55 protein-coding genes and 1 pseudogene (2 of these 56 cut by a window edge) are annotated in these 56,140 nt (G+C 63.5%); 29 read left to right on the forward strand and 27 right to left on the reverse strand.

Annotation, left to right across the window (positions count from 1 at the left end; translation table 11 throughout):
• From folP to ABIE52_RS31450, 6 genes are all read left to right on the forward strand, one after another.
• Window positions 1–245: the 3' end of a dihydropteroate synthase gene (gene folP, locus ABIE52_RS31425; protein ID WP_070161742.1), read on the forward strand. Its footprint begins 655 nt before the window's first position; 245 of the gene's 900 nt are visible here — the last part of the coding sequence; its start codon lies off the left edge, out of view; its stop codon occupies window positions 243–245.
• Window positions 242–1,183: a glucosyl-3-phosphoglycerate synthase gene (locus ABIE52_RS31430; RefSeq protein ID WP_003945188.1), complete on the forward strand. Its 942-nt coding sequence runs from the start codon at window positions 242–244 to the stop codon at window positions 1,181–1,183. Before folP ends, ABIE52_RS31430 begins: the two co-directional genes overlap by 4 nt.
• A 32-nt stretch (window positions 1,184–1,215) precedes the next feature.
• Complete coding sequence (locus tag ABIE52_RS31435; protein WP_003945181.1) at window positions 1,216–1,593, forward strand: DivIVA domain-containing protein; 378 nt, start codon at window positions 1,216–1,218, stop codon at window positions 1,591–1,593.
• Window positions 1,593–2,162, forward strand: a complete 570-nt coding sequence (locus ABIE52_RS31440) for a DNA-3-methyladenine glycosylase I (protein ID WP_003945189.1) — start codon at window positions 1,593–1,595, stop codon at window positions 2,160–2,162. Before ABIE52_RS31435 ends, ABIE52_RS31440 begins: the two co-directional genes overlap by 1 nt.
• Window positions 2,163–2,313: 151 nt before the next feature.
• Window positions 2,314–2,481, forward strand: coding sequence for a DUF3117 domain-containing protein (locus ABIE52_RS31445; RefSeq protein WP_003945169.1), 168 nt, complete (start codon window positions 2,314–2,316; stop codon window positions 2,479–2,481).
• Window positions 2,482–2,598: 117 nt separating this feature from the next.
• A complete protein-coding gene (locus ABIE52_RS31450) occupies window positions 2,599–3,438 on the forward strand; it encodes a putative RNA methyltransferase (RefSeq protein WP_192712341.1) in 840 nt (279 codons plus the stop codon).
• 6 nt (window positions 3,439–3,444) lie between these two features.
• On the opposite strand, the pseudogene glgA reads toward ABIE52_RS31450, so the two are convergent.
• Window positions 3,445–4,618: pseudogene (glgA, locus tag ABIE52_RS31455) on the reverse strand (glycogen synthase).
• 132 nt (window positions 4,619–4,750) lie between these two features.
• On the opposite strand from glgA, the gene glgC reads away from it, so the two are divergent.
• Window positions 4,751–5,965 carry a glucose-1-phosphate adenylyltransferase gene (glgC, locus tag ABIE52_RS31460; RefSeq protein WP_003945185.1) on the forward strand — a complete coding sequence of 405 codons (1,215 nt, stop codon included), beginning with the start codon at window positions 4,751–4,753 and terminating at the stop codon, window positions 5,963–5,965.
• On the opposite strand, the gene ABIE52_RS31465 is transcribed toward glgC, so the two are convergent.
• Complete coding sequence (locus ABIE52_RS31465; RefSeq protein WP_007736091.1) at window positions 5,962–6,597, reverse strand: O-methyltransferase; 636 nt, start codon at window positions 6,595–6,597, stop codon at window positions 5,962–5,964. The two genes, glgC and ABIE52_RS31465, sit on opposite strands and share 4 nt — an antisense overlap.
• 330 nt (window positions 6,598–6,927) lie before the next feature.
• On the opposite strand from ABIE52_RS31465, the gene sigE reads away from it, so the two are divergent.
• From sigE to tatB, 4 genes are all read left to right on the forward strand, one after another.
• Complete coding sequence (sigE, locus tag ABIE52_RS31470) at window positions 6,928–7,524, forward strand: RNA polymerase sigma factor SigE (RefSeq protein WP_192712364.1); 597 nt, start codon at window positions 6,928–6,930, stop codon at window positions 7,522–7,524.
• Between the two features lie 52 nt (window positions 7,525–7,576).
• The gene (locus tag ABIE52_RS31475; RefSeq protein ID WP_003945180.1) at window positions 7,577–7,936 is read left to right on the forward strand and encodes a hypothetical protein; all 360 of its coding nucleotides are present in this window, start codon (window positions 7,577–7,579) and stop codon (window positions 7,934–7,936) included.
• Between the two features lie 30 nt (window positions 7,937–7,966).
• A complete protein-coding gene (locus ABIE52_RS31480) occupies window positions 7,967–9,490 on the forward strand; it encodes a trypsin-like peptidase domain-containing protein (protein WP_370852746.1) in 1,524 nt (507 codons plus the stop codon).
• 74 nt (window positions 9,491–9,564) lie between these two features.
• Window positions 9,565–9,957, forward strand: coding sequence for a Sec-independent protein translocase protein TatB (tatB, locus tag ABIE52_RS31485; RefSeq protein ID WP_003945177.1), 393 nt, complete (start codon window positions 9,565–9,567; stop codon window positions 9,955–9,957).
• A gap of 64 nt (window positions 9,958–10,021) precedes the next feature.
• Here the strand turns inward: tatB and ABIE52_RS31490 are convergent, their stop codons facing one another.
• The 5 genes from ABIE52_RS31490 to ABIE52_RS31510 form a co-directional block, all read right to left on the reverse strand.
• On the reverse strand, window positions 10,022–11,158 hold the full coding sequence (locus ABIE52_RS31490) for an Mrp/NBP35 family ATP-binding protein (RefSeq protein WP_003945178.1): 1,137 nt from the start codon (window positions 11,156–11,158) through the stop codon (window positions 10,022–10,024).
• 24 nt (window positions 11,159–11,182) lie between these two features.
• Complete coding sequence (locus tag ABIE52_RS31495; protein WP_192712342.1) at window positions 11,183–12,046, reverse strand: lytic transglycosylase domain-containing protein; 864 nt, start codon at window positions 12,044–12,046, stop codon at window positions 11,183–11,185.
• A gap of 145 nt (window positions 12,047–12,191) precedes the next feature.
• Window positions 12,192–13,667, reverse strand: a complete 1,476-nt coding sequence (locus tag ABIE52_RS31500) for a lytic transglycosylase domain-containing protein (RefSeq protein ID WP_354541573.1) — start codon at window positions 13,665–13,667, stop codon at window positions 12,192–12,194.
• Window positions 13,668–13,730: 63 nt separating this feature from the next.
• A complete protein-coding gene (locus ABIE52_RS31505; protein WP_003945067.1) occupies window positions 13,731–14,273 on the reverse strand; it encodes a DUF1003 domain-containing protein in 543 nt (180 codons plus the stop codon).
• Window positions 14,270–15,556, reverse strand: a complete 1,287-nt coding sequence (locus ABIE52_RS31510) for a magnesium transporter MgtE N-terminal domain-containing protein (RefSeq protein WP_192712343.1) — start codon at window positions 15,554–15,556, stop codon at window positions 14,270–14,272. The genes ABIE52_RS31505 and ABIE52_RS31510 overlap by 4 nt, the downstream gene beginning before the upstream one ends.
• A gap of 72 nt (window positions 15,557–15,628) precedes the next feature.
• Between ABIE52_RS31510 and ABIE52_RS31515 the strand changes: the two genes are divergently transcribed.
• The 6 genes from ABIE52_RS31515 (at window position 15,629) to ABIE52_RS31540 (ending at window position 21,726) form a co-directional block, all read left to right on the forward strand.
• The gene (locus ABIE52_RS31515; protein ID WP_007736108.1) at window positions 15,629–16,591 is read left to right on the forward strand and encodes an HpcH/HpaI aldolase/citrate lyase family protein; all 963 of its coding nucleotides are present in this window, start codon (window positions 15,629–15,631) and stop codon (window positions 16,589–16,591) included.
• 107 nt (window positions 16,592–16,698) lie between these two features.
• Window positions 16,699–17,193 (forward strand): general stress protein, encoded by a 495-nt coding sequence (locus ABIE52_RS31520; protein ID WP_003945065.1) that lies wholly within the window; start codon window positions 16,699–16,701, stop codon window positions 17,191–17,193.
• A 227-nt stretch (window positions 17,194–17,420) separates the two neighbouring features.
• Complete coding sequence (locus tag ABIE52_RS31525; RefSeq protein ID WP_030536939.1) at window positions 17,421–18,758, forward strand: ABC transporter substrate-binding protein; 1,338 nt, start codon at window positions 17,421–17,423, stop codon at window positions 18,756–18,758.
• Between the two features lie 80 nt (window positions 18,759–18,838).
• On the forward strand, window positions 18,839–19,720 hold the full coding sequence (locus ABIE52_RS31530; RefSeq protein WP_044480569.1) for a carbohydrate ABC transporter permease: 882 nt from the start codon (window positions 18,839–18,841) through the stop codon (window positions 19,718–19,720).
• Between the two features lies 1 nt (window position 19,721).
• The gene (locus ABIE52_RS31535; RefSeq protein WP_003945075.1) at window positions 19,722–20,552 is read left to right on the forward strand and encodes a carbohydrate ABC transporter permease; all 831 of its coding nucleotides are present in this window, start codon (window positions 19,722–19,724) and stop codon (window positions 20,550–20,552) included.
• Between the two features lie 4 nt (window positions 20,553–20,556).
• Entirely contained in the window at window positions 20,557–21,726 is a 1,170-nt protein-coding gene (locus ABIE52_RS31540) for an ABC transporter ATP-binding protein (RefSeq protein ID WP_003945069.1), read from the forward strand.
• Window positions 21,727–21,729: 3 nt separating this feature from the next.
• Here ABIE52_RS31540 and ABIE52_RS31545 read toward each other — a convergent pair whose 3' ends face one another.
• On the reverse strand, window positions 21,730–21,966 hold the full coding sequence (locus ABIE52_RS31545) for a hypothetical protein (RefSeq protein ID WP_007736112.1): 237 nt from the start codon (window positions 21,964–21,966) through the stop codon (window positions 21,730–21,732).
• A gap of 126 nt (window positions 21,967–22,092) precedes the next feature.
• Between ABIE52_RS31545 and ABIE52_RS31550 the strand changes: the two genes are divergently transcribed.
• Both ABIE52_RS31550 and ABIE52_RS31555 read left to right on the forward strand, forming a co-directional pair.
• On the forward strand, window positions 22,093–23,358 hold the full coding sequence (locus ABIE52_RS31550; RefSeq protein WP_007736113.1) for a sensor histidine kinase: 1,266 nt from the start codon (window positions 22,093–22,095) through the stop codon (window positions 23,356–23,358).
• Between the two features lie 10 nt (window positions 23,359–23,368).
• Entirely contained in the window at window positions 23,369–24,472 is a 1,104-nt protein-coding gene (locus ABIE52_RS31555) for a winged helix DNA-binding domain-containing protein (protein ID WP_007736114.1), read from the forward strand.
• Here ABIE52_RS31555 and ABIE52_RS31560 read toward each other — a convergent pair.
• Together ABIE52_RS31560 and ABIE52_RS31565 are read right to left on the reverse strand one after the other, a co-directional pair.
• Window positions 24,465–25,328 (reverse strand): hypothetical protein, encoded by an 864-nt coding sequence (locus ABIE52_RS31560; RefSeq protein WP_003945080.1) that lies wholly within the window; start codon window positions 25,326–25,328, stop codon window positions 24,465–24,467. The genes ABIE52_RS31555 and ABIE52_RS31560 overlap by 8 nt on opposite strands.
• Window positions 25,318–26,016 (reverse strand): metallophosphoesterase family protein, encoded by a 699-nt coding sequence (locus ABIE52_RS31565; protein ID WP_007736115.1) that lies wholly within the window; start codon window positions 26,014–26,016, stop codon window positions 25,318–25,320. Before ABIE52_RS31565 ends, ABIE52_RS31560 begins: the two co-directional genes overlap by 11 nt.
• Window positions 26,017–26,087: 71 nt before the next feature.
• On the opposite strand from ABIE52_RS31565, the gene ABIE52_RS31570 reads away from it, so the two are divergent.
• Window positions 26,088–26,672 (forward strand): suppressor of fused domain protein, encoded by a 585-nt coding sequence (locus ABIE52_RS31570; RefSeq protein ID WP_007736116.1) that lies wholly within the window; start codon window positions 26,088–26,090, stop codon window positions 26,670–26,672.
• Between the two features lie 25 nt (window positions 26,673–26,697).
• On the opposite strand, the gene ABIE52_RS31575 is transcribed toward ABIE52_RS31570, so the two are convergent.
• A complete protein-coding gene (locus tag ABIE52_RS31575) occupies window positions 26,698–27,144 on the reverse strand; it encodes an SRPBCC family protein (protein ID WP_007736117.1) in 447 nt (148 codons plus the stop codon).
• Between the two features lie 134 nt (window positions 27,145–27,278).
• On the reverse strand, window positions 27,279–28,349 hold the full coding sequence (locus ABIE52_RS31580; RefSeq protein ID WP_007736118.1) for a magnesium and cobalt transport protein CorA: 1,071 nt from the start codon (window positions 28,347–28,349) through the stop codon (window positions 27,279–27,281).
• A gap of 169 nt (window positions 28,350–28,518) precedes the next feature.
• On the opposite strand from ABIE52_RS31580, the gene ABIE52_RS31585 reads away from it, so the two are divergent.
• The 4 genes from ABIE52_RS31585 (at window position 28,519) to ABIE52_RS31600 (ending at window position 31,994) form a co-directional block, all read left to right on the forward strand.
• Complete coding sequence (locus ABIE52_RS31585; RefSeq protein WP_007736119.1) at window positions 28,519–29,373, forward strand: PHP domain-containing protein; 855 nt, start codon at window positions 28,519–28,521, stop codon at window positions 29,371–29,373.
• On the forward strand, window positions 29,370–29,984 hold the full coding sequence (locus ABIE52_RS31590; RefSeq protein ID WP_164490628.1) for a MarC family protein: 615 nt from the start codon (window positions 29,370–29,372) through the stop codon (window positions 29,982–29,984). Before ABIE52_RS31585 ends, ABIE52_RS31590 begins: the two co-directional genes overlap by 4 nt.
• Window positions 29,985–29,987: 3 nt before the next feature.
• The gene (locus ABIE52_RS31595) at window positions 29,988–30,380 is read left to right on the forward strand and encodes a hypothetical protein (protein WP_007736120.1); all 393 of its coding nucleotides are present in this window, start codon (window positions 29,988–29,990) and stop codon (window positions 30,378–30,380) included.
• Window positions 30,381–30,800: 420 nt separating this feature from the next.
• Window positions 30,801–31,994 carry an NAD(P)-dependent malic enzyme gene (locus ABIE52_RS31600; protein ID WP_003945072.1) on the forward strand — a complete coding sequence of 398 codons (1,194 nt, stop codon included), beginning with the start codon at window positions 30,801–30,803 and terminating at the stop codon, window positions 31,992–31,994.
• Between the two features lie 73 nt (window positions 31,995–32,067).
• On the opposite strand, the gene ABIE52_RS31605 is transcribed toward ABIE52_RS31600, so the two are convergent.
• From ABIE52_RS31605 to ABIE52_RS31620, 4 genes are read right to left on the reverse strand one after another with little or no spacing between them, the layout of a single operon-like run.
• The gene (locus tag ABIE52_RS31605; RefSeq protein ID WP_003945081.1) at window positions 32,068–32,757 is read right to left on the reverse strand and encodes an ABC transporter permease; all 690 of its coding nucleotides are present in this window, start codon (window positions 32,755–32,757) and stop codon (window positions 32,068–32,070) included.
• A complete protein-coding gene (locus tag ABIE52_RS31610; protein ID WP_007736121.1) occupies window positions 32,754–33,437 on the reverse strand; it encodes an ABC transporter permease in 684 nt (227 codons plus the stop codon). Before ABIE52_RS31610 ends, ABIE52_RS31605 begins: the two co-directional genes overlap by 4 nt.
• A 4-nt stretch (window positions 33,438–33,441) precedes the next feature.
• Entirely contained in the window at window positions 33,442–34,587 is a 1,146-nt protein-coding gene (locus ABIE52_RS31615; RefSeq protein ID WP_003945084.1) for an ABC transporter ATP-binding protein, read from the reverse strand.
• Between the two features lie 4 nt (window positions 34,588–34,591).
• A complete protein-coding gene (locus ABIE52_RS31620) occupies window positions 34,592–35,530 on the reverse strand; it encodes an ABC transporter substrate-binding protein (protein WP_003945094.1) in 939 nt (312 codons plus the stop codon).
• Between the two features lie 203 nt (window positions 35,531–35,733).
• Here ABIE52_RS31620 and ABIE52_RS31625 point away from each other — a divergent pair, with 203 nt between their 5' ends.
• The gene (locus ABIE52_RS31625; protein WP_007736124.1) at window positions 35,734–36,618 is read left to right on the forward strand and encodes an ABC transporter substrate-binding protein; all 885 of its coding nucleotides are present in this window, start codon (window positions 35,734–35,736) and stop codon (window positions 36,616–36,618) included.
• Window positions 36,619–36,669: 51 nt separating this feature from the next.
• Here the strand turns inward: ABIE52_RS31625 and ABIE52_RS31630 are convergent, their stop codons facing one another.
• The 3 genes from ABIE52_RS31630 to ABIE52_RS31640 all read right to left on the reverse strand — a co-directional run bounded on the left by ABIE52_RS31630 (window position 36,670) and on the right by ABIE52_RS31640 (window position 40,076).
• Window positions 36,670–37,611: an alpha/beta hydrolase fold domain-containing protein gene (locus ABIE52_RS31630; RefSeq protein ID WP_007736126.1), complete on the reverse strand. Its 942-nt coding sequence runs from the start codon at window positions 37,609–37,611 to the stop codon at window positions 36,670–36,672.
• Between the two features lie 63 nt (window positions 37,612–37,674).
• Window positions 37,675–38,505, reverse strand: coding sequence for an SDR family NAD(P)-dependent oxidoreductase (locus tag ABIE52_RS31635; RefSeq protein ID WP_007736128.1), 831 nt, complete (start codon window positions 38,503–38,505; stop codon window positions 37,675–37,677).
• On the reverse strand, window positions 38,502–40,076 hold the full coding sequence (locus ABIE52_RS31640) for a flavin-containing monooxygenase (protein ID WP_003945071.1): 1,575 nt from the start codon (window positions 40,074–40,076) through the stop codon (window positions 38,502–38,504). Before ABIE52_RS31640 ends, ABIE52_RS31635 begins: the two co-directional genes overlap by 4 nt.
• 71 nt (window positions 40,077–40,147) lie before the next feature.
• Here ABIE52_RS31640 and ABIE52_RS31645 point away from each other — a divergent pair, with 71 nt between their 5' ends.
• Window positions 40,148–40,777: a TetR/AcrR family transcriptional regulator gene (locus ABIE52_RS31645; protein WP_007736130.1), complete on the forward strand. Its 630-nt coding sequence runs from the start codon at window positions 40,148–40,150 to the stop codon at window positions 40,775–40,777.
• 72 nt (window positions 40,778–40,849) lie between these two features.
• Here ABIE52_RS31645 and ABIE52_RS31650 read toward each other — a convergent pair whose 3' ends face one another.
• The 5 genes from ABIE52_RS31650 to ABIE52_RS31670 all read right to left on the reverse strand — a co-directional run bounded on the left by ABIE52_RS31650 (window position 40,850) and on the right by ABIE52_RS31670 (window position 51,222).
• Complete coding sequence (locus ABIE52_RS31650; RefSeq protein ID WP_037126710.1) at window positions 40,850–44,611, reverse strand: multifunctional oxoglutarate decarboxylase/oxoglutarate dehydrogenase thiamine pyrophosphate-binding subunit/dihydrolipoyllysine-residue succinyltransferase subunit; 3,762 nt, start codon at window positions 44,609–44,611, stop codon at window positions 40,850–40,852.
• A gap of 175 nt (window positions 44,612–44,786) precedes the next feature.
• Window positions 44,787–48,596, reverse strand: coding sequence for an ABC transporter ATP-binding protein (locus tag ABIE52_RS31655; RefSeq protein ID WP_192712344.1), 3,810 nt, complete (start codon window positions 48,594–48,596; stop codon window positions 44,787–44,789).
• A gap of 36 nt (window positions 48,597–48,632) precedes the next feature.
• Window positions 48,633–49,406 (reverse strand): ABC transporter permease, encoded by a 774-nt coding sequence (locus ABIE52_RS31660; RefSeq protein WP_042450365.1) that lies wholly within the window; start codon window positions 49,404–49,406, stop codon window positions 48,633–48,635.
• A complete protein-coding gene (locus ABIE52_RS31665) occupies window positions 49,403–50,404 on the reverse strand; it encodes an ABC transporter ATP-binding protein (RefSeq protein ID WP_030536929.1) in 1,002 nt (333 codons plus the stop codon). Before ABIE52_RS31665 ends, ABIE52_RS31660 begins: the two co-directional genes overlap by 4 nt.
• A gap of 68 nt (window positions 50,405–50,472) precedes the next feature.
• Window positions 50,473–51,222, reverse strand: coding sequence for a hypothetical protein (locus ABIE52_RS31670; RefSeq protein WP_064444250.1), 750 nt, complete (start codon window positions 51,220–51,222; stop codon window positions 50,473–50,475).
• A gap of 154 nt (window positions 51,223–51,376) precedes the next feature.
• Between ABIE52_RS31670 and ABIE52_RS31675 the strand changes: the two genes are divergently transcribed.
• A complete protein-coding gene (locus ABIE52_RS31675; protein ID WP_003945129.1) occupies window positions 51,377–51,787 on the forward strand; it encodes a VOC family protein in 411 nt (136 codons plus the stop codon).
• 11 nt (window positions 51,788–51,798) lie between these two features.
• Here the strand turns inward: ABIE52_RS31675 and ABIE52_RS31680 are convergent, their stop codons facing one another.
• Window positions 51,799–52,833, reverse strand: coding sequence for a glutathione S-transferase family protein (locus ABIE52_RS31680; protein WP_064444034.1), 1,035 nt, complete (start codon window positions 52,831–52,833; stop codon window positions 51,799–51,801).
• Window positions 52,834–52,856: 23 nt separating this feature from the next.
• Window positions 52,857–53,546: a GNAT family N-acetyltransferase gene (locus tag ABIE52_RS31685; protein ID WP_007736143.1), complete on the reverse strand. Its 690-nt coding sequence runs from the start codon at window positions 53,544–53,546 to the stop codon at window positions 52,857–52,859.
• A 125-nt stretch (window positions 53,547–53,671) separates the two neighbouring features.
• On the opposite strand from ABIE52_RS31685, the gene ABIE52_RS31690 reads away from it, so the two are divergent.
• Window positions 53,672–54,295, forward strand: coding sequence for a PadR family transcriptional regulator (locus ABIE52_RS31690; protein WP_063316848.1), 624 nt, complete (start codon window positions 53,672–53,674; stop codon window positions 54,293–54,295).
• A 2-nt stretch (window positions 54,296–54,297) separates the two neighbouring features.
• The gene (locus ABIE52_RS31695; RefSeq protein ID WP_003945132.1) at window positions 54,298–55,782 is read left to right on the forward strand and encodes a DHA2 family efflux MFS transporter permease subunit; all 1,485 of its coding nucleotides are present in this window, start codon (window positions 54,298–54,300) and stop codon (window positions 55,780–55,782) included.
• On the opposite strand, the gene ABIE52_RS31700 is transcribed toward ABIE52_RS31695, so the two are convergent.
• Window positions 55,742–56,140, reverse strand: the 3' end of a protein-coding gene (locus ABIE52_RS31700) for an FAD-binding oxidoreductase (RefSeq protein WP_064444035.1). Its footprint extends 1,002 nt past the window's final position; only the last 399 of its 1,401 coding nucleotides appear in the window; its start codon lies beyond the right edge, outside the window; the stop codon is at window positions 55,742–55,744. The two genes, ABIE52_RS31695 and ABIE52_RS31700, sit on opposite strands and share 41 nt — an antisense overlap.

Raw genomic sequence — 56,140 nt, forward strand, 5'->3', positions numbered from 1 at the left:
TTCTTGTAAACACCGGGTGGCCAGTGCTGATGGCGCTGAGTAATAAGGACTTCATCGGGGAGACTCTTGGTGTGGAGCTTTCCGAGAGGTTGGAGGGAACATTGGCAGCGACAGCAATGGCCGCGGCGGGCGGCGCCCGGGTGTTCCGTGTTCACGAGGTGGCGTCCACCCGTCGAGTCGTCGACATGGTGGCCGCGATCCAGGGACGCCGTGCCCCGGTACGTACGGTTCGAGGTCTGGCATGAGCATCACCGGTGCGGGCCCGACCCGCGTATGGGCAGACGCCAACAGTTGGGACCATCCGAGTTGGACGGTCGCCGAGCTCGAACGGGCGAAGGGTGGCCGAACCGTCTCGGTGGTGTTGCCCGCACTCAACGAAGAGGACACCGTTGCCGCGGTGGTCGACACCATTCATCCGTTGCTCGGTGGCCTGGTCGACGAGTTGATCGTTCTCGATTCCGGTTCGACCGACAGAACCGCCGAGCGTGCTCGCGCTGCTGGAGCAACGGTGATCAGTCGTGAGAGCGCGGTCCCGTCCATCCCGCCGACTGCGGGCAAAGGTGAGGTGCTCTGGCGTTCGGTCGCCGCAACGACCGGTGATCTGATCGCATTCGTCGACTCCGATCTCATCAATCCCGATCCGGCGTTCGTGCCCAAACTGCTGGGGCCACTGCTCACGGTTGACGGCATCCATCTGGTGAAGGGCTACTACCGCCGTCCGCTGCGCGTGAGCGGCACGGAGGATGCCAACGGCGGCGGGCGAGTCACGGAATTGGTTGCGCGGCCCATGTTGGCCGCGCTGCGGCCGGAACTCACGTCGGTACTGCAACCGCTTGGCGGTGAATACGCGGGCACCCGTGAGCTGCTGTCCGCTGTCCCGTTCGCGCCCGGCTACGGCGTCGAGATCGGTTTGCTGCTCGACACGTACGACACGTTGGGGCTGGCGGCGATCGGTCAGGTCAATCTCGGCGTGCGCAAGCATCGCAACCGGCCGCTCGCCGACCTCGGCGTGATGAGCCGGCAGATCATCGGAACGATGCTCAGGCGGTGCGGGATCGAGGATTCGGGTGCCGGGTTGACCCAATTCCTGGTCGACGGCGATTCTTTCGTGCCCGAGACCACCGAGGTTTCGCTACTCGATCGACCCCCGATGAATTCGATAGTGCGCACCGCGGGGGTCTGACCGCTCACACTCGGGTATGGGAGTATCGGTCCATGATGACGATCCTCCTGTACCTGATTGTCATGGCTCTGGTCGGCGCGATGATCTTCCTCGCCGCCAGCGCTGTGTTCGGGCGCTCGGAAGAGCTGCCGCCGCTGCCTCCTGGCACGACGGCGACCGTACTCCCGGCAGAGGACGTCACCGGGGCGGATGTCGACGCGCTGCGTTTTCAGCAGGTGCTGCGTGGCTACAAGGCGAGTGAAGTGGATTGGGCCCTGCATCGCCTCGGGTTGGAAATCGATTCTCTGCGTGCACAACTGGGCCGTGACGAGCGGTCTGAGGTCCTGGTGAAAGCGGATGCTCCGGCCAAGGCCGAAGCATCGCAGGAGGAGCCTGAGACCGTATCCGAATCGAAGGATTCCCAGGGCTGATGGCCGACGGACTCGTTCGGTGCGGCTGGGTGGTCGAGACGCCCGGCGACACGCTCTACCGCGACTATCACGACGAGGAGTGGGGGCGTCCGCTGCACGGGCGCGACGAACTGTTCGAACGACTCGCCCTCGAAGCATTCCAATCGGGACTTTCGTGGATCACGATTCTGCGCAAACGCGAGGCGTTCCGCGAAGCCTTCGACGGGTTCGATCCGGACAAGGTCGCAGCGTACGGAGTTGCGGATGTCGAGAGATTGCTCTCCGATGCCGCGATCGTCCGCAATCGCGCGAAGATCGAGGCGACGATTTCCAACGCCCGAGTGCTCGTGAATTCGCCCGATCTGGACCTCGATTCGTTACTCTGGTCGTTCTCGCCGCCTCGACGCACCAGAAGACTGACATCAATTGCAGAGGTTCCCGCGGTCACTCCCGAGTCGACTGCCATGGCTAAGGAACTCAAGCGGCGCGGGTTCAAGTTTGTGGGTCCTACCACGGCTTATGCGCTCATGCAGGCCACCGGAATGGTCGATGATCACGTGGCTGATTGCTGGGTTCCGGCGCAGGTGTGACGGACGACTGAACACCCCTAAATGTGACTCAGATTCCCGGTTCCCGCATCCATAGGGAACAATGGAGGGTACGAGCCTCGCTGATTGTTGGCGGGGCGCACCGTTAGTCGAGGCGCAGAGCAATGCAGCGCAGATCTGGAGGGAGCAGAGGATGGCGGCCATGAAGCCCCGGACCGGGGACGGTCCCCTCGAAGCAACCAAAGAGGGACGAGGAATCGTCATGCGGGTTCCACTCGAGGGTGGCGGACGCCTCGTCGTCGAGCTGACCCCGGATGAAGCTGCAGCGCTCGGTGTGGAACTCACGAACGTCACCAGCTAGTCGGGTCCAGGTTGTAGCAGTACGAACAACAGCACGTGATTGCACGCAGGCTCCGTATCCGTTTCGGTACGGGGCCTGAAGTGTGTGCGCACCGCCGGTAGCCGAAAGGACGGATCAATGCTTGCCGCCGTGATCGATCTTCTGTCCTGCCCGCAGTGTGCTGCTGATCTGGAATTGGTGGACGGCGCCACCGAGTGCGACCGCGGACATCGATTCGATATCGCTCGTCAGGGTTACGTGAGCCTGATCAGTGGCGGTGCCACGAAGTTCACCGGCGACAGTGCCGAGATGATTGCCGCGCGTGCACGATTGCTCGGCGCCGGCCACTTCGGCCCGCTGATGGATGCCGTCACCCGGGCCTGCGCGACGACGGCGGGGTCGGACCCCGCGCGGATCGTCGAAATCGGCGCAGGCACAGGACAATACCTCGCACACGTCGTGGATTCGCTGCCTGATTCTCGGGCGATAGCGTTGGACGTGTCCAAGTTCGCGGCCCGGCGTGCCGCGAAGGTCCACGAAAGAATCGGTTCGATCGTCGCAGACGTCTGGCAACCACTACCCATTCGCGACGCAGCGCTCTCTCACGTGCTCTGTGTGTTTGCTCCTCGTAACGGTCCGCAGTCCCATCGAGTTCTCGCCGAAGACGGAGTTCTGGTGGTCCTGACGCCCACCGACAGGCATCTGCGCGAGCTGATCGACATTCTCGCGATGGTCCGGGTCGACGACCGCAAAGTGGAACGTCTCGAATCGTCGATGGCCGGATACTTCGAGCGTGTGAGTAGCGACGAGGTCGAGTTCACGATGTCACTCTCACACCAGGACGTCCTCGACTTGGTGGGGATGGGACCGTCGGCGAGACACCTGACGCCCGCTGATCTGGCTGCCGCCGTGGCGAAGCTGCCGCAGCCGAGCACCGTCACCGCGTCGGCGACGGTCTCGACCTATCGCAAGATCTGACGCGGATCAGCGTCTCGTGACGGCGTCCGCGTAGACCTCGAGCGTCTGCTTGGCGATTTCGGCCCAGGAGAACTCGTCGATCGCACGGATCCTGCCCGCACGACCCATCGCGTCGGCGCCTTCTCGGTCGGCGACAACGGCATTGACGGTGGCCGCGAGCGATTCCTCGAATGCGTTCGGCTCGTAGGCGTTGTAGTGCACGAGTCGACCGGTGACGCCGTCGGCGACCACCTCGGGGATGCCGCCGACGTCGGAAGCGACCACGGCGGTCTCACACGCCATGGCTTCGAGATTGACGATCCCGAGGGGTTCGTACACCGAAGGGCAGACGAATACCGTTGCTGCCGAAAGTATTTCCCTGATCTGCTCGGTCGGGAGCATCTCGCGCACCCAGTAGACATTGCCCCGGTGCCGGGCGAGTTCGGCCACCGCCTTCTCCGTCTCGGCGGCGATCTCCGGCGTATCGGGAGCGCCGGCGCAAAGCACGAGCTGAATCTCCGGGTCGAAGTGGTGGGCTGCCGCGACGAGGTGCCCGACGCCCTTCTGCCTCGTGATGCGTCCGACAAAGGCCACGATGGGTTTTGCCGGGTCGACGCCGATCGACGCGAGTGCGGACTGTGCTCCCGGCGCAGATCCCCCGGGATGCCATACCTCGGTGTCGATTCCGTTGCGGACTACGTGAACGCGACTCGGATCGACAGCGGGGTACGCGTCGAGGACGTCGAGTCGCATACCGGAACTGACGGCGATGATCGCGTCTGCGTGCTCGACGGCGTTGCGTTCGGACCACGACGAGATCCGATAGCCGCCGCCTAGCTGTTCGGCCTTCCACGGGCGTCTGGGCTCGAGTGAGTGCGCGGTGAGGATGTGCGGCACGTCGTAGAGAGCCGACGCGAGATGCCCGGCCAGTCCGGTGTACCAGGTGTGGGAGTGGACGATGTCGACACCGGCCGCGGCGTCCGCCATGCGCAGTTCGGTGGAGAGCGTCGTCAGGGGCCGGGTTGGATCCGGCGAGAGCGGGGTCGGGAGAGTGGACGATCGCGCCTTCGCGCGGGGCGCCCATGCAGTGCACGTCGACCTCGCACAGCCGTTTCATCTGAGCGACGAGCTCGGTTACGTGTACTCCTGCGCCGCCGTAGATCTCCGGCGGGTATTCCTTGGTCATCATCGCGACTCGCACGCGCTAAACCTAACCGCCCGTGGTCGATCCGGCTACCGATCACGTTATCCCCGACCGTTCGGAGGGGGACACGATCGGACCTCTCGGACTGCTTCGCTAGCGGGAGTTCACCAGTGCGGATAGGTTAGCGGTGTGAGAAGCCAGCCGCATGTGCTTGGAATCGTGCTCGCCGGGGGCGAGGGCAAACGCTTGTATCCGCTGACCGCGGACAGAGCGAAGCCCGCAGTGCCCTTCGGAGGTGCATATCGACTTATCGACTTCGTGTTGAGCAACCTTGTCAACGCGGGATATCTGCGTATTTGTGTGTTGACGCAATACAAGTCACATTCACTCGACCGCCACATTTCGCAGACGTGGCGGTTGTCCGGGTTCGCGGGTGAGTACATCACCCCGGTCCCGGCCCAGCAGCGGCTCGGGCCGCGCTGGTACACCGGCAGCGCCGACGCAATCCTGCAGTCGCTCAATCTCGTTTACGACGAGGACCCCGAGTACATCGTGGTTTTCGGTGCCGACCACGTGTACCGGATGGATCCGGAACAGATGGTTCAGCACCACATCGAATCCGGGGCAGGCGTGACGGTCGCGGGTATTCGTGTACCGCGAAGTGAGGCTTTTGCTTTCGGCTGCATCGACAGTGACGAGTCCGGACGCATCACCCAGTTCCTGGAAAAGCCCGCCCATCCTCCCGGCACACCGGACGACCCCAATTCCACGTTCGCGTCCATGGGTAACTATGTGTTCACCACCAAGGTGCTCGTGGACGCCATCCGCGCTGATTCCGAGAACTCCGATTCCGACCACGACATGGGCGGAGACATCATTCCCGCCTTGGTCGCCGCGGGTGAGGCGTCGGTCTACGACTTCAAGGACAACGTCGTTCCCGGCGCCACCGATCGAGACCGCGGCTACTGGCGTGACGTCGGTACCCTCGACGCCTTCTACGACGCTCACATGGACCTGGTGTCGGTGCACCCGATCTTCAATCTCTACAACCGTCGCTGGCCCATCCGCGGCGCCACCGAGAATCTCGCGCCCGCAAAGTTCGTGAAGGGCGGACTCGCGCAGGAATCGGTCGTCGGTGCGGGGTCGATCCTGTCCGCGGCGACCGTGCGCAATTCGGTACTCAGTTCCAACGTGATGATCGAGGACGGTGCGACCGTCGAGGGCAGCGTGCTGATGCCGGGTGTGCGCATCGGCAAGGGTGCCGTCGTACGGCGAGCGATCCTCGACAAGAACGTCGTCGTCGGTGACGGCGAAATCATCGGCGTCGATCTCGAACGTGACCGCGAACGATTTGCCGTCAGTCAGGGTGGCGTCGTCGCCATCGGTAAGGGCGTCTGGATCTAGAGCTTGCTCGCGCAGAGGAGGCCGTCACCGAGGGGGAGGAGGACTCGAATGAGTCGCTCGTCCTCGGTCACGGCCTTTGCCGCTTCTCGGACCGCAACCGTTGTCGCGTCGCGTGCGGAGCTGTCGGCAACGCGGCCGTCGGCCAGGGCGTTGTGCAGAACGATGACACCGCCGGAGCGCAGCAGGCGGACACCTTCGCGGACGTAGTGCGGGTGGTCGATCGCGGCGCAGTCGACGAACACCAGGTCGTAGCCGCCGTCCGCGAGCCGGGGAAGCACGTCGAGAGCCCGTCCGTTGATGAGGCGAGTGCGTGCCGGAGCGATTCCGCTTTCGCGGAAGGTCAGCTTGGCTGCTCGTTGATGTTCGGGTTCGCTGTCGATCGTGGTCAGGACGCCGTCGTCGCGCATGCCGTGCAGAAGCCACAGGCTGCTCACGCCGGCTCCGGTACCTACCTCGACGGCCGTCTTCGCGTCGAGCATTCTCGCGAACATCGCGAGGGTCGCGCCGACGGCGGGCGTCACCGGATGGGCTCCGAGATCCAGCGCTCGATCTCGCGCCGCGGTCAAAATCTCGTCCTCGGAAACTACGTCCTCGACGTGGCGGAGTATCTGTTCGGCGTGGGTCACGCTCATGAGGTTATCGGGCGGTTCGGATTGTCGCTGCAAGGCGCGCAGTCACCAGGATTCTCAGGAATCCCTCAGGCTCCTCATATGGCGTGCACACCGCGATGAGAAAAGGTGTATACATCGCCGGATCGAAGATCGCACGGCGGTATCGATTTCTACCAAGTTGGTCTTTCGCAGCTCGGTGATCGGGAACAAATCACAGCAACGGCTGGTTCTCCCGAATATCGCGCATCACGTGATTCGGACAACGCGGTGATCGAACTACGCGATCCCGAGCAGGAGGATCAACTTATTTACCAGGTCAACGACGAGCCTCGCCCTCGAGAGTCGGAAGTTTTGACGACGGAATCGGCTGTGGATTCCGAATTGATCGGCACTGCTGTGTTCGATGCAACTGGTGAGAAGTCCTCCATGCCGTCTTGGGACGAACTCGTGCGTCAGCACGGTGACCGGGTGTACCGCCTGGCCTACCGGTTGTCAGGCGATGCCCAGGACGCCGAGGACTTGACGCAGGACACCTTCATCCGGGTGTTCCGCTCGCTCTCCGATTATCAGCCCGGAACTTTCGAGGGCTGGTTGCACCGCATCACCACAAACCTGTTCCTCGACATGGTTCGCCGACGCAATCGCATCCGTATGGAAGCGCTGCCCGAGGACTACGACCGCGTTCCCTCGCCCGGTCCGGACCCCGAGCAGATCTACCACGACGCGCGCCTCGACGCAGGTCTGCAGGCCGCACTGGACTCACTCGCACCTGAATTTCGTGCCGCTGTCGTGCTCTGTGACATCGAAGGTCTGTCGTACGAGGAAATCGGTGCCACACTGGGAGTGAAGCTCGGAACGGTTCGTAGCCGTATCCATCGTGGGCGACAGGCGATTCGTGATCATCTGGCAGCGCAGCGCGCAGCCGAATCCGAACCCGTCGGTTTCTGACGGTCGGGTTCGAGCTACAGAGCGGGACGTGGTCAATCACCTGGAGGGACGAATGACGGAGGCGCGGGCACATCGCCAGTTCGGTTCGACCGAACATCTGGCCAGCGAGGCAATCGCTGCCTACGTCGACGGAGAACTCCGAATGCAGGCCTACTTGCGGGCCTCGCATCACATCTCGATCTGCGCCGAGTGCGCTGCGGCCGTCGATGCTCAGCAGCAGGCACGTGGTGCGCTGCGTCGAAGCGGCGAGATGACGATGCCGTTGTCCCTGGTGGGACTTCTCAGCCAGATTCCTTCGTGCAACAGTCCGACTACCGGGCCGAATTCGGAAAACGCCGACAGTTCCGTCGGTAATCAACCCGCCGGCTTCTCCACCATCAGCAAGAGGTTGTCCCGTCGCTGGCGCAAATGACGCCGCGCGCCAGCTTCCCGGCGCGGATCAGTGATACTGGACCATGTGACTGACGGAAAAAGGGGGCACTCCGGAGTGAGTTCGGATTCTTCGGCAAACGGTTCGGTGGACAGACCGGCAGATGCGCCGGTTCTCGACCCCCGTCCGGTCTATCGACCCCAGATCGATCCGGCCTCGCGCCAGGTGTTCGGTCGGCCGAGTGGAGTCGAGGGCTCGTTCACTCCGGTGGCCGCGCGATCGACTCCGTCCTCCGATGTCGTGATCGGGACTCCGGACCCGGTTCTGGCCGAAGCGTTCGGTCGACCCGCAGACGCCACCGAGTCGATCGGTCGCGATCCCGATGCGACGGCGAACAACACGCCCGACGAAGAACCGCCGCGTGATCCGTGGCGTGATCCTGAATCCGCCGTCTCGCTGGGCAAGCCCGCAGAGTCCGAGGCGCCGGTGCAGTTGCCTCCCGCCCAGAAACTCGACGTGCGTGAGCTGTTGTTCGGTCGCAAGGTCGCCCCCTCGGCACTGGCCGCGCTTGCGGGCATGGCGCTTGTCATCGCTCTTGTCGGTGGGTTGCTTGCCACTGTCATCACTGCCGATCGCAGTTCACTCACCAGCTCACGTGTCACGCTCGTTCAATCCGGCGGTGGGGAACAGCCGGAGTCTCAGGTGGCGAAGGTCGCCGACGCGGTACTGCCATCAGTGGTGTCGATTCAGGTCGCCGTCGGCGACCAGGGCAGCACGGGTTCCGGTGTGGTCATCGACGGCGCCGGATACATCGTCACCAACAACCACGTGATCTCCTCGGCCGTTCCGCCCGCTCAGGACGCGAAGATCCAGGTGATCTTCTCCGACGGAACCAAGACCGACGCCCAGATCGTCGGACGTGACGTCAAGACAGACCTCGCAGTGCTCAAGGTGTCGGCGAACAATCTGACGGTCGCTCAGCTCGGAAAATCCGAGGATGTTCAGGTGGGCGACGACGTCGTCGCCGTCGGCTCACCGCTCGGATTGAGCAAGACCGTCACCCGCGGAATCGTCAGTGCACTGAACCGGCCTCTGCGGTTGTCGGGTGAAGGCACCGACACCAACGCCGTCATCGACGCCGTCCAGACCGACGCGGCGATCAACCACGGCAACTCCGGTGGTGCGCTCGTCGACGACGAAGCCCGCGTCATCGGCATCAACACCGCAATGCTCAGTGAGTCCGGCGGTTCGGTCGGGCTCGGCTTCGCGATTCCGATCGACACGGTGACCGAGGTGGCGCAGACCATCATTCGCGACGGCAAGGTTCATCACCCCGACATCGGCGTGAATGCACGCACCGCGGTCAACGACGCGACCAGTGGTGCTGCGGTGGCCAACGTGCGCGACGGCAGCCCAGCGCAACGTGCGGGGATCGTCGAGGGTGACGTCATCGTCAAGGTCGGTGACCGACCGGTGACAAGCGCCGACGAATTGGTGGTTGCGGTCAACGCGACGACCGTCGACCAACCCGTCAACGTTCAGTTGATCCGCGACGGACGGCAGGTCGACATTTCGGTCACGCCGGTGTCGGACTGATCGGACCCTGCGATCTTCCTGTGAGGTTGATCCGGACATGCGCGCACCGAGCGAGCACACAGTAGGCTGACCCTGTGTTTGGCAACATCGGTTGGGGCGAGTTCATGATCCTCCTCGTAGCGGCTCTGGTCATCTTGGGACCTGAGCGGCTTCCTGGTGCGGTCTCCTGGGTCACGAAATCCCTGAGGCAGGTGCGCGAATATGCTTCGGGCGCTTCCAATCAGCTCAAGGAAGAACTGGGCACCGATTTCGAGGATCTGCGTAAACCGCTCGCAGATCTGAACAAGCTGCGCGGAATGACGCCGCGCGCTGTGATCACCCAGCACCTCCTCGACGGCGACGACTCCATCTTCACGGGCAACTTCGACAAGAAGCCGCAGAGCGGAGTGCAGGAGCCGAAGACGCTGTCGAAGGACAAGCCACTCACCGCCGGCGAACGTCCTCCTGTGGACTTCGACGCAACCTAGATTCGACATACGCAAGGGCGCCTGTCACCGATCGGTGACAGGCGCCCTTCCGTATGAGTGGGTTCTACAGGTTGCGAACCGTGTTGATACCGAGCGACATTCCGGCCAGCCCGCGCTGACGGACGGCCAACTTGTCGGCGATGTCCTTGAGTGCGATGGCTGCGGGTGAATCGGGAGCGCTGAGGACGATCGGCGTCCCGGCGTCGCCTGCCTCGCGGACGGACGGATCCAGCGGGATCTGTCCGAGAAGCGGAACCTTGGCTCCGACGGCCTTCGTGAGGCGATCGGAGACGGTCTGCCCGCCGCCTTCGCCGAAGACGTCCATACGGGTGCCGTCGGGAAGTTCGAGCCACGACATGTTCTCGACGACGCCGGCGACGCGCTGGCGGGTCTGCAGGGCGATCGCGCCCGCGCGCTCGGCGACCTCTGCAGCAGCCTGCTGCGGTGTGGTGACGACCAGGATCTCGGCGCTCGGGATGAGCTGAGCCACAGAGATGGCGATGTCACCGGTGCCGGGCGGCAGATCGAGCAGCAGCACGTCCAGATCGCCCCAGAACACGTCGGCGAGGAACTGCTGGAGCGCGCGGTGCAGCATCGGTCCGCGCCAGACGACAGGTGTGTTGCCCTGGGTGAACTGCGCGATGGAGATCATCTTCACGTCGTGGGCGACGGGCGGCATGATCATGCGCTCGACCTGAGTCGGCTTGGCGTCGGTGCCGAGCATGCGGGGGATCGAGTGGCCGTAGATATCCGCGTCGAGTACACCCACGGACAGTCCGCGCGCGGCCATTGCTGCCGCGAGATTGACTGTCACGCTGGACTTTCCGACGCCACCCTTGCCGGAGGCCACGGCGTAGACGCGGGTGAGTGAACCTGGCTGGGCGAACGGGATGACGGGCTCGGCGGAATCACCGCGAAGCGACTTGCGGAGCTCGGTTCGCTGAGCGTCGTCCATGACGTCGAGTTCGACGCGAATCGCACCGACCCCGGCGACATCGGCGACGGCCTTGGTGACGCGTTCGGTGATCTCGGTGCGCATCGGGCAGCCGGCGGTCGTGAGATAGATGCCGATGTCGACGCTGTTGTCACTGGAGAGGGAGATCCCCTTGACCATCCCCAGTTCGGTGATGGGTTTGCGGATCTCTGGGTCCAGAACTCGCGCGAGCGCGGAGCGAACGTCGGACTCGGTCAGTACAGACATGACTCCATGGTAAGTCCAGGTAGGTCAGTGGATGCGCGGCAGGTCCGATGCGGCGGGCACGATGCCGGTGGAGTACCCGAGCGACCAGGCCAGAACGTTGGCGACGTAGGCGGCCGAGTTGTTGTAGCGGTGGATCGCGGAGGCAACCTGCGTGACGTCCTGCATGTTGAGTCCGCCGTCGCACAGGTACTTGCCGGTGGTCAGTGCGGAGTCGAAAAGGTTCTGCGGGTCGGCGATTCCGTCACCGTTGCCGTCACCGGCGTATTGGTTCCACGTGGACGGGATGAACTGCATCGGGCCGACTGCGCGGTCGTAGACGGTGTCGCCGTCGAGGGCGCCGCCGTCGGTGTCCATGATGACGGCCTGGCCGGGGAGGCTGCCGTTGAGTGGCAGGCCGATCACGGGCTTGTAGAGGTTGCCGTTCGCGTCGGCGTCCTTGCCGTCGTTGGCGTGGCCGGATTCGACGCGGCCGATACCGGCGAGGAGCGTCCAGTGCATGTTGCAGCTGGGCTTCTCGACGGCGAGGATCCGCTCGGCGTTCTGGTAGGCGGCGACGCTCACGCTCGGGATTCCGAGTGCTCCCTCGGCCATGGACGCGGGGAGCGGGGGAGTGGCCTGCACGGGAGCCAGCGGCGCGGGTTCCGGCGCGGGGGCGGGAGCCGGCTCGGCGATTGCTTCGACGGCGGGCAGAATCTGCGCCTGCGGCTCCTGCGTGGCTTGTGCGGCGGTGTCCACCGTTTCGGCGGAGCTGGTGTTGAAGAACGGGACCTTGGGAGCGGCGCCGGCCGTGTTGGCTGCGGTGACGAGTCCGATAGGGATGAGTCCGGTGAGCGCGATGACCGAATTTCGACGGATGTGCGAATCTGTCTTCTTGCTGTGCCGACCCACTGTGTATGCCTCCTGAACCTCCGCGAGGAGGTTTTCCGTTCAACTGACGGAGTCGAGGCTACCTGATTTGTTGCGTTTCCGTTATTCAACCGTGATCTAGAAGGGCAGTTTGGGGCATATGCACTGTTCTTTCGTGATTTTTCGGTTACAGAGCGGGCATGCCGGGCAGGCCCGGGAAGAACGGCACGAATGCCGGAGCCGGGGCCGGAGCGGGCTCCGGTGCGGGTGCGGGTGCCGGTGCGGGCTCCGGAGAGGGGGCGGCGGGTGGAGAGGATTCCGCGGGAGCCGCGTCGGTGGTGGCGGGTGCCGTGGCGGCCACTGCCATGCCCGGGATCGTGCACGGCAGAAGGATGCCGTCCTGCAAGGCGTCGAGGGCTGCGGGGTCCGGAAGGATCACACACATGTCATCGGGCCAGCGCCATCCCTCGGCCGTCAGAATCGGCCACACGAGACCCCGTGAGGTGAGGACGGGGAGCGGGATGATCGGACCGGGAGCTGCGTTCCGGGCGGCGTTGGGTCCCGGAGCGGGGCTGGTCGGCATGACGCCCGGCGGGATCAGTGCCTGGATCTCGGGTGAGAGTGCAGGCATGTCCGGCAGACCCGGGAAGAGGGGAGTGGTGGTCGGGGTCGGCGTCGTCGACGCTGATTCCTTGTCGCCGGCCGCCGGATCGGTAGCCGCAGCCGCGGCGAGTACGGCCGAAGCGGCGGAGTCTGCCGAGGCGGCGGCGTTGATCGCGGAGCTGCCGGTGTTGATGCCCGAGGTGTACGGCAGCTGACCGGAAGGAATGACACCGTTCTTGTATGCCGTCGACCACATGATCACGTTTGCTGCGTAAGCGGCCGAGTTGTTGTATCGCAGAACAGCTTTGGTCTCCTGGGCGACATCGCGCAGGTTGAGTCCGCCGCTGCAGAGGTACTTCGCTGCCGAGAGTGCCGCATCGAAGACGTTGTTGGGGTCCTTGATTCCGTCCCCGTTGCCGTCGCTGGCATATCCGGCCCAGGTGGCCGGAATGAACTGCATCGGCCCGACGGCGCGGTCGTGAGTGGGGTCGCCGTCGATTGCGCCCTTGTCGGTGTCCCGAATGACTTCGTTGCCTGCCAGCCGTCCGTCGAGGACGGGGCCGAGGATCGGGGTGACCGTCGTACCCACCGAGGTCGTCTTGCCGCCGTTGGCGTGACCGGATTCGATGCGTCCGATGCCGGCCAGAAGATGCCAGGGGATTCCGCATCCCGGTGCCTCGGTCATCATCACCAGCTCCGCGGAGCGGTACGCGTTCAGGACGATCTCGGGGATGCCCAGAGAGGTGAGGACGACGGCCGCAGCGTTGGGCGCTGCCGGGGCGCCGGCGACCGTATCGCTGGGCGGGGCCGATCTTTGCGTTCGGACCGTGCGGGGCGTCGGGAGGAAGTCGACAGAGTCCGGCTGCGCAATCGAGGCGGAGCCCGCCAGTGCGATCGGAACCTGTGACCCTCCGGTCGGTGCGCTTCCGGCAGTGAGGGCCGCTGGACCTGTGACGACGAGCAGTCCCCCCACCAGTGTGGATGCTGCAATCATTCCGCGTACTCGCACGATTCCCCTTTGCTGGCGCTCCCGCTCCGGAGTACCCACCGTGATATCCATATTGCTGTGACTTACGTTACATATCGGTCACGGTGCGTGCAGCAAAACTCAGCGAACGCTCAGCTAGTTGTGACTTTGTTTCGCAGTATTCGAGTCACGGTGCTTCTTCTTCGGGGTCGGTTCGCCGTCGGCAGCAAGGATCGACTTGATCTCCTCGAGCTCCCGTCGCAGGTAGTCGCGGGTGGCAACCTCGCCGACGGCGATACGCAGAGCTGCGAGTTCTCGGGCGAGGAATTCGGTATCCGCCTTGGTTTGCTCGGCGCGTGAGCGGTCCTCCTCGAGTGAGACCCGGTCGCGGTTCTCCTGACGGTTCTGGGCCAGCAGGATCAGCGGCGCCGCGTAGGCGGCCTGGGTGGAGAAGGCCAGGTTGAGCAGGATGAACGGGTACGGGTCCCACTGCAGGGCCACCGCGAACACGTTGATCAGGATCCAGACGATCACGATGATCGTCTGGATTGCGAGATAACGCCCGGTGCCGAGGAAGCGGGCGATGCGTTCACTGACGCGCCCGACAGCTTCGACGTCGAAATCGAGATTGAACCGGCGGCTTCCGCGGGGCGTTTCCAGTCGTTGCCGTGCGGTCGTGCTCGACGCCCGTTCGCTCATCGGAGTAGTTCCTCGTCGTCGGAGTAATCCTCACGCCAGTCTTCCGGCAGGAGGTGATCGAGCACGTCGTCGACCGTCACGGCCCCGATCAGGTGGTTCTCGTCGTCCACGACCGGCCCGCATACCAAGTTGTACGTCGCGAAATATCGGGTGACCGACGCCAACGAGTCGTCCGGGGCCAACCGGGGCATGTCGGTGTCGAGTAGTCCGCCTACCAGGCTGGCGGGAGGCTCGCGGAGAAGCTTCTGCAAGTGGACGCAGCCGAGATACCGCCCGGTCGGAGTCGCCGTCGGCGGACGTACGACGAAGACCATGCTCGACAGCGCCGGGGTCACGTCGTAGTTGCGGGCGCGGGCAAGGGCCTCCGCGACCGTCGTCGAGGCCGTCAGTACCACCGGTTCGGGCGTCATCAGACCACCGGCAGTGTCCGGGGAATGCTCGAGCAGGCGTCGAACAGGTTCGGAATCCTGCGGGTCCATCAACTGAAGCAGTGACTCGGCCTCGGTTTCGGGCAGCTCGCCCAACAGGTCGGCGGCGTCGTCGGGATCCATCGCTTCGAGTAGATCGGCGGCGCGTTCGACTTCCAGGTGCATCAGCAGATCGGTCTGGTCGTCCGCCGGCAGTTCCTGCACGACGTCGGCGAGGCGTTCGTCGTCGAGCGCCACGGCCAGTTCGTGGCGGCGCTTCTCCGGCAGTTCGCGCATGGCGTTGGCCACATCGGCGGGTCGCATGCCTTCGTACTGGAGAAGCAGGTGAGCTACGCCCTGGCCGGGGAGTGAGAGATCGCTCTGGGTGAGGCCGGCGACGTGCTGCCACTCGACGATGTGAATCGCCGCGCGTCGACCGAGGCGTCCGCGATGGCCGCGAACCGCGACCTTGGAGACCACCCAGTCTCGCGTCCGCGTCGATTCGATTCCGAGATCGACGACTATCGTGTCGACGCCGTGAAGCTCCTCGAGTTCCGGGTCGTCCACGCGCACATGCGAATCGAGTACCTGCGCCAGAGCGAGTACTTCGCCCGGGCGCTGGTTGAAGCGCCGCAGACTGACGTTGCCCGTCGTGAGGGTGACTGCACTCGGTTCGATGGCTGTCACACGCAACATCGGAACGAAAATACGTTTGCGCGTGAACATTTCGATCACCAGACCGAGAACCCGCGGTTGCTGGCGTCCGATACGGACCGTGATGACGACGTCGCGCACACGACCGATCGATTCGCCGTCCGGGCCGAGTACAACCAGGCCGGCAAGCCTGGCTGCAAATACCTTGCCTGCTGCTGCCATGATTGCAAGGCTAATTCGTCCAGCGTCAAAATCTGCAACGGCGCCACCGAAAATCGAGAAGGGCAGTCCGCAATGACTTCACGCAACCGTTCCCGTCGATCGGTATTGGCAGTTCCCGGCAGCAGTCGGAAGATGATCGACAAGGCGAAGGGATTGCCCGCCGACGAGATCTTTCTCGACCTCGAAGATGCGGTGGCGCCGCTGGCGAAGCAGGCGGCCAGGGAGTCGATCGGCGACGCGTTGGCCGAGGACGGGTGGGGCAAACAGGTCAAGGTCGTCCGGGTCAACGACTGGACCACCGAATGGACGTATGCCGACGTCGTGGAGGTGGTGGGCCGCGCCGGAGCGCATCTGGACGCCATTCTGCTGCCCAAGGTTCCCGATGCGAGTCACGTCCAGGCGCTCGATTTGTTGTTGACGCAGGTCGAGAAGGCCAACGGTCTCGAGGTCGGCAAGATCGGGATCGAACCGCAGATCGAGAACGCGATCGGCTTGACCAACATCGACGCGATCGCCACCGCGAGTCCCCGCGTCGAGGCGCTCGTGTTCGGCCCGGCCGACTTCATGGCGAGCTTGAACATGCGAACTCTGGTCGTCGGTGAGCAACCGGACGGCTACGACCGCGGTGACGCGTATCACCACATCCTGATGACCATCTTGATGGCCGCGCGGGCGCACGGCGTCCAGGCCATCGACGGGCCGTACCTGCAGATCCGCGACGTCGAGGCTTTCACTCGGTCGGCTGCGCGAACGGCAGCGCTCGGTTTCGACGGCAAGTGGGTTCTGCACCCCACGCAGATCGAGGCGGCCAACGATGTGTTCAGTCCGCGCCAATCCGATTACGACCGTGCGGAACTCATCTTGGACGCGTACGCGTTCCACACCTCGGCTGCCGGGGGAGGGCGGGGCGCCGTCATGCTCGGCGACGAGATGATCGACGAGGCGAGTCGCAAGATGGCACTGGTGATTTCGGCCAAGGGTCGCGCCGCGGGGATGACGCGCACCTCGGAATTCACGCCGCCCGAACACGCCTGACGCTCGCATAGCCGAACGAATCAGGTCTGTAAAGGGCACAATAGGGGGTAGATGTACTTGCGTCATCCGCGTGGATGACGTGCCCGAAAAGAGGAGCGCAGCCAGCCATGTCCAATCCGCTCGGTCAATCGTCGAATGGGTCGCGCCGTGGAGCGTTGCCGACACCGCCTTCGGGATGGCCCATCGGGTCGTACCCCACCTACGCCGAGGCGCAGCGCGCAGTCGATTACCTCTCCGATCAAGAATTCCCGGTTCAGGACGTCACGATCGTCGGCGTGAACCTGATGCAGGTCGAGCGAGTTCTCGGTCGTTTGACGTGGGCCAAGGTGATCGGTGGCGGCATCGTCTCCGGTGCTTGGCTCGGTGTCTTCTTCGGCCTGGTGCTCGGAATCGTCACCGGTGGTTTCCTCGCTCCGCTGATCGCGGGCATCGTGGGCGGCATCATCTTCGGTGTCATCTCCACGACGATTCCGTACGCCGCGACGCGTGGGCAGCGGGACTTCGCCTCGACGATGCAGTTGGTCGCCGGACGTTACGACGTACTGTGTGAGCCCAAGACGGCGGAGTCGGCGCGCGACCTGCTCGCCAAGCTCGCCATCTGACATTCTCGCTCGGGCTGCCAACTTGTGTGATCTCGGTTACTTTATGTACACGCGGGCGAGGTAGTACTCGCTTCCCGTGACCGTTTGCCGGACAAGGAAATAGGTCCCTTCTCCGGCAAAAGTGCCGATGTGTGGTGCGTCGGCCAGCCGTAACGACTGCGCCGTCTCGCCGCCCGAGGAGGACGGCTGTGCAGAACAAGAGATCGCGGGCGGGGCAGAAGAAGAAATTGCGGGCGGGGCTGCTCGGCGCGGCAACATTGTTGTTGGCGCCCTTGCTCAGTGCGTGCGGATCGGACAATGACGACGGCGTGGTGCTGTCCTTCTACACCGCTGCCGACGGCGCCGAGCAGTATGCGGAGGCCGCCGCCAATTGTTCGGCGGCGTCGAACGGCGCGTACCGGGTCGAGCAGAAAACTCTGCCCAAGGGTGCCGACGACCAGCGACTTCAGTTGGCCCGGCGTCTGACCGGCAACGACAAGTCACTCGATCTGATGACGCTCGACGTGGTGTGGACTGCCGAATTCGCCGAAGCGGGATGGGCATTGCCGCTTCCTGACGACGTGGCGGCCGAGGTCAGCAACGGGACGCTCGAGGGTCCGCTGGAGTCGGCGAAGTGGCAGGACCAACTCTATGCGGCGCCATTGAACACCAACACCCAATTGCTCTGGTATCGAAAGGATTTGATGCCGGACGGGCAACCACCCCAAACCTGGGATCAGATGATCGACATCTCCGAAGGCCTGGCCGCGGAGGGGCGCCCCAGCTGGATCGGTGTGCAGGGCAAGCAGTACGAAGGATTGATGGTCTGGTTCAACACCCTTCTCGCCAGTGCCGGCGGATCGGTGGTGGGGCCGGACGGAACAACCGTGACGGTGGCCGACGGTGATGCTGCCCAACAGGCGCTGACCGTCATGAAGCGCGTCGCTACCGCCAAGGGTGCGGATCCCTCGATCTCGCAGGGGGATGAAGCGTCGTCGCGACTGGGTATGGAGAGCGGCAAATCTGCCTTCCAGGTCAACTGGCCGTTCGTGCTGCCCGGCATCATGGAGAACGCCGAGAAGGGCGATCTGCCGTACATCGACGACAAGGGCAACGTCACCAGTGAGAACACCGGAAACACGGTGCTCACGGTGAACGGAGAACGGAATTTCCTTGCCGCTCCGTATCCCTCGGTGATCGAGGGTAAGCCGGCCGAGGTCACGATCGGCGGCTTCAACGTAGCGGTGGCCAAGACCAGCCAGCATCCGGACCTCGCTTTCGATGCGCTCACCTGTCTGCGTAACGAGGAGAATCAGCGCAACAACGCGGTAGCCGGTGGCGTTCCGCCGACTCTCGAGAGCCTGTACGACGACCCGGCGTTCCAGGAGGCGTACCCGGCGTGGCGTGAGGTTCGCGACAGCCTGGACACCGCTTCGGTTCGTCCGGTTTCTCCTGCCTATCAGAGTATTTCGACGCTCATCACTGCCACGCTGAACCCTGTGGGAAACATCGATCCGGAATCGACCGTGAACGATCTTGCCGAGCAGGTACGCAAGGCAGTCAATTCCGAGGGGCTGATTCCGTGACGATCGACAGCGAAAATTCGGGAGCTGCACCAACAGTCGCGACGGCATCGCCGGAGCCGAAGCACTCCGCGAAGTCGAAGATGTCGGACGGAAAGGCGGCCGAGCGTCGCCTCGGTCTCTGGCTGGTGGCCCCGGCCGCGATTCTCATGATCGCGGTGACCGCATATCCGGTGGTCTACGCCGTGTGGCTGAGTTTGCAGCGCTACGACCTGCGCTTCCCGGATCAACGAAAGTTCGTGTGGTTCGACAACTACGTGTCGGTGCTGACCGACGGTTACTGGTGGCAAGCGTTCGCGGTGACGACGTCGATCACGGTTGTCTCGGTCGTCATCGAGTTCGTTCTCGGACTGACCATCGCACTGGTGATGCACCGAACGATCGTGGGCAAGGGGCTCGTCCGCACCGTTGTGCTCATCCCGTACGGCATCGTCACCGTCGCGGCGGCATACAGCTGGTACTACGCGTGGACGCCGGGGACCGGCTACCTCGCCAATCTCCTGCCCGACGGCAGTGCGCCGCTCACCGACCAGATCCCGTCGCTCGCGATCATCGTCCTTGCCGAGGTCTGGAAGACGACGCCGTTCATGGCGCTGCTCCTGCTCGCCGGCCTGGCGCTCGTGCCCGACGACCTCCTCAAGGCGGCTCAGGTGGACGGCGCCGGTGCGTGGACCCGGTTGGTACGCATCATCCTTCCTCTGATGAAGCCCGCCATCCTCGTCGCTCTGCTGTTCCGCACACTCGACGCGTTCCGCATCTTCGACAACATCTACGTGCTGACGAAGGGAGCGAACGACACCGGGTCGGTGTCGATTCTGGGTTACGACAATCTGTTCAAGGCATTCAACTTGGGTATCGGATCCGCGATCAGCGTGCTGATCTTCGTGTGTGTGGCAGTGATCGCGTTCATCTTCATCAAACTTTTCGGTGCTTCGGCTCCCGGATCCGATACGGAAGGACGCTGACATGACCGTGACTCCCAGACTCAAGATCAGCTGGTCCGTCGTCAACCTTCTGGTCTTGCTGTACGCGTTGGTTCCCGTCCTGTGGATTGCGAGCCTGTCCTTCAAGCCCGCCGGAACCATCAAGGACGGCAAGTTCATTCCGGAGAAGTGGACCCTGGACAACTACCGAGGAATCTTCGACACCAGCGCCTTCACCAGTGCTCTGATCAACTCCATCGGCATCGGACTCATCTCGACGGTCATCGCCGTGGTGATCGGAACCATGGCTGCTTACGCGATTGCGCGCCTGGATTTTCCGGGCAAGAAGCTGCTGGTGGCTGTTGCCCTGCTGATCGCGATGTTCCCGCAGATTTCATTGGTGAGCCCGCTGTTCGACATCGAACGACGGCTCGGGCTCTTCGACACCTGGGCCGGACTCATCCTGCCGTACATCACCTTTGCGTTGCCGTTGGCGATCTACACGCTCTCGGCGTTCTTCAAAGAGATTCCTTGGGAACTCGAAAAGGCGGCGCAGATGGACGGCGCGACGCCGGGGCAGGCGTTCCGGAAGGTGGTGGCTCCACTGGCCGCGCCCGGCATCGTCACTGCGGGAATCCTGGTGTTCATCTTCTGCTGGAACGACCTGTTGTTCGCGATTTCGCTGACGTCGACCGAACGCTCCATCACCGCCCCCGCGGCCATCGCGAACTTCACCGGCGCTTCACAATTCGAGGAGCCCACCGGGTCGATCGCCGCGGCCGCCATGGTCATCACCATTCCGATCATCATCTTTGTTCTGTTCTTCCAACGTCGTATCGTGGCCGGGCTTACTTCCGGCGCAGTGAAGGGATAAGCCTGTGGCCGAGATCGTGCTGGACAAGGTGACCAAGCTGTACCCGGACGGAGCCAAGGCGGTCAGTGATGTCGACATCACCATCGCCGACGGAGAATTCATCATTCTCGTGGGCCCGTCCGGTTGTGGAAAATCCACGACGCTCAACATGATTGCCGGGCTGGAAGACATTTCGACCGGTGAGTTGCGGATCGCGGGTGAACGCGTCAACGAACGCGCCCCCAAGGACCGCGACATCGCGATGGTGTTCCAGTCGTATGCGCTGTATCCGCACATGACGGTGCGCCAGAACATCGCTTTCCCACTGACATTGGCGAAGATGTCCAAGGACGAGATCAACGCCAAGGTCGACGACGCTGCGCGGGTCCTCGACCTCACCCAGCATCTCGATCGCAAACCGGCGAACCTGTCGGGCGGTCAGCGTCAGCGTGTGGCGATGGGACGCGCAATCGTGCGCAGCCCGAAGGCGTTTCTCATGGACGAGCCGCTTTCCAACCTGGACGCCAAACTGCGCGTGCAGATGAGGACGGAGATCGCCCGTCTGCAGCAGCGACTCGGTACGACAACGATTTACGTGACCCACGACCAGACCGAGGCGATGACGCTCGGCGATCGGGTAGTCGTGCTGCGCGGCGGAATCGTGCAACAGATCGGTGCGCCGCAGGAACTCTACGATCGACCGAACAATCTGTTCGTGGCGGGGTTCATCGGGTCCCCGTCCATGAACTTCTTCCCCGGACAGTTGACGGCCGACGGCGTCAGCACGCCGATCGGCGATGTTCGCCTGCCCGCGGCGGCGCAGTCGAAGATCTCGGGCAGCGGCTCGGGCAAGGACGTCGTGGTCGGTATCAGGCCGGAACATTTCGAGGACGTGGCGCTGGTCGATGCAGCGCAGAAGCCGCACGGTGGGACGTTCACCGTCGACGTCGACGTGCTGGAATCGATGGGTTCGGACAAGTACGCGTATTTCCTCGCTGGTGGCCCCGCCGTCAACTCTCGTGAACTCGAGGAACTCGCCGCCGATTCGGGAACGGCCGTCGCTGGTGGCGGTCAACTGGTTGCCAGGCTCTCGTCCGAGTCCACGGTGGCCCAGGGCAGGTCTGTCGATCTCTGGTTCGATCCCGCCAAGATCGCAGTGTTCGACGGCGGTACGGGAGCCAATCTGCTGCTGTGACCTTTACCCGGGCAAGGTGACCGAATACGTCGCGCCCCAGGGCAGCGGTACCTGTTCGGGGCCGGGCGCTGCGTCGGCCGGCTCGGGTAGGGGGACCAGGCGGCCGAATTGTTCGTGATGGGTGGAGGCCGGGGCGGCTTGCGCTGTCCCGGCCACCACGGCGATCGGCGCCGCTGCCAGGGCGCCGGCGACGGCAAATCGAGTGGCGATGCGGCGCTTGCTTGCTCGGGTCGAGATCATGAGCACTCCTGCGTGGTTTCGAGGTTCGGTGAATGCTGTGCCATTCACGGTATTGCGGGTTGATTGTGAAATCTCGTGTGCGAAGCTCATTCACAGGGAAATGGGATGGGCGGCACAGGAGGACAGATGAACGAATCCTCGGTACGAACCGAGCACCTGCCCGGCGGCCCGGACCTCGAGCGGATCATGCGCGAACACGCCTACCGCGGTGCGTACCTCCAACTGACGGTGCGCGGCGCTCTGGTGCTGTTCATCGCCCTGACACTGATCTTCGTCCCGCCGATGAACGACGCGGGATGGTGTTTCGCGATTCTGGGCGCCTATGCCCTCTGGTCGGCAGCCGTGGCGCTGTGGATCCGCAAGGGCGGCACCGGCCCGGTGACGATGATCTGGCTCGGCTTGTTCGTCGACCTTGCCGTGCTCGCAACTCTGACATTGCTGACCGGTCTCGCGGCCGAGCAGAGTTGGACCGCCGACATCTTGAGCAACGGGCTCTTCGTCATTCCGGTTCTGGCGTGTACGCAACTGCGGACGGACGTGTGTGTCGGCGTCGTTGCCTGCACGATCGGGGTGTTCTTCGTTTCCAGTTGGGCAACGATGACTTCGAACTCCGAGCCGTGGCCGTCGATCCTGCTGAGCACCATGGCCTTGGCCGGAGTAGGCGCGGGCGCAATCGGACTGACTCGGATTCAAAGATCACGCGTGCTGACCATCGGGCACCTCGTCGGGCATCGCACGAGCCTTCTTGCCGAGCTCATGGGGCTCGAGCAGCGTGAGCGCACGGAACTGTCGGAGCAATTACACGACGGGGCGCTGCAGTACGTCCTCGCGGCGCGGATGGATCTCGACGAATTGGCAGACAGCGCGGAGCCTGTCGCCCTGGCGCGAGCTGGGAAAGCGCTCGGTGAAGCGACAACGCTGTTGAGATCCTCCGTCTCGGAGTTGCATCCCACTGTCCTTGTTCACGTGGGTCTTGCCCGCGCAATCGGGGACCTCGCGCGATCGGCGCAGGGACGCGGCGGAGTAGTGGTCGACGTCGACACTTCGGGCTGGAACGACGATCTGCGCACGTCCGCGGACGACGTCCTGTTCGGCGCCGCCCGAGAGCTCCTTGGCAATGTCGTCAAACATGCCGGCGCGCACAATGTTCGGATCGAGCTCGCACGGCTGGACCACCGTGCGGTGCTGGTGGTCTCGGACGACGGCCGGGGGATCAGCGCCGATCGGATTGCCGAACGACGGGCCGCCGGCCACATAGGGCTGCTCTCGCACGAGCTGCGGGTTGTTGCCGCGGGTGGCTCGTTCTCGGTCGGGCCGGGTGAAGAGTCCGGAACCCTCGCGCGAGTTGAGATACCGTTCCAGATCGTCACCGAATCCGACCACGATCGCTGAGGAGTTGTCGATGACACTGATCACCGATCGCGAGCTCAACCTGGCGACACTGGCGAGGCAGTTCCTGCTGCGGAGGGCCGAGGTCAGCGCGTTGGATGCGATCGAGCACCTGGCGGGTCTGCAAGCACAGGCGCCGACGCCTCCCTATCTGGCACTGTGGGCGCGGCTGAAGAACTTTGCAGCAGAAGACCTCTCCACCCTTGTGGAGAAGCGCCAGGTGGTGCGGCTGGTTGCCATGCGGGGCACGGTTTTTGCTCTCTCGGCCGCGGATGCGGGCCCCTTCCGGGCCACGGTTCAGACGATCATGGAACGCGATCTCCACACCAACAGCACACAGCGTGCGGCGCTCACCGGGTTGGATCTCGACGCTCTGGCGCGGGCGGGACGGGACCTCGTAGCGGACGGGCCGCTCACCCAAATGCAGATGAGACCGATACTGGCAGAGCGCTTTCCCGGTCACGCGGCCGAGGGACTGGCGCACGGAGTTCGAGGACTTCTGCCGATGGTGCAGGTCCCACCGCGAGGCTTGTGGGGACGATCCGGAGTACCGGCACTGACGACCTTGGAGAATTGGCTTGGCACGGAAGTGAGTTCATCGCCGGATCCGGATGCGATGGTGCTTCGTTATCTGGCGGCCTTCGGGCCCGCCAGTGTGAAAGATGCGCAAGCGTGGTCAGGGCTCACGAGACTCGCCGAAGTCTTCGAGAGGCTACGTCCCGGCTTGATCACCTTTGTCAACGCGAAAGGGGCCGAGGTGTTCGACCTGCCGGACGCGCCACGACCGACCTCCGGAACACCGCCGGTCAGAATCCTTGCCCCGTTCGACAACATCCTGCTCTCGCATGCCGACCGCTCGCGAATCATGGACGAGCAGTACCGAACTCGCGTCTTCACCGTCAACGGCATCATCAAGCCCGCCATCCTGGTGCGCGGAAAGGTGGTGGGATTCGCGACGGTGACGCCGGACAAGGAGACGGTCGAATTGGGCGCGACTCTGTTTGCGCAGCAACCGAAGACCGCGCTCGCATCCATCGAGAAGGAAGCGCGTGCGTTGCTGAAATTCATGCACCCGAAGATCCCGAACCGAGAGGTGCGGTTCGCTGTCGCTACGTAGCGGGCTTGTGCTTTCGCGGTGCTCGATCGCGTAGTTCGGCCACGATCTCGTCGTTCCACATGTGACGCCGCACCAGTCGGTACCGCTCCCGGGCGATCCACAAGTAGGCCTCGGCGTCGGTGTGCTCGGGCAACATGTCGGCACCCCGCAGCATTCGCACGACGGGCAGAAACTCCTCGCCGAACCAGCGGCGGGCGACGGTGTCTCGGCCGAGGAACTCACCCTTCTCCTGCATGAGCCGAAAACCCCACGCCTCCACACACTCACTGAGTTCGGCGTACTCCCACGGGTCGGTGACCTGGACGGCTTCGCGTTGTGAACCCTGCAGCGGAACGCGGGTGAGGAAGAGTCGACGATGATCCTTGATGAGCAGATCAGCGCGCTGAGTGATGCCTTCCGGCGAGATACGCGTGATGATCTCGGTGACGTACGCGTCGATTGTCTTCTGGTGCATCGCACACGCAATGGACACTCGGTGGTGCCCGTCGATCACGAAATGCATGGAGCCGACGCGATACAACTGAACAGGTGGTACCGATTCGCCGCGTCTTTGCGCCACCGCAAGTCGCTCCCAACGAGCGCGCGAGTGAGTGGACGTCGGACGGAAGTACCTGTCGAAATCACCTGTGCGGTCGACACTTCCGACTATTGATTCGATGGTGACGACCTGCAGCCCCAGAGACTTCTCGCCGACCTTGCCCAGAGCTGCGACAACCTCGTCGAACGGCAGGATCGCGTTGACGTCGTCGGGTTCGCGTCGTAGCCAACTGACCAGACGGGCAACGTCGGCACGTCGACGCTGACGAGCGAAGTCGTTTTCCGCGTCGGCTGTGGGAAATCCGGTGTCACGAGCCATGTCGGCGCCTCACGATCGTCGGCGGAGTACCTGGGGAAATCTCCATCAGCGTGAAGCCGACGGTATTGAGCACGATAGTCCGGCCTACCTCCAGATCGAGAGGGGTTCGCCCGTGCGGGTGGATGTGTCCGTGGACCATCACCGTCGGATCGAGGTTGTGAATCAAAGGCGTGAAGCATTCGAACCCTCGATGTGGCCGATCCTCGGCGTCGCCGACACCGCGGGCGGGGCTGTGGGTGAGCAGCACATCCACGCCCGCCCGGCCGCCGGGAAGCCGCGATTGCCAGGCGTTTCGCCAGGTGAGCGAGCGAGCGCGTCGGCTCTGCTGGCGCTCGGACCACTGGTTGGGACCCGTGTTGTATCGGATGGAACCGCCGAGGCCGGCGATCCGCAGACCGGCGACGGTCACGATGCGTCCGTCGGCGTTGACTGCGCCGGTCGGCCCTGGCCACTGCGCCGGCATCCCTGCCCGCATCCAACCGGATCTCTTGTTCGAATATCCGGACAGATCGGCGTCGTGGTTGCCGGGAACGAACACGCACGGCGCATTCAGCTGATCGGACAGGTACTCCAGATACGCAAACGGCAGATCGCCTGCGCCGAGGATCACGTCGACTCGGAGTGAACGAACCTGACTGCTCCACAGGAATTCGACAGTCTCGTCGCTGACAGCGAGAACGGAGACCATTTCGACGACGCTACCGCCACCGCGAGGTATCTGCGCTGCGAACCTCGCGGGCACGGTGTTTAGATGGACGAGTGTCAGACAGCGTCGTATCTTCCGTCCGGGCCCATCTCGTCAGCAGCATCGAGGGGCCGGACCCCACCGCGGCCTCAGTGACGTTCCTTGGTGTCGAACCGCTGGACGTGCTGCGTTTCGAATCACCCGACGGCCTGGTCCGCTACGTCACACTGGGGTGCTCGCGTCATCCGATGGGCGACCCCAACGAACTGGTCGCAGACCCCACACGCGGACCCCGCGCCGAGTTGGTACTCACGCTGCGCGGTGGCACCGGTGTGGCGTCAGGTGTGGCCAGGACGCTCGCGGTGCTGGCCGCGGCGCCGTCCGTCGAAGGCGTCGTGCTGCTCGAGGACGCACTGTTGGACCTGGGCGAGCCGCTGTGGAAGGACACTGCGTTCACGGCGGTGCTTCTCGGTGACAGCGGGATCGAAGACCTGACGCTGCCGGAGCCGTTCGACCCGGTGCGCTTCCTTGGTGTGGTCCCCCTGACCGGTACCGAAGCCGCCTGGGTGCGTCTGCGCGGCGCGGAGGCACTGAGGGAAGCGTGGACCGAGGCGGGGATCGACATCCGCGATCCGCACCGTTCCGCTGCCTCGCTCTAGCTGCGCTGGCGCTTTGTCCGTCAGATCATTCGGCGTGCACGAGGATGTCCGCCAAGTTCTCGAGACTTACCCGAACCGTCCGTGAAAATGCTTTCGTGACGATCGGGTCGGCCATCTTGCCGAATACTCCTCCCAGGCCGCTTTCGCTGTCGAGTCGGTAGGTGACCCGAGTGCCGTCACCGACTTCTTCGCAGGTCGTGGTCTGCGAGAAGCTGACCGGACTTTCGACGGACGTCGATTTCGACGATCTCGGTGGGTCGTACTCGGTGAATTCGGATGTCCACTCGAGACGCTTGCCCAGGATTCGCGAGACACCGTGCCAGCGGCTTCCCACGCCCATCGGGCCGTCGGTGATCTGTTTGCACTCGACCATCGAATTCTCCCAGTTGGGCCAGTTCTCGGCGACGGCGATGTACTCCCAGACGTCCTTGGGTGGCAACGCGATCTCCACGGATTGCTCGACTGTAGGCATGGTTGCTCCTCCACTTCTCCTAAGATCTGAATTTGCTTGTCGCAAAATGGATTTCGGGAACGGAATGAAAATGCGTACCCATATCCATTGTCCGCCTGCGACGGTGGCAAGTACAGGGAGTCAGCGTGAGTGGTTCACAGCCAGTTGTTGCGGCGGAAGAGAAAGAACAAGCCGACACACACCGAGGCGATGAGGAACAGGATGGACTGGTAGCCGTACTTGTAACCGAGTTCCGGCATGTTCTCGAAGTTCATCCCATAGATACCGGCAACGCCGGTCGGCACGGCGGCGATCGCGACCCACGCGGAGATCTTGCGCATGTCGGTGTTTTGCTGCACCGCGATCTTCGCGAGTGCGGCGTCGACCAGCGAACTCAACACCTCGTCGTATTCCGAGATACGTTCGGCCACGATCGTGTGGTGATCTCGTACGTCACGGAAGTATCGCCGGATCTCCTTCGGGACGAGGCCGCCCGCGGGCTGGGTCAGCTGGAGCAGTGGCAATCCGAGTGGAGTGACCGAGCGTCGTAGTTCGACGATTTCACGTTTGAGCAGGTAGATGTGCTCGACGGCAACGGTGTTCCGCGGGTTGAACACCAACTCTTCCATGCTGTCGACGTCCTGTTCGACGAGTTGGATGACGGAGAGATAGCTGTCGACGACGTGGTCGGTGATCGCGTGCAACACCGCGAACGGGCCCATGGTGAGGCGCTCGGGGTTCTGCTCGAGTGACTTGCGCACGCTTGCCAGTTCGGAGTGATCCCCGTGCCGGACGGTCACCACGAAGTCGGGGCCGACGAACACCATGATCTCGCCGGTTTCGACGATCTCGCTCGCCGTCGCGACGGACTCGTGCGGCACGTAGACGACCGTGCGCAGCACCAGGAACATGACGTCGTCGTAGCGTTCGAGTTTCGGGCGCTCGTGTGCATGGACGGCATCCTCGACCATCAGCTCGTGGAGTCCGAAAGTTGCTGCGACATCTTGCATCTGACCTTCGTCGGGAGCGTGCATGCCCACCCAGACGAACGCGTTGTCGCGACTACGAACCTCGGCCAACGCAGCGCGGTGCGTGTACTTGCCCGGCAACCGCACGCCGTCCACGTAGACCGCGCAGTCGACGATCGCGCGGGCTGCCGGAACGGGGATCTTGGGCGCATCGGCTTGCGTCGATTTGCCGTTCGACCAATTCGGCAGTGACGGCATGGTTGGCACGCTCGCTCCTTCTCGGTCTGTAATGCAGTGGAACGGCAGGGGAACGGCACTACAGCGACACCTGATCGAATTGCGCTGCCGCTGCGGCGTAATCGTACGTCAGCTTCCGGCTCGCCCACCGGAGCGCGATGAAGTTGCCGATTGCTGACACACTGGAACAGTGCGAATAGATCTTCACACCCACTCCAACGCATCGGACGGCACCGACACCCCGGCTGCCCTCATGCGCGCCGCAGCCGACGCCGGACTCGACGTCGTCGCCATCACCGATCACGACACGACTTCGGGCTGGGCCGAGGCGGCGCAGGCCTTGCCGGCCGGCGTCAGCCTGGTTCGTGGGATGGAGATGTCGTGCGAAGGTCGAGGTGAGCGTGGTTGGCCGGTCGCTGTACATCTGCTTGCGTACCTGTTCGATCCGACGCACCCCGAATTCGCAAAAGAACGTGAGCGACTGCGCGCCGAACGCGTCGAACGTATCCGGGTGATGACGACCATGATGGCGCGTGACGGTCTGCCCGTCGATCCCGATCAGATCCTCGCCGACGCCGGTCCGTCCGTCGGACGCCCGCACGTCGCAGCGGCCCTGATGCGAGCGGGAGTGGTGTCGAGCATCAGTGAGGCTTTCTCCGACCTGTTGTCCAGTCGAGGGCGATACGACGTTCCCAAGTACGACACTCCGCTCGAGTACGCCGTCGAACTGGTGGCAGCGGCCGGGGGAGTAACTGTCCTTGCGCATGGACGGGCGCGTTCGCGCGGCGGATTGCTTGCGCTCGACCACATCCGTGATCTGGCCGAGCTGGGTCTCGGGGGTCTCGAAGTCGATCACCCGGACCATCGCAGCGACGATCGTGACGTCCTGCGCCGACTGGCCGTCGATCTCGGCTTGGCAGTCACCGGATCCTCTGACTACCACGGCGAGAACAAGACGATCGGACTCGGCGACGAGCTCACGGACGAAGCCGAGTTCGACAAACTCGTCTCGGCTGCCACCGGCGTGGAGGTACTGGGGCGCTGATGCTCGACACCACGCTCTACCTCACCGTGTTCATCACGCTGTTCGTGATCATGGACCCGCCCGGAGTCATCCCGGTGTTCTTGTCACTCGTCGGACGTAAAAGCCGTGAAGATCGCAATCGAGCGGCATGGCAGGCCCCCGCCGTCTCCCTGGCGGTCATCTCGGTCTTTGCCATCGGCGGTCAGGCGATCCTCAACTACCTCCACATCGGCATTCCGGCGTTGCAGGGCGCCGGCGGACTACTCCTGCTTCTCATCGCACTCGAACTGCTGACCGGCAAGGCCTCCAACCGTCCGCAGGGAGCCGACGACGTCAACGTCGCACTCGTTCCTCTGGGAACGCCGATGATGGCCGGTCCCGGTGCGATTGCAGCCGTCATCGTCTTTGTCGCCCAGGCCGACGGTGAAGCGGCGTCGTATCTGGCCATCGCGTTGGCGATTCTGTCCATCCACCTCGTGCTGTTCGTGGTCCTGCGCTTCTCGACCGCACTGATCCGGATACTGGGCGAGGGTGGCATCAGTCTGCTGGCACGCATCGCCGGTCTTCTGCTCGCCGCCATCGCGGTTCAACTCATTGCGGAATCAGTCCGCGGATTCGTCGCGGGAGCGTAAGAGATGACATACGACGACAGGTACGACCGGAACGACAGGTACGAGGACGACTACCAGTACCAGGAATATCAGGACTATCAGTACGAAGACGATTACGACTATCCCGCCGACAAACGACAATGGCTGCTGGTCCGCGCTCTACGCGCCCTGAGTGGCACCGTGGCGGCCGGAATCGTGGTCTTGACACTCGTGATCATCGGTTCGGCATATCTGGGCGGCAACCGCGGATTCCCGGGTCCGGGAACAACGTCGATCACCGCGCACATTGCGGCCTCGGTGGTTGCTCTCGCCGCGCAGATCTGGTGCGACCGCAGGAGGGGTATCGCGGCGGTTGCCGGATCGGTGGTCGTGCTCGTGGTGGCAGGGCTGTTGTTGGTGACGCAGTGGTGGGGATGACTGGGTGGGGATGACACGGTGGGGATGACTGGGTGGGGATGACACGGTGGGGATGACGGCTCGGGTTCGAGTGTGGTGAGGAATCCGACCGCTTGGAGGATTTGATTGTGATCCGACTCTGGTGGCAAACTGGAGTTACTTCGAGGCGGCGCCACAGCCCGGCCCCGAAGTGCAGGTTTCGTCAGAATTTCTCCCGAAACCTAGATTGCATGGATACGCCAGGGCTCACCCGCCCCACACCATGACGCTTCGGATGTATTGCGGCCCACTTTCTCGCGCACGCCGAATGCTCTTCTTCTCAGTAGTCGTTCGCGGAAGAAATGATCTCTGACCGTTGTGAACGTGGTTTCGCAGCGGTCCGAAGGATTACTTCCCAGTAACCCAGCCCCGCTTGAGGCTGGACTAATCAGGAGTGTCATCGTGTCCCTCGTGACTGAAGCCATCAACGTACCCAAGGTCGAGTTGACCGACGAAGAAATCTTTGCCGCTCACGTCGGTGGCAAGCTCTCGGTCGAGACCACAGCACCGCTCGATACGCAGCGGGCCCTCTCGATCGCCTACACGCCGGGTGTTGCTCAGGTGAGCCGCGCCATCGCTGCAGACGAAACCCTCGCCGATCGATACACGTGGACCAACCGACTCGTCGTCGTGGTCAGCGACGGCACCGCGGTTCTCGGACTCGGCGACATCGGCCCTCGCGCGTCGCTGCCCGTCATGGAGGGCAAGTCGGCGCTGTTCAAGAACTTTGCCGGACTGAACTCCATTCCGCTGGTTCTCGACACCAAGGATCCCGACGAGATCGTCGAGACACTCATCCGACTGCGTCCGAGCTTCGGCGCGGTCAACCTCGAGGACATCTCGGCGCCGCGTTGCTTCGAGATCGAGAAGCGCGTTATCGAAGCTCTCGACTGCCCTGTCATGCACGACGATCAGCACGGAACCGCCATCGTGGTACTCGCTGCCCTCAAGGGCGCCGTGAAGGTCCAGAGCCGCGACATCACCACGCTCAAGGTCGTCATCTCCGGCGCCGGCGCTGCGGGTGTTGCCTGCGCGAACATCCTGCTCGCCGCCGGAATCAGCGACGTCATCGTGCTGGACTCGAAGGGCATCATCTCGGGTGAGCGCAGCGACCTCAACGACGTGAAGGCAGAACTCGCGGCCCGCACCAATCCCCGTGACCTGCATGGTGGTGCCATCGAGGCTCTCGAAGGTGCTGACGTGTTCCTCGGTGTCTCGGCGGGCAAGATCCCCGAGGAGCTCATCGCTTCGATGGCTCCCGAGTCGATCGTGTTCGCACTCTCCAACCCGGACCCGGAGATTCACCCCGAAACCGCGTCGAAGTACGCGGCGATCGTGGCTACGGGTCGCAGTGATTTCCCGAACCAGATCAACAATGTTCTTGCCTTCCCCGGTGTGTTCAAGGGCGCGCTCGACGCCGGCGCCCGTCGCATCACCGAAGGTATGAAGCTCGCTGCCGCCGAGGCAATCCTGTCGGTGGTCGGCGACGAGTTGGCGGCGGACAAAATCGTCCCCAGCCCACTCGACCCTCGCGTGGCACCCGCAGTAGCGGAAGCCGTCGCGGCCGCAGCGCATGCTGAGGGCGTGACCAGCTAAGAGGGACTACGAAAGCCCCGATCGGAACCCGCACACAAGGTTCCGATCGGGGCTTTTTCGTGTGTACCGAGAGCTACAGACGAGTGAGGTCGGGTGTTCGGCGCAGCCTGCCGGTGCCGGGAACCGATGCCCAGACCACCAGCGCCAGTAAGCCGTCCACGACGAGAGCCACAACCGCGACCAGGATTGCGCCGACGACGACTCGGTCGTACTTGTAGAGTGCGAGACCGTCGAAGATGTACCGGCCGAGGCCGCCGAGGTTGACGTAGGCGGCGACCGTTGCCGTGGCAATCACCTGCAGTGTCGCGTTACGCAGTCCGCCGAGAATCAATGGCAGCGCGTTGGGTATCTCGACGCGGAAGAGCACTTGGAGTTCGGTCATACCCATCGCCCGCGCGGCCTCGACGACGCCGCGGTCGACGCTGGCGATTCCGGCGTACGTGCCGGCGAGGAGTGGGGGAATGCCGAGGATGACGAGGGCGAGAATCGGTGGCATCACTCCCAGGCCCATGAGAAGAACAAGGAAGGTCAGCAGGCCGAGAGTGGGCAGTGACCGCAGTGCGTTGACCAGACTGACGACCACGATCTCACCGCGACGCAGATGGCCGATGAGTAACCCGATGGGCACCGCGATCACGGCCGAAAGTGCCACGGCCAGAACGCTGTACCAGAGGTGCTGGAGGATGCGGGTGCCGATTCCGGTGTCGCCGCTCCAATTGCCGGGATCGACGATGAAGTCCCAAGCTCCGGTGAAGATGCTCATACGGGTTCCCCCTCGGCCGACAGGACGGCGGGAACCTTCGACGAGGTCGACGTTCTGGTCCACGGGGTCAGGAATCGGCCGATCAGATACAGGATCAGATCGAGCGCCAGTGCCAGCACGACGATCGCGATGATGCCCGCAACGATCTGGTCGGGATAGTCGCGGTCGTAGCCTTGTTTGAACAGGACTCCAAGCCCGCCGATTCCGATCAGAGATCCGACTGACACCAGCGAAATATTGGTAACGGCAATAACTCTGATGTTCGCGATCATCACCGGCAGCGCCAATGGCAACTCGACCGTCAGAGCGCGTCGTAGTGGTGTGAAACCGACGGCGGTGGAGGCGTCGATGACGTTGTCCGGCACCGAGTCGAGTGCTTCGGGTACTGCCCGGATGAGCAGTGCCGTCGCATACACGCTGAGTGCGATCACGACGTTGAGAGGATCAAGGGTCTTGAGTCCGAACAACTGGGGGATGGTGACGAACAGCGCGAGCGACGGAATCGTGAACGCAATGCTCGCCAGGGTCAACGTGATTCGGCGCAGCCATCTGACGTTGCGGATCGCTGTTCCGACCGGAACGGCAATCAGGAGACCGATCAGCAAAGGAAGCAGTGCCAGATACAGATGGGTCTTCGAGTAATCCACGACCGTCGAGAAATTGTCGATGAGCCAGCGCATGCCGCTACGACCCGAATCCCTCGGTGAAGGCGACGCGGTTGCGTTCCTCGTCCTCGCGTCGACGCTGATCTGCCAATTTCGCCACGACTTCGGAACCGAGGATCCCGCCGATGACCGCGCCCTCGCCGTCGACGGCAACGCCGATACCGGAAGGCGACGAGATTGCCGCATCGAGTGCTTGGCGGAGATCGCCGCCGGGGGAGAACAGCGAACCACCGGCAGACGTCGACTGAGCAAGGGTTCGTCCCGAGCGCAGGCCTTCGACGCCGGTTACGTCGATCCATCCCTGCGGAGTTCCGTTGTCCGTGACCACGAGAACCCATTCGCCCAATTCGAGACGCAGAGCCTTCAATTCGTTCTCGACGGCCGTGCGTACAGGGTGCAACGGAACCTCGTCGGCAGCGCGGAACGACAATCCCCGATATCCGCGATCGCGTCCGACAAATCCGGCGACAAAATCCGTTGCCGGTGCAGCCAACACGTCGCGAGGTGCCGCCACCTGCTGAAGCCGCCCGCCGGGACCGAAGACGGCAATGTGATCACCGAGTTTGACTGCCTCGTCGATGTCGTGGGTGACAAAGACGATCGTCTTCTTCAGTTCGCTTTGAAGACGGAGCATTTCGGTCTGCAGATCCTCACGCACGACGGGGTCGACGGCGCTGAAGGGCTCGTCCATCAACAGGATCGGCGGATCGGCAGCCAATGCTCGCGCAACTCCCACACGTTGTTGCTGCCCACCCGAGAGTTGCCCGGGATAGCGGGTGGCAAGGGAGATGTCCAGACCGACTCGTTCGAGTACCCCCAACGCGGCTTTACGGGCGGCGCGGCGGGACTCACCGCGCAGCACCGGAACCGTTGCGACGTTGTCGATCACGGTGCGGTGCGGAAGCAGGCCGGCGTTCTGGATGACGTACCCGATACCGAGACGCAGTTTCACCGCGTCGGTCTGGGCGATGTCACGACCGTCGACGAAGATCTTGCCCGACGTCGGTGTGATCATCCGGTTGATCATGCGCATCGACGTCGTCTTGCCGCATCCGGACGGCCCCACGAACACCGTGAACGACTCGGCCTCGATGGTGAGATCGAGACGGTCGACGGCGGTGGTGCCGTCCGGATACTGCTTGGTGACGCCCTCGAAGGTGATCACGTGACTACGAGACCGGCTTGTCGAGGCCCTGCGCCGTCACCCACGCCTTGGCCGCCGCTGCCGGCTCCGTCTTGGTGTCGCCGGACACCTGGACGTTGAGTGCCAACAACTCTTCGGTGGTGAGCTTGGCGGACACCGCATCGAGGACTGTCTTCAACTTGTCGGAAGACTTCGACGCGCGCAGCACCGGCACCACGTTCTGAGCCGGGAAATTGTTCTTCGGGTCTTCGAGAACCACGAAGTTGTTCTCCGGGATGGAGGCCGACGTCGTGAAGATGTTTGCCGCGGTGATGTCACCGGAGGAGAGAGCCTTCACGGTTGCCGGTCCGCCGCCGTCGGCGATCGGAACGAAGTTGGCTGCCGAGATGTCGAGGCCGTAATTGGACTTCAAACCGGGCAATCCGGCTGGACGTTCCTGGAACTCGGCCGGAGCACCGAACTTGACCTCGGCGGAATGCGGAGCCAGATCGGCGATCGTCTTCAGGTTCCACTTGTCAGCGGTTTCCTTCGTGACGACGACGGCGTCCTTGTCCTCGGCGGATGCCGGCGTCGCAATTGCCAATTCCGACCCGAGAGCTGCGGGAAGAGCAGCGAGGACGTCAGCGGAGCTGGTGGCCGTGCTGTCGGGATCCAAGTACTGCAGGAGATTTCCCGTGTAATCCGGAATGACACTGATGGACCCGTCCTTGAGTGCCGGAATGTACGCCTCGCGGCTGCCGACGTTGAACGACGTGGACACATCGAACCCGTTGACACGCAGTGCTTCGGCGTAGATGTTGGCGATCGTCTCGGATTCGGTGAAGTTGGCGGAGCCGACGACGATCGCGTTGGGATCGCTGTTGGAGTCACCGTCGCTGCTACCGCACGCTGTCAGTGCAGTCAGAGAGACAACGGTTGCCGCGGCTACGAGCCAACGGTTGGAACGAAATCGTGAGGTGCGCATGAGCGTCCTTCCGGTTTTTCGGGCGTCCCGTGTTTCGGGCGTCGGAAACCATTCCCTTGTGGCGAAGCCACCCGAGTGACTTCGACGGCGCCGCCACCGAGTGGCTGCGTCAGGACTGGTTACCGCGCATCGCCCGACAAGTGTAACGATAGGTACCGACATGGCACGGTTTTCGATCCATGGGATTGGATGTGAGGATTTCGGTGAAGAGCACACGCACGAAGTATTCGACTGTTGTTGCAGCACTGATGGTCCTGCCGATTCTCAGCGGATGCGCAAACGGTGATTCGGTGGTAGAGGGTGCCGAAGCGGAGTCTCGTGACCAGATCGTGGTGGCTGCTGACGCATCGGTGGAGAGTTCGGTGTTGGCCGAGGTGTATTCGACGGTGCTCTCCTCCTCCGGCCTGTCGGCTCGCGTCGAATCGGTGGGTGGTGGCCGAAACCAATCACTCGAGGCTCTGGACGCAGCGCGAGTCACTTTGGTGCCCGAGTTCACCGGCGCGCTGCTCGATCACTACGACCCGTCATCCCCGGCCCGCAAGGCCGACGACGTCTTCGAAGCCTTGAGTCGCTCTCTGCCGGAGGGTCTTTCGGTCTCCGACTATGCGATGGCCGAAGATCGTGCGGTCCTCGCACTCGACACCGGATACGCACAGTCGTTGGGAGCGAAGACGATAGAAGCCTTTGCTCCTTCGTGTGCCGCGGCGACGCCGCTCGTCTCCGCGAGATTCGTCGAGGACGGGGCAGTAGAACAGTTGGCCGAGGGCGCCGAGTGTGTCTTCGCCGGTGTCGATCAGGCAACGCCGGCAGACGTACCCGGTGCACAAGTATTCGGAACCACGACGCTGTCGGCGTTGGCACAATCCGATGCCGTCACAGTGCTCGCTGATTCGAATCACGTTCTGGCTGCGCAGAATGTCGTTCCGCTCTTTCGAGCGGGCGCACTGGGAGATTCGGCTGTCAAGGCGCTCAGCGTCGTTGCCGGTGAACTGTCCACCACCGATCTCGCCGCAATGATCGAGCAGGTGCGGACCGGCAAGGCGTCAGCCTCGGAAGTCGCCCGAACCTGGTGGGACACCCGTCAGTGACATGGACGGAGTGGGCCACCCGTCAGTGACATGGACGGAGTGGGCCACCCGTCAGTGACTGTTCGAGCCCACTGCTGAACTCGAATCATCCTTGGCACGAATCAGTTTCGATGCGATGAACTGGCCGAGGTCGGAAACGGCGTCTGCTGCTTCCTTCACCAGTGACGCCTGTGCGTGAGCCACGTGCCACAGTCGCGCGTACTCCACCAGGGACACGTCGACGCCGGCAGCGGAGAGCTTGTCGGTGAACGTCATGATCTGCGGGTAAAGGACTTCCTCGGAACCGACGTGAATCCTGGTGGGTGGCAACCCGTCGAGCTTGCCATGCATCGGTGCGTAGCCGGGATCAGTACGGTCGCCTCCGGCAAGGTAGGCGTCGGCGGCGTCGAAGGACCACGCTGTGTTGACCACCAGGTCGGCCTTTTTGGTAGCACCCCGATCGCCGGGATCGACCCACGGTGAGATCAGGGCAAGCGCGCCGGGGGTCACGCCGTGACGCTCGATCAGACGGATAGCGGTCGCCGCGGCCAGGCCGCCACCGGCCGAATCGCCGGCGATGGCAACGCGGTCTTCCGAATAGTCGAACTCGGTGACCAACTGCATGAAGGCTGAGACCGCGTCGTCGAGAGCGGCGGGATACGGATTCTCCGGCGCGAGACGGTAGTCCAAGGTGAAGACCGCACTGGACGACTCACGGGCGAGATGAGCTGCGAGAGAACGGTGTGTGGACAGCGAACCCAGCGTGTACGCCCCGCCATGCAGGTAGAGAACTGCGGTGGGGCGCTCGGTTGCGCCGACGGTGATCTTCTCTGCCGGTCGGCAAGCCAGCTCCAGCGGGCGCACGACGGCGCCCGCTGGAACCTGCTGTAGCGGTGCCCCGGCCTCGAGCAACAGACGTTGAATCCGATACGGCAGCCGCGAGTTGAAAGCCAGACGGAAGTACGGCTTCAACAAGAATGCGACCACGGGCAGCGGAAGGGTGAACGTGCTCACCGGCAGGGCTCCTGACTCTTTGTGCGAACTGCGCTGTGAAACGAACTGCGCTGTGAAACGAACTCAGCTGGACTTGGGCATCATTCGGCCGGCGACGATCGCGACGATGCGCTGGTAGCCCGATCCTACGAGGCGAACCCAGGCGTCGAGTGCGATTGCGTCCATCCCGATGAGAACTCGCGGCTTGCTCTTCCGAACACCGTTGACGATCGTCTTGGCGGCATCTTCCGGAGTGGTGCGCGCGAGCTTGCGGTCGAAGAACTCGGAGAAGACCGCAAGATCTTCACCCGGGCCTGCGGTGGCGTTGCGTGCGATGGCGGTCTTGATTCCGCCCGGGTGCACACAGGTCACCTTCACCGGGTGCTTGGCGATCAGCATTTCCTGGCGAAGCGACTCGGTGAAACCGCGAACGGCGAACTTGGCCGAGTTGTATGCGCTCTGACCCGGCATCGACAGCAGACCGAAGAGGCTCGACACGTTCACGATGTGCCCGTCGCCGGATGCGATGACGTGGGGGAGGAATGCCTTGGTGCCGTTGACAACTCCCCAGAAGTCGACGTCCATGACACGTTCGAAGTCCTTGAATTCGGACTTCTCGAAAGTGCCGTGGTAGGCGATTCCGGCGTTGTTGTAGATCTGGTTGACCTTGCCGAAATGGGCGACAACCGCGTCGGCGTACTCGAGAACCGCTTCGCGCTGGGTGACGTCGAGATGGTCCGACTTCACCTCGGCGCCGATGGCTTCCACCAGACGCGTTGTCTCGGCGAGCCCGATGGTGTCCACGTCGGAGATTGCCAACTTGGCGCCCTGGCCGGCCAGGTTCAGTGCTAGTGCGCGACCGATGCCCGATCCCGCTCCGGTGATGACTACGACCTTGCCTGCAAAATCACTCATTGTGCTACTGCCTTCTCGTCGTCGAGGTCGATCTGTGAAGTGGTCGCGGTGCCGACGGCGCCGAGATCCGAGGTGGCGACGCTGCGGTATGCCGCGAGGTCGAAATGCTTGGTGGCATTGCGGAACTGGAAGGTGAAGCCAGGCCACAGGGTGGTGTTGTTTCCGTGCTTGTCCATGTACCAGCTGGCGCAACCGCCGTTGTTCCACACGCTCTTGGACATAGCTGCCTGCAGGTCCTTGTTGTACTTGTCCTGCTTGTCCTTGCGCACCTCGATGGTGCCGATGTCGTACTTGTCGATGGTGGCGATCGCGTCGACCAGGTAGTTGATCTGCGACTCGATCATGAAGACCATCGACGAATGTCCGAGGCCGGTGTTGGGTCCGACGAGGAAGAACATGTTGGGGAAGTTGGCAACTGCCGCGCCCTTGTATCCCTGCATGCCGGTCTCTTCGAAGACCTCGGCGAGCGAGCGTCCGTCCTTGCCGAAGATTCCCGCGAAGGTGGGGGAGTCGGTGACGTGGAATCCGGTCGCCACGACGATGGCATCGATCTCACGCGTGGTGCCGGTCTTCGAGACGATCCCGTTGGCGGTCACCTCTTCGATGCCTTCGGTCACCAGGTCGACATTGTCCTGGGCGAGGGTGGGGAAGTAGTTGTTCGAGATCAGCATGCGCTTGCAGCCGATCTGGAAGTTAGGCATGACCTTCTTACGAAGATCCTTGTCCTTGATCTGAGCCTTCAGGTGACGCTCGGCGGCGAACTGCAGCGGCTTCATGAAGACCGGCGCCTTGGCCAGGCCGACGACCTGCGTCTCTCGCATCCAGTAGATACCGGTACGGCACAACTTCTGGAAGCCGGGAAGGTACTTGAACGCGAGGTGCTCGATCTTGGTGTACTCGCGGTCTGCGCGGGGCAGGATCCACGGCGCCGTGCGCTGGTACACGTCGAGATGCGAGACCTTCTTGCCGATGGCCGGCACGATCTGGATGGCCGAGGCGCCGGTTCCGATGACGGCCACACGCTTGCCGGTCAGATCGGCGTCGTGGTTCCAACGCGAGGAGTGGAAGATCTCGCCCTTGAAGCCGTCGATGCCCTTGATGTCCGGAAGTGAAGGCTCACACAATGCGCCGACGGCCGAGACGACGATCTTTGCGACGAATTCGCCCTTGTTGGTGCTGACGTGCCACCGAGCAGACGCCTCGTCCCAGCGTGCGGAGAGAACGTCGCAGTCGAAGATGTGCTTGTCGAGCACCTTGTGGCGGTTGGCCACCGACTGGATGTACTTGTAGATCTCGGGCTGAGTGGAGAAGGAGCGCGTCCACTCCGGATTGAGTGCAAAAGAGTACGAGTACAAATGCGACGGCACGTCACACGCGGCGCCCGGGTAGCTGTTGTCACGCCAGGTTCCGCCGACGTCGTTGCCGCGCTCGAGAACGACGTAGTCCGTGATGCCGGCCTGTGCCAGTTTGATCGCCGCACCGAGACCGGCGAAACCACTGCCGATGATCAGTGTGCCGACGTGGCGAGTATCCGCGGCAGGTGCTGAGGTATCTGTAACTGGAAGACTCATGTAGGGAACGATATGCCTTTATTGAGTCACGGTCAATAGCTTATTGACGAATATTCAGTAGTCTATTGGGCATGGACGCAGTAAAGCGAACGCGGCTCGACCCTGCGCAGCGCCGAGCGCAACTCATCGACCTCGGGGCGCGGATGCTGGCCGAACGGCCGCTCGAACAGATTTCCGTCGAGGACATCGCCGATCAGGCTGGTGTCTCGCGGGGGCTTCTGTTCCACTACTTCGCGTCGAAAAGCGAGTTCCATCTGGCGATCGTCCGACACAGCAGTGAACAGATGCTCCAGCGCACCGAGCCGAGCGAGTCGGACGATCCGATGCTCACCCTCCGCTCGGTGCTGGCGTCGTACGTCGACTACGTGACCGAGAACCGCAATACCTACGTCTCGCTGCTCCGGGGGACCGCCAGCGGGGATCCGCAGATGCGTGAGGTGTTCGAGCAGACTCGCGACATCATGGCCAAGAGAACCCTCGATCAGCTCCCGAAGATCGGCCTGACTCGAACACCTCAGGTGGAGTTGGCCGTTCGCGGTTGGATCGCGTTTGTCGAGGAAGCCACCATCAGTTGGCTCCGAGCGCCCGCCATCACCCGCGAGGAACTGATCGACCTGACGGTTCAGTCGTTACCTGCGTTGGCACTGGCCGCCGTCGGCTTCGATGCCGGGCCGGATCTGGGTCTGCTGCAATCGAATTGACGTGAACGCAGAAAGGCCGGGCCCCACACTCCTTGCGGAATGTGGGGCCCGGCCCTTGTCAAATTACTGAGATCAGTTGGTCGGCAGGAACGCCTCGTCCAAGATCTCCTGCTGCTCCACCGCGTGGACCTTGCTCGATCCCGAAGAGGGAGCGGACATCGGACGACGCGAGATGCGCTTGATACCGGTCAAGGTCTCCGGCAGAAGGTCCGGCAGAGCCAGCCCGAGGAACGGCCACGCACCCTGGTTTGCGGGCTCTTCCTGGACCCAACGGAACTGATCCGCATTCGGGTAACGGTCCAGGGTCTCCTTGAGGCGACGCTTCGGCACGGGGTAGAGCTGCTCCATGCGCACGATGGCGATGTCGTCACGCTCGTCCTTGTGCTTCTTCGCCAGGAGTTCCCAGTACAGCTTGCCGCTGACCAGCAGAACCCGCTTGACCGATTCGCGTGCGCTTTCGCCGCTCTCGTATGCCGGCTCCTCGAAGACCGAACGGAACTTGCCCGTCGTGAAGTCCTCGACGTTGCTGACGGCAGCCTTGTTACGCAGCATCGACTTGGGCGTGAAAACCACCAGCGGACGGCGGATGCCGTCGAGGTGATGGCGACGCAGCAGGTGGAAGTAGCTGGCCGGAGTCGACGGAACCGCAACGGTCATCGAGCCTTCTGCACACAGCTGAAGGAAACGCTCGATGCGACCGGAGGTGTGGTCCGGACCCTGACCCTCGTGACCGTGCGGCAGGAGCAGCACGACGTCGGAGAGCTGACCCCACTTGGCCTCACCCGAAGAGATGAACTCGTCGATGATGGTCTGCGCGCCGTTGACGAAGTCACCGAACTGCGCTTCCCACAGGACCAGAGCGTCGGGGTTACCGACCGAGTAGCCGTACTCGAAGCCCAGACCTGCGTACTCGGTGAGTGCGGAGTCGTAAACCATGAACTTGCCGCCGTTTTCGGCGTCGGCAGCGATCTTGGCGATCGGGCTGTACTCGTTGCCGGTCTTGCGGTCGATGAGGACCGAGTGACGCTGCGTGAACGTTCCTCGCTTGGAGTCCTGACCCGCGAGGCGGATCAAGGCACCCTGCTCGGCCAACGAGCCGAACGCGAGCAATTCTGCGAACGCCCAGTCGACATGTCCCTCACGGGCCATCTCGCGGCGCTTCTCGGCAACCGGCTTGACGCGCGGGTGAACGGTGAAGCCCTCGGGGACGTTGACGAACGCATCACCGATGCGCTCGAGAACCTCGGGAGCGACAGCCGTGGTCAGGCGAGCCGGGGGAGTCTGGTCGAGTTCGACGGACTCGGACGGTTCGGGCTGGAACTTCTCGAGTTCACGGACCTCGTTGAAGACCCGTTCGAGCTGGCCCTGGTAGTCGCGAAGTGCGTCTTCGGCTTCCTTGAGCGAGATGTCACCGCGGCCGATAAGGGACTCGGTGTAGCTCTTACGAACGCTGCGCTTGGTGTCGATGACGTCGTACATGGCCGGCTGGGTCATCGACGGGTCGTCGCCCTCGTTGTGACCGCGACGGCGGTAGCAGATGAGGTCGATGACAACGTCCTTGCCGAACTTCTCACGGAAGTCGACGGCCAGCTGAGCAACCCAGACGCAAGCCTCGGGGTCGTCGCCGTTGACGTGGAAGACCGGTGCGGCGATCATCTTCGCGACGTCGGTGCAGTACTCGGACGAGCGTGAATGTTCCGGAGCGGTGGTGAAGCCGACCTGGTTGTTCACGACGATGTGCACGGTGCCACCGGTGCGGTAACCGCGAAGCAGCGAGAGGTTGAGCGTCTCGGCGACAACGCCCTGACCGGCGAATGCAGCGTCACCGTGCAGCATGAGCGGCAGGACGGTGAAGCCTTCTTCACCCTTGTCGAGGATGTCCTGCTTGGCGCGGACCAGGCCTTCGAGAACCGGGTCGACGGCCTCGAGGTGCGACGGGTTTGCGGTCAAGGAGACAGCGATGTCGTTGTCACCGAACATCTGGATGTACGTTCCGCTGGCACCCAAGTGGTACTTCACGTCGCCGGAGCCGTGAGCGGCTGCCGGGTTCATGTTGCCCTCGAACTCCGTGAAGATCTTGGAGTACGGCTTGCCGACGATGTTGGCAAGCACGTTGAGACGGCCACGGTGCGGCATGCCGATGACGACCTCGTCGAGCTGGTGCTCGGCGGCCTGGTCGATCACGGCGTCCATCATCGGGATGACGGCTTCGGCGCCTTCGAGCGAGAAGCGCTTCTGGCCGACGTACTTGGTCTGCAGGAACGTCTCGAAGGCCTCGGCGGCGTTGAGCTTGCTCAGGATGTACTTCTGCTGAGCGACCGAAGGCTTGGCGTGATGGCCCTCGACGCGGTCCTGGATCCACTGACGCTGATCCGTCTCGAGGATGTGCGTGTACTCGACGCCGACGTGGCGGCAGTACGCGTCGCGCAGCACGCTCAACACGTCGCGCAGCTTCATCTTCTCTTGACCGTGGAAGCCGCCGACCTTGAACTCACGGTCCAGATCCCACAGCGTCAGGCCGTGGCTGATGACGTCGAGGTCGGGGTGGCTGTGGAACTTGTCCTTGACGAACTGCAACGGGTCCGTGTCGGCCATGAGGTGGCCGCGGTCACGGTATGCAGCGATCAGTTCGAGAACGCGGGTGTTCTTGTCGACAGCGCCTTCCGGCACGTCCTTGCGCCACCGCACCGGCTCGTACGGGTTGCCGAGCGCGTGGAAGATCTCGTCGTAGAACTCGTCGCTGATCAGCAGGTTGTGGATCGTGCGCAGGAAATCGCCCGACTCGGCACCCTGGATGATGCGGTGATCGTAGGTCGAGGTGAGAGTCATCAACTTGCCGACGCCCATCTCGGCCAGCTTCTCGTCGCTGGCGCCCTGGAACTCGGCGGGGTATTCCATCGCGCCGGCACCGATGATGGCGCCCTGGCCCTTCATCAGGCGAGGAACGGAGTGAACCGTGCCGATACCGCCCGGGTTGGTCAGCGAAATGGTGACGCCGGTGAAGTCTTCGCCGGTGAGCTTGCCTTCACGGGCGCGTCGGACGATGTCCTCGTATGCCGCGTGGAACTGGACGAAGTTCATCGACTCGGTGTTCCGGATGGCGGCAACTACCAGTGAGCGGTTGCCGTCCTTTCCGGGAAGGTCGATCGCGAGTCCGAGATTGGTGTGCTCGGGCGTGACCGCGTTCGGCTTGCCGTCGATTTCGGCGAAGTGCCGGTTCATGTTGGGGAACGCGTTGACTGCCTGGACGATCGCGTAACCCAAGAGGTGGGTGAACGAGATCTTGCCGCCGCGGGTACGCGCGAGGTGGTTGTTGATGACGATGCGGTTGTCGAACATCAGCTTCGCGGGGATGGCACGCACGCTGGTTGCAGTCGGGATCTCGAGCGAGAGCGACATGTTCTTGACGACTGCGGCTGCGGCGCCGCGGAGAACCTTGGTTTCCTCGGCTCCGCCGGCAGGGGCGGGCTTCGCAGTAGCGGCCGCGGGCTTGGCTGCTGCGGGCTGGGCCGGGGCGGCCTTGGCGGCGGGCGCTGCCGTCTTCGCGGGGGCCGGAGCGGCAGCCTTGGCAGCCGGCGCAGGAGGTGCGGTCTTGGGGGCGGGAGGCGTGGCCTTGGGAGCAGCAGGCGGAGCTACAACAGCGGCGGGTGCAGCCGCGTTGCCGTTCGAGGCAGTCCCGTTTCCACCTCCCGTGTTCGCCGAGTCCGGCGAGTAATCGGTCAAGAATTCGTGCCAACTGGGATCCACGGACGACGGATCGTCCTGGAAGCGTTGGTACATCTCGTCAACCAGCCACTGGTTCTGTCCGAATTGGGATGTAGAACTGCTGCTCACGGCAGGTGTTCGCCTCGTTTCTATTTCGGTACCCGATCAGAGCGCCTATATACATGAGATTAGCCCGAGCGTGTGACGAGCAATTGTGCGGCACACAATTTGTGAGCTGTCTCACGGAAGTCCGTGATCTTGCGATCGCGCACTACCTCTCGGCGGTACAAATCCGTGCCGACTGTCACGCGACGGGGTTGCCTTCGATGACAGTTCTCGACGTCAGATTATTCCCCTCACGCGCCTGCGATGCATCCCAGAGTCCCGAGTAGTGACCACCGGCATACCGCAGAACATCGTGCGGGCCGTATTCAACGATACGTCCCCGGTCAACTACGACAACGAGGTCCGCTCGGGCAGCTGTCGCGAGGCGGTGAGCTACGACGACGGAAGTCCGTTTCCGGGTGACCGACCGACTTGCTTCGAGCACCATTCGTTCGGTCGCGGGATCGAGCGTCGCGGTCGCCTCGTCGAGGAGCAGAAGGTCCGGGTCGACGAGTTCGGCACGGGCCAATGCGATCAGTTGGCGTTGGCCCGCCGAGAGCCCCTGGCCGCGCTCGCCGACGGGATGATTCATGCCTCCACGCATGTCGGCTATCGAATTCAGTGCGCCGACGGAACGTGCCGCTTCCTCGATCTCCGCGTGCGACGCCGACGGCCTGCCGTACGCGATGTTGTCGGCGACCGTGCCGGTGAACAGATGGGCTTCTTGTGGGACCACGCCGAGGCGACGTCGGTACTGCGAGAGGTGGAAGTTCCGGATGTCGGTTCCGTCCACGTCGACCGACCCGGACGTCGGGTCGTAGAAGCGGGCGAGCAACTTCACGACCGTCGACTTCCCGGCACCGGTTCGGCCGACCAGAGCGACGGTCGTGCCCGGCGGGATTTGCAGATCGAAATCGGAGAGGGCGTCGACGTCCGCACCCGAGTACCGGAACCCGACCCCGTCGAGATGGACGGCGCCGTCGAGTCGTCCGGAGATCGCGATCAAATCCTCGCTGTCGGCAGTCTCGATCGAACTGCGAGTGCGCAGCAGGTCGCCGATTCGTTGCAATCCGACGTTTGCCTGTTGGTAACCATCGAACACTTGTGAGAGTTGCTGAATCGGTCCGAACAGCAGACCGAGGTAGAGCACGAAAGCGATCAGTACGCCGGGCGAAGTCGATCCGTTGGCGATCTGGTGCGCACCGACGAACACGACCGCGGCCAACGCGAGGTCGGACAGGAACGAAATGAAAGGGAAGTAGATCGAAATGGCTCGCTGCGACCGCATCCGCGATCGGCGGTAGCTCTCGGAGCGTTCTGCGAACCTACGCGCAGCACCTTCTTCGCGGCGGTAGGCCTGAGCCGCTCGCAGACCGGCGATGTTCTCCTGGAAGTCGGCATTGACGAGCGAGATCCGTTCGCGGGACTGGCTGTAGGCAACCGAGGAGATCTTGCGGAAGACCACGGTCGCGACCACGAGCGGTGGGATGACGGCCAGCGCCACCAGGCCGAGCGTCACGTCGGTCGCCAGGAGGGCGATCGAAATTCCGCCGACGGTCAGGACGCTCACGATCGCCGTCGACATACCGGTTTGGATGAACGACGAGAGCGCGTCGACGTCGGTGGTCATACGCGTCATGATGCGGCCGGACAATTCCCGTTCGTAGTAGTCCAGACCCAGGCGCTGCAAGTGTGCATAGCTGCGGACGCGGAGCCCGAACAGCACGCGTTCACCGGCTCGGGCCGTGAGCACCGTCATGACCGCCACGATGACCCAGTCTGCGGCGACCAGGAGCGCGCCGAACGCCGTCGCGATCCAGAGTGTGGTGCTGTCTGCGGTCACGACTCCGTGGTCGATCGCATATCTGACGAGGGAGGGAAATGCGATCGCCGCGGCGGAGTCCAGGGCAAGGCACACGACAACCGCCAGTAGAACCCAGCGGACCGGCCTCAAGATCTGTCGGAGTGAGAACTGTGGATTCGATTCGCGCAGGCTCTCAGGAGCAATTCCGGGGTCTTCGCGTGCGGGTGGGAGAGCGTCGACTGCTGCCCGCAGAGACGGAGTCACCGCGATTCCGCTGAGCGCTCCGGCCATCGGTCCGCCCGCACCCTTCGTCGTAGCGGCTGTGCTGTCGGCTTCGGATTCCGGTGCCTGCGGCCACAACTGCTCGGTTGTCGGCTCGCTGCGGTCACGTCCGAAAGCATCGGAGTCGACGTCGTCGAGTTCGGCCGGTAGTTCCGGCGGCGAGGAGAACAGGGCGCGAAAGAGCGGACATCGCGCTTCCAGTTCGTCCACGGTTCCGGAGTCGATGATCCGTCCGCCGTCGAGAACCGCGACGCGATCTGCCAGCGTCAAGGTGGATCGCCGGTGCGCGAGGATCAGCGTGGTTTGCCGTCGTCTGGCCCGGAACGCGTCGAAGATCGCAGCCTCGGTTGCCGCATCGACCGCGGAGGTGGCGTCGTCGAGGACCAAAATCCGCGGGTCGACGAGGAGGGCTCGGGCAAGCGCGATGCGCTGACGCTGGCCTCCCGACAGCGTCAGACCTCGTTCACCGACAACGGTGTCGTATCCGTCCGGGAGTGCCTCGATGAAGGTGTCCGCCTGTGCCAATGCAGCTGCGGCGCGGATGTCCTCGTCTGAGGTGTCCTCGCGGCCAAGTGCGATGTTGGCGGCGATGGTGTCCGAGAACAGGAAAGGTTCGTCGAAGACCAGGCTGACGGCGGCACGAAGCTGCTCACTGCGCAGTTCGCCGATGGGGAACGTCTCGCCCGCGGTATCGACGGTCACTACACCCGAAGTCGGGGCGTAGAACCGGGGGAGAAGCAAGGACAACGCGGTCTTGCCCGACGCGGCCGGCCCCACGACGGCGACGGTCTCGCCCGGTTCTATGCGGAGGTTCAGCCCGGTCAGGACGTCGCGTTCGGTGTCGAACCCGAATGCCACGTCGTCGAAGGTGACGCCGAGCGGACCGTCGGGCAGGTCCACCGGATGGTCAGGATCGGCGATGTCCGGCTGAGCGTTGATGACGTCGTAGACACGCTCGACAGCGGCGCGCGCCAGCTGCGCCATGACGATGACCGACGACAGAGTTCGGGTGACTCCGGTCATCGTCACGATGTAGGTGGCGAACGCGAGAAACGTTCCCACGGTGATCTTGTCGTGCAGTGCGAGATACCCGCCGAGGGCGATCACTCCCACCTGCCCCAGCTGGGGCAAGGCGGCCATGGTCGGCGCGAATTTCGCGTTCAACCACGCGGCGCGAAGACGCTCCGAATACAGCGTGCGGCTGTGCTTTTCGAGTTGGTCGACGGCTCGTTGTTCCTGCCCGAATCCCTTGACGACGCGCACGCCCGTGACGGTTTCCTCGACATGTTGGGCGAGGTCGGCGGCCCGCTGCTGCGCGGACCATGTTGCGGCGAAGAGCATCGGTCGCATCAGGAACACCACCAGCCCGACTGCGGGGATGACGGCGACAGCGACGAGAGTCAACAGCGGCGAGAGCCACGCCATGATGCCGATCGCGAGCACGAATTGCAGGAGCGCACCCGCGGACATGGGCACCATCGCGAGCAAACCCTGGACGAGTTGTAGATCGGTGATGGACCGGGATACCACCTGGCCTGTGCGGATCTGATCCTGCCCGCGTCCGTCGAGGCGTTGCAGCGAGCCGAGCAGGGCGAGCCGCAAGTCGTGTTGAACATCGAGCGAGAGTCGGCCGGCAAGCATCCGTCGGCCGTACTGGCACGCGAAGCGCACGACCGCGAGCAGCGCGATCGCCAGCGCGGCGAACCCGATCACCTTGCCTGGGTTCTCCTGGCTTGCGGCGTCGAGCGCATAGCGGGTCAGAAGAGGAAACGAGATGTCGATCGCCGAAGCGATGACGGTCACCAGAAGCGCGCCGATGGCAACTCTTCGGTGCAACCAGCATGCGTGCGCCAAGCGGCGGATCCAGCCCGGAGCTCGATCGACCTCTCCAGCTACCGGACTGTCCGTGTTGATCGTGTTCATCGAGATCCACGGTAGACCCGGCCCCAGACAGCCTTTTCAGGTGATGTCGCGGGTCCTGGTCCGCAGCCAACCGAGCCCGCAGAACAGAACCACCCAAGCTGCCAGCATCATCGGGCCGCTCGGCCAGGACGCAAACGCGTCGACGTCGATCGACGGGGCCGCATTGACGATCGTGCCGATCGTGGCCGACACCGGAAGCGCGGCCCCGACCCCGCCGAGATCCATCGCGAGCAGCACTGCGCGGACGATCCATTCACCGAAGACGAACCACAGGATGACCGAGAGGGCACCGGCCATCGACGAACCGGTGAGCAGTGCCACCCCGGCGCCGAGCAGTGCCCACAGAGCGCACGCCAGAATGCCTGCGGCGCAGATGGCGAAGAGATCGGTGGTGAAGCTGAAGTCCCGGCCGAAGAGCAACATCGCGCCGATGCTGACTACTTCGACCGCCAACGCGTAGCCGACGGCGAATACCGCGACGACGGCAAGTTTTGCGCCGAGAACTCCGTCACGGCCGCGAGCTGTGAGGAACGTCGTGGTGAGAGTTTTGTAGCCGAATTCGGATCCGGCGGTGAGTGCTCCGAAGACAGCCGCGAACACCAGGACAAGCGTGTTGGAGACACCGAGGCTGACGCCGGTGGACACGACATCGACGTCGAAGGTGGTGTCTGCCGAATCGGCCACGACTTCGACGAACGTCCTGGTGGAGGCAGCAATCAGCACGGCCACGACGACCGGTGCGATGGCCAGTGCCCACCAGTAGCGCAGGGTGAGAACTTTGAGTGTCTCCGCGCGCACGAGCGTGGTCATCGGTGTCCTCCGGAAGGTCCGTATGCGGCAGGGCCGTAATAGCCCGGGCCCGAACCGGGACCGGGTGGGCGGTGGTATCCGACCTGGGGGACGGCATATTGCGGCGTTGTCATGGCCAGGAACAGTTGCTCGAGATCTGCGCCTTCGGTTGCGACACCGAAGATCGTGACTCCGGCGGCGGATGCCACCGGTGGCAGTACCGACGTGTCGGTGCCGCCCACGGCGAGCCGTCCGTCCTGGGTGATCTGGGCGTCGATGATTCCGCGAGCGGCCAATGCCGTGGCGAGGAGCGCTGGGTTGGAACACGAGACGAGCAGTCGACTGCGCTGCGAGCGGCGAAGTTCGTCCATGGTCCCTTGGTAGACGAGTGAGCCGGCGCTGACGATGACCACGCTGTCGACGGTCGCTTCCACTTCACGAAGCGCGTGACTCGAGATCAGAACCGTTCGGCCGGAACCGGCGAAGGTCTGCAGGAACTGACGAAGCCACGCCATGCCCTCGGGGTCGAGTCCGTTCGCGGGTTCGTCGAGCACGAGGATCTCGGGATCACCGAGCATCGCGGTGGCAAGGATCAGGCGTTGGCGCATCCCGAGCGAGAAGGTGCCGGTCTTGTGGGCTCCGACCGATCTCAGACCGACCATGTCCAGCACCTGCGCCGCGCGCTGAGTCGGCATGCCGATAGCGGCCGCGTAGATCTCGAGGTGTCCGAGGGCCGTTCGTTTCGGATGGAGACTGCCGACGTCGAGTACTGCGCCGACGGTCCGAGCCGGGTTGGGCAGCAAACGCATCGGGGTGCCGTTGATCGTGGCCGATCCCGACGTCGGTGACACCAGTCCGAGGAGCATCCGCAACGTGGTCGTCTTGCCCGAACCGTTCGGACCGAGAAACCCGGTGATCGAGCCCGCCTGAACGTCGAAGCTCAGGTCGTTGACCGCGCGCGCCGCCTTGAACGTCTTCGTCAACCCACGAATCTCGATGGGGGCAGAGAAGGATCCCATTGCGGTGTTCGTCAATGCTGCTCCCGGGTCGGCGGCGAATACGTGATGCGAGCCTACGGCCCGGACAGCTATCTGCGGATGGCCCGGCGTGTCTCCGTCTGGGGAAGCACTGCGGCATCGTCGGCAGGCATCACGATCAGGTGGTCGGTCCACCTGGCCGGTGCCGGTCCGAAGGCTTCGCGCGCATTCTTGACGACGCCCTTGCCGATTGCACGGTTGCCCGCACCGCCGATGACCGCACCGATTCCGGCCGGAACGAGCTTGCCGAGGATCAGTGCGCTGCGCTTCGCGGCGTACTTGGTCACGAATTTCCGCACGAGGGTGCTGTTCATTCCCCTCATCGTGGGTCCGGGAATCTTGCTCGTGATTGCCGTTCCCCAATTCTTGGCTGTGATTCCGGTGGCCTTCTGCACGATCTCCATACCGGATTCGCCGAGGGCGACTGCCAGGACCAGGGCACGTCGTTGCTGGTGATCCTGTACGGAGATTCCATGCACTGACGCAGTTGCCAACGTCAGCAGCGCTGACGCCTCGAGGAAGAAAGCCGATTCCGCACCGACGGCAGCGATGGACGCGACCGTTCCGACGCCCGGCACGGCGGCGGTGGCGCCGACGGCACTGCCGCTTCCGGTCACGGCGAGAATGAACATCTTCTCCATCCGCTCGACGATCTGAGCAGGTGACTCGTCGGGGTGGGCCTTACGGACATGGTTGACGTATTTGGCCACTGCGGGCGCTTGCAGGCGGCTTCCGTTGTCGAGAACGGAAACGAGGACCTTCTCGATACGCCCGCTGTCGTTGTTCGTCGACTTGCTCATTGCTGCCCCTCCACAGTTGTCCTCCTCTGAAGCGAGGTGGACCGTATCTCGAGAATAGGTGAAGTTTTCGCTGGCGGCGGTGATCACCGGGGCCATAGGCTCGTACGAGACTCGGTTTTCTTCGTGAGTTTTCCCAGGCAGGAGTTCGAGTGTTATGACCGCCACTTCGGAATCTCGTTCGACGACCATCTGGCCGACGCTGCGCTACCTCGACGCCCGTGCGGCAATCCACTTTCTGGTGAGCACCTTCGGTTTCGTGGAGAAGGCCGTCTACGGAGAGGGAGACGTGGTGGACCACGCCCAACTCGACTGGCCGGGCGGTGGCGGCATCATGTTGGGTTCGCCGCGCACCGATTCGGCGATCGCCGGCCTGCCGCCTGGAATCGGTTCGGTGTACATCGTCGTGGACGACGCGGACGCCGCCGATGCACTCCACGAACGCGCTGTCGCGGCGGGCGCCACGATCACGCAGGGATTGCGCGACGAGGACTACGGTTCGCGGGGGTTCACCTGCCGTGATCCCGAAGGTGTGTACTGGAGTTTCGGCACGTACGCAGGGGAGTAGCCCCCCGCGACCTACCTGGTGGCCCAGTGCTCTGCCGGAACCACTTCCGACGGGATGGGCGGATGAGGTGGTGTGCCGTCCCCGAACGGTCGGCCACCCAACTGTTCGCGCCCGTGCGGTTCGAGCCAGTGTGTCAATTCCGGTCCCTTGGGCACGATTCCGGAGGGATTGATCTCGGAATGCACGATGTAGTAGTGCGCTTTGATCTGTGTGAAGTCGATGGTGTCACCGAATCCGGGGGTTTGGAACAGATCGCGCGCGTAGTCCCACAGCACCGGCATCTCGCTGAGTTTGCTTCTGTTGCACTTGAAGTGGCCGTGATAGACGGGATCGAACCGCGCCAGCGTGGTGAACAGGCGCACATCGGCTTCGGTGATGGTGTCGCCCACCAGGAAACGTTGCCGGGCAAGACGTTCGGTGAGCCAGTCGAGGCGAGCGAACAGCGTGTCGTATGCCTCGTCGTACGCCTGCTGTGAACCGGCGAAACCGCAGCGGTAGACGCCGTTGTTGACGTCGCGAAAAACGTACTCGGCCACTTCGTCGATTTCGTTTCGCAGAGGCTCCGGGTACAGATCCGGTGCGCCTTCGCGGTGGTACTTCTTCCATTGCGTCGAGAAGTCGAGGGTGATCTGTGGGTAGTCGTTCGTGATCACCTTGCCCGTGGCGATCTCCACCATGGCGGGCACCGTGATTCCCCTGGGGTAGTGGGGATCTCGGGCGAAGTATGCGTCCTGCAGTCGCGGGATCTTCAGTACGGGATCGACGCCGCCCGGGTCGAGATCGAAAGTCCAGCTTCGCTTGTCGTGAACCGGACCGCAGATGCCCATCGACAGTACGTCTTCGAGGCCGAGTAGGCGGCGGACGATGATGGCGCGGTTTGCCCACGGGCAGGCACGTGCCACGATCAACCGGTATCGCCCGGGTTCGACGGGGTACCCGTCGCGGCCGTCCTCGGTGATCCGGGTCGGGATGTAGTTGGTGTCGCGTTTGAATTCACGACCCACTTCGACGAATGTCGGTTCGCTCGCGCAGTCTTCCGTACTCATCTGCGGTCCCTCTCGTTCGAGTGTCAACTGGGCAGGTGCACGTGTACCCGAGCGTATGCCCCCAGAACGTCGAATTTGGCTTTACGTGGAAGCGTCGCTCCGATCGCACTGCCGCGACTTGTGCGTAGCTGCGGGATCAATCCGGAATCGAGAGCGTCCTCCGCAGCGAGAAGCGTTACTGCGCAGCCGATTCCGTGACGGCGATGCGCTGGAGCAGTCAGGGTCGTGAGATCTGCCACGAATCCCTGAAATTCGGAGTATGCCGCGCATCCGAGCACCTCGGCGGAATCGGTGAGGGCGGTGAACCACCGCGTCCGGTTCCCGAGGTCGGCTGTGGTGCTGTCGTCGGGTGGGCACAGCGCAGCGACGGCGAGGGCATCGTCGATGTCGTGGGAAATCAGTAGTTGCTCGTCGGGTGGCGCGTCCGTGTAGTCGCCGAGGAAAGCGAGATCGACGGGGCCGGTGATTCGGCCGCCGTGATCGCCGGCGATCTCGAGCAGACGCGCCGGTTGCAGCAGGGCGTCGACGGAGATGTCCTCGGTGCGCTCGATGAACCACTGCGGCCCGACGATCGCACCTGAGCCTGCCAGATCGAGAACGTGGATGTCGTCGCCGACGACGCGGGCCGTGTGTGCCGGCCGAAGTGCCGAGTCGCCGAGGCCCAGTTCACGTGCCCAAGCGAGTCGGATGATGTCGAGGTGATGTTCGTCCACTCGCTACAGGCTAGTCCGATTCGAACGGGTTGATCGAGATGGACAGAGGTCGTATATTCCATGTGGACTATTTCAGGTGGAATAGTCAAGAAATAGTCAATTGCGGCTGTCAGGGAGGGGGACTCATGGGTGACGTGTCACTGACGCCTCTGGGAATCACCGTTCTGGGCCTGCTGTCCGAGCGTTCGATGCATCCGTACGAGATGTATCAACTTGCCTCGGTTCGCCGGGGCGATCAGTTGGTGAAGATCAAGCCGGGATCGCTCTATCACACGGTTTCCCGGTTGGAGAAGCAGGAACTTCTGGCTTCGATCGGGACCGATCGTGAGGGCAACCGGCCCGAACGGACGACGTACGAGATCACCGCCCGGGGCCGTGAGGCCCTCGAGCATCAACTACGTGAGATGTTGGCGGTTCCGGTGCGGGAGTATCCGCGGTTGCCGCTCGCGCTCGCCGAAATGCACAACCTCTCTGCGTCCACCGCGTGTCAGATGCTTCGAATTCGTCTCGCGCACCTCGACAAGACGATCGCGAAATTCGAGGCCGACTACGAAGCGGTGAAGGCGGCGGAAAAACCACGAATCTTCACGGTGGGCGCGGACTACGCCCACGCACTGACCGTCGCCGAAAGAGAGTGGATCGGCGCGTTGGTGACAGACATCGAGAGCGGCGAAATGCCCTGGCTCTCACAAGAACTTCTCGACCGGCTGGCCGGCTCCGCAGGCTCGTCCGCACTACCTAAGGACTGAAGATGGAAAAGCAGGTCAATCCCTGGCACGCGCTGTGGGCGCTGTGTATCGGGTTCTTCATGATTCTGGTGGACAGCACCATCGTCGCTGTCGCCAACCCTGCGATCATGGAGGACCTCGGCACCGACATCAACAAGGTCGTCTGGGTCACCAGCGCGTACCTGCTGGCGTACGCGGTGCCGTTGCTCGTCACCGGCCGGCTCGGTGACAGGTTCGGACCGAAGAACCTGTACATGATCGGCCTCGTACTGTTCACCGGCGCTTCACTGTGGTGTGGTCTGTCCGGCAGCGTCGAGATGCTCATCGTGGCAAGGGCTTTCCAGGGTCTGGGCGCCGCAATGATGACGCCTCAGACGATGGCCGTCATCACACGCACGTTCGCGCCGAACAAGCGTGGCGCCGCAATGGGCCTGTGGGGCGCGGTTGCCGGTGTTGCGACGCTGGTCGGTCCGCTTGCCGGTGGTGTGTTGGTCGACAATCTCGGCTGGGAATGGATCTTCATCGTCAACGTCCCGGTCGGTGTCATCGCCTTCCTCCTCGCGTGGAAGCTTGTTCCGTCGTTGCCGACCAGCGAGCACAAGTTCGACATCCCCGGCGTGATTCTCAGCGCCGCAGGCATGTTCCTGCTCGTGTTCGGAATCCAGGAAGGCAGTTCGTACGACTGGAACGGATTCGTCTGGAGCCTGATCGGCGCCGGTGTGGTGTTGCTCGCGGTGTTCGTGTTCTACCAGTCGCGCAACAAGAACGAGCCCTTGCTCCCACTCGAACTCTTCAAGGACCGCAACTTCTCGCTCGCCAACGTCGCCATCACCGCGATGGGCTTCGCGATCACGTCGATGGTCCTTCCGCTGATGTTCTACACCCAGGCAGTTCGCGGACTCTCCCCGACGCAGTCGGCGCTCCTCCTCGTTCCGATGGCCGTGCTGACCGGCATTTTTGCGCCGATCATCGGCAAGCTCGTCGACAAGACGCATCCGCGCTACATCGCGGGCACCGGCTTCCTGCTGTTCGCGATCGCCCTGGGCTGGCTGGCATTGGTTATGTCTCCCGACGTCGCGATCTGGGAACTGCTCCTGCCGATCGGCCTGATCGGCTTCGCCAACGCATGCATCTGGTCGCCGCTCGCGGCCACCGCCACACACAACCTGCCTCCGATGCAGGCCGGCGCCGGCGCCGGCGTCTACAACACCACCCGGCAGGTGGGTGCGGTTCTCGGCAGTGCCGCGATCGGAGCACTGATCACCGCACGATTGGCGGCTCAGGGTCTGACCGGCGGCAGTTCCGAAGCCGGAGTGGGTCACCTACCCGAGTTCGTCCGTGAACCGTTCAGCACGGCGATGTCGGAGTCGATCTGGCTGCCCGCAGGCGTGCTGCTCATCGGCTTCGTCGCTTCGGTGTGCTTCGCTCGGCCTCTGCGCGGCGACGCACACGACGACGCGATGGCCGTCAGTGCCGAAGCGCGTCGGGAAACATCACTGCACGATTGAGATAGTCGCTCGGGTCCAGGGCTCGCTTGATCGCCCACATCGTGGCTATGTCCTCCGCAGAGAGGGCCAGGTCCAGATAGTTGCGTTTGAGCGAGCCCACCCCGTGCTCGGAACTGACGTTTCCGCCGTGATCGCGAACCAGTTCGAGGACGCTGCGGTACACGGTGTCGGCGTTCGGACAGTTCAGGACGTTGAGGTGGATGTTTCCCTCAGCGACGTGTCCGAACAGGATCGGAATTGCCTCGGGCGCTCGGCTCGCGATCACCGCCGTTGCGTCCTCGGTGAAGGTGGCAAGCGAGTCCAGCGGTAGCGCCGCGTCGAATTTCAGTGGGGGACCGAACAATCCGACCACCTCGGC

The sequence above is a fragment of the Rhodococcus sp. OAS809 genome, from assembly GCF_040546695.1.
GTDB classification, from domain to species: domain Bacteria; phylum Actinomycetota; class Actinomycetes; order Mycobacteriales; family Mycobacteriaceae; genus Rhodococcus_F; species Rhodococcus_F qingshengii.

What these genes read in the sequence shown, in the direction of transcription:
- ABIE52_RS31595 (WP_007736120.1), top strand. Translation starts at nt 29,988, where the DNA reads ATGACATACGACGACAGGTACGACCGGAACGACAGGTACGAGGACGAC.
- ABIE52_RS31520 (WP_003945065.1), top strand. Translation starts at nt 16,699, where the DNA reads ATGTCCAATCCGCTCGGTCAATCGTCGAATGGGTCGCGCCGTGGAGCG.
- ABIE52_RS31435 (WP_003945181.1), top strand. Translation starts at nt 1,216, where the DNA reads ATGATGACGATCCTCCTGTACCTGATTGTCATGGCTCTGGTCGGCGCG.
- ABIE52_RS31680 (WP_064444034.1), bottom strand. Translation starts at nt 52,833, where the DNA reads ATGAGTACGGAAGACTGCGCGAGCGAACCGACATTCGTCGAAGTGGGT.
- ABIE52_RS31620 (WP_003945094.1), bottom strand. Translation starts at nt 35,530, where the DNA reads ATGCGCACCTCACGATTTCGTTCCAACCGTTGGCTCGTAGCCGCGGCA.
- ABIE52_RS31510 (WP_192712343.1), bottom strand. Translation starts at nt 15,556, where the DNA reads ATGGCAGCAGCAGGCAAGGTATTTGCAGCCAGGCTTGCCGGCCTGGTT.
- ABIE52_RS31430 (WP_003945188.1), top strand. Translation starts at nt 242, where the DNA reads ATGAGCATCACCGGTGCGGGCCCGACCCGCGTATGGGCAGACGCCAAC.
- ABIE52_RS31535 (WP_003945075.1), top strand. Translation starts at nt 19,722, where the DNA reads ATGACCGTGACTCCCAGACTCAAGATCAGCTGGTCCGTCGTCAACCTT.
- ABIE52_RS31575 (WP_007736117.1), bottom strand. Translation starts at nt 27,144, where the DNA reads ATGCCTACAGTCGAGCAATCCGTGGAGATCGCGTTGCCACCCAAGGAC.
- ABIE52_RS31545 (WP_007736112.1), bottom strand. Translation starts at nt 21,966, where the DNA reads ATGATCTCGACCCGAGCAAGCAAGCGCCGCATCGCCACTCGATTTGCC.
- ABIE52_RS31670 (WP_064444250.1), bottom strand. Translation starts at nt 51,222, where the DNA reads ATGAGCAAGTCGACGAACAACGACAGCGGGCGTATCGAGAAGGTCCTC.
- ABIE52_RS31530 (WP_044480569.1), top strand. Translation starts at nt 18,839, where the DNA reads ATGTCGGACGGAAAGGCGGCCGAGCGTCGCCTCGGTCTCTGGCTGGTG.
- ABIE52_RS31695 (WP_003945132.1), top strand. Translation starts at nt 54,298, where the DNA reads ATGGAAAAGCAGGTCAATCCCTGGCACGCGCTGTGGGCGCTGTGTATC.
- ABIE52_RS31660 (WP_042450365.1), bottom strand. Translation starts at nt 49,406, where the DNA reads ATGACCACGCTCGTGCGCGCGGAGACACTCAAAGTTCTCACCCTGCGC.
- ABIE52_RS31690 (WP_063316848.1), top strand. Translation starts at nt 53,672, where the DNA reads ATGGGTGACGTGTCACTGACGCCTCTGGGAATCACCGTTCTGGGCCTG.
- ABIE52_RS31475 (WP_003945180.1), top strand. Translation starts at nt 7,577, where the DNA reads ATGACGGAGGCGCGGGCACATCGCCAGTTCGGTTCGACCGAACATCTG.
- ABIE52_RS31565 (WP_007736115.1), bottom strand. Translation starts at nt 26,016, where the DNA reads ATGGTCTCCGTTCTCGCTGTCAGCGACGAGACTGTCGAATTCCTGTGG.
- ABIE52_RS31640 (WP_003945071.1), bottom strand. Translation starts at nt 40,076, where the DNA reads ATGAGTCTTCCAGTTACAGATACCTCAGCACCTGCCGCGGATACTCGC.
- ABIE52_RS31490 (WP_003945178.1), bottom strand. Translation starts at nt 11,158, where the DNA reads ATGTCTGTACTGACCGAGTCCGACGTTCGCTCCGCGCTCGCGCGAGTT.
- ABIE52_RS31655 (WP_192712344.1), bottom strand. Translation starts at nt 48,596, where the DNA reads ATGAACACGATCAACACGGACAGTCCGGTAGCTGGAGAGGTCGATCGA.
- ABIE52_RS31560 (WP_003945080.1), bottom strand. Translation starts at nt 25,328, where the DNA reads ATGGCTCGTGACACCGGATTTCCCACAGCCGACGCGGAAAACGACTTC.
- ABIE52_RS31465 (WP_007736091.1), bottom strand. Translation starts at nt 6,597, where the DNA reads ATGAGCGTGACCCACGCCGAACAGATACTCCGCCACGTCGAGGACGTA.
- ABIE52_RS31605 (WP_003945081.1), bottom strand. Translation starts at nt 32,757, where the DNA reads ATGAGCATCTTCACCGGAGCTTGGGACTTCATCGTCGATCCCGGCAAT.
- ABIE52_RS31635 (WP_007736128.1), bottom strand. Translation starts at nt 38,505, where the DNA reads ATGAGTGATTTTGCAGGCAAGGTCGTAGTCATCACCGGAGCGGGATCG.
- ABIE52_RS31445 (WP_003945169.1), top strand. Translation starts at nt 2,314, where the DNA reads ATGGCGGCCATGAAGCCCCGGACCGGGGACGGTCCCCTCGAAGCAACC.
- ABIE52_RS31450 (WP_192712341.1), top strand. Translation starts at nt 2,599, where the DNA reads ATGCTTGCCGCCGTGATCGATCTTCTGTCCTGCCCGCAGTGTGCTGCT.
- ABIE52_RS31550 (WP_007736113.1), top strand. Translation starts at nt 22,093, where the DNA reads ATGAACGAATCCTCGGTACGAACCGAGCACCTGCCCGGCGGCCCGGAC.
- ABIE52_RS31440 (WP_003945189.1), top strand. Translation starts at nt 1,593, where the DNA reads ATGGCCGACGGACTCGTTCGGTGCGGCTGGGTGGTCGAGACGCCCGGC.
- ABIE52_RS31610 (WP_007736121.1), bottom strand. Translation starts at nt 33,437, where the DNA reads ATGCGCTGGCTCATCGACAATTTCTCGACGGTCGTGGATTACTCGAAG.
- ABIE52_RS31665 (WP_030536929.1), bottom strand. Translation starts at nt 50,404, where the DNA reads ATGGGATCCTTCTCTGCCCCCATCGAGATTCGTGGGTTGACGAAGACG.
- ABIE52_RS31515 (WP_007736108.1), top strand. Translation starts at nt 15,629, where the DNA reads ATGACTTCACGCAACCGTTCCCGTCGATCGGTATTGGCAGTTCCCGGC.
- ABIE52_RS31645 (WP_007736130.1), top strand. Translation starts at nt 40,148, where the DNA reads ATGGACGCAGTAAAGCGAACGCGGCTCGACCCTGCGCAGCGCCGAGCG.
- ABIE52_RS31555 (WP_007736114.1), top strand. Translation starts at nt 23,369, where the DNA reads ATGACACTGATCACCGATCGCGAGCTCAACCTGGCGACACTGGCGAGG.
- ABIE52_RS31500 (WP_354541573.1), bottom strand. Translation starts at nt 13,667, where the DNA reads ATGGATATCACGGTGGGTACTCCGGAGCGGGAGCGCCAGCAAAGGGGA.
- ABIE52_RS31505 (WP_003945067.1), bottom strand. Translation starts at nt 14,273, where the DNA reads ATGAGCGAACGGGCGTCGAGCACGACCGCACGGCAACGACTGGAAACG.
- ABIE52_RS31675 (WP_003945129.1), top strand. Translation starts at nt 51,377, where the DNA reads ATGACCGCCACTTCGGAATCTCGTTCGACGACCATCTGGCCGACGCTG.
- ABIE52_RS31580 (WP_007736118.1), bottom strand. Translation starts at nt 28,349, where the DNA reads ATGCCGTCACTGCCGAATTGGTCGAACGGCAAATCGACGCAAGCCGAT.